Source organism: Paenibacillus algorifonticola, assembly GCF_050481745.1.
GTDB classification, from domain to species: domain Bacteria; phylum Bacillota; class Bacilli; order Paenibacillales; family Paenibacillaceae; genus Pristimantibacillus; species Pristimantibacillus algorifonticola_A.
The window spans coordinates 576715-634385 of record NZ_JBCNGR010000006.1; the positions used below are offsets into that span (position 1 = coordinate 576715).

Below are 57671 nucleotides of genomic sequence, written 5' to 3' on the forward strand. Positions count from 1 at the left end.
CGCGAGCGAAATGAAGCGATAGCAAAATAGATTGCAGCACAATAAAAATGAACAGCCCGAATGGAACCAGTGAACCAAGGCTTGTCCGATTGTTGTTGTAAAGCACATCATTTAAAGCGAACAGAAATAAATTCAAAAAGCCGATCAGCATGAGATAGGTTCCTTGTTCTCCACGAGCCGCGGCGTAAATGAGCTTAACCAAAATATAACCCAGCGCAAGCATAATCATAACTTGATAATAAGGCAGCGAATAATGGTAAACAGATGCAGGAGCAACCACTACGAGGACGGAAATAGCTGCAAAAAGGATTAGGGCTATGCGCGTTTTCAGCTTAGAGAAGTAGGCCGGGTAGAGGCTTTGAATATACAAAAAAATGCACGGTGCGCCCATATAAGCAGTCAAATAGGAAACCTTGGCAAACAGCTGCCAATTCATATCGGGGATGAGTACGGAAATAAACCGTTCATTGACAAACAAGGTACGTATCGAAATACATAAGCAGAATAAAGCAAAATACAAGGAGGACAGCTGGCTTCGCCTAAGCCAATAAAGCACCATATGGTAAACAAACATGGTAAAAATCGAGCCGAACAAAAACAGGTCCTTAGCAATGCCTTGCTGCCTATGCTTGAGAATAGCGTCCTTGCTTCCGAAAAAAATGTGTTTTTCTATCCCGCCGGACGGATAGGAATAATTGGCGACCTGTATGACAATATCAAGGTCTGTTCCTTTATGGGCAAAAAGCATAACAGGCTGTCCGAAGCGGGCAACGACTCGTTCGGGCTCAGTTCCCACCGTCCCGGCTGAAGCGACCAGCTTGCCATTTATAAATACGCGATAGGAGCTTTGAATGCTCTTGACAGCAAGGCCGTAAATGCCGTCGAGCGGATCCGTTCGAACGAGCAGGCGATAAGTAGCAAAGCCTGTTCCTTCCGGTGCTGCCGCTTTGGCAGAAGAGGAGCCCCAGCTGCCGGGAACGGAAATAAAAGCAGGCTGCCCATCGCTGGCAGCCCCAATCTCATCCGGTTCAATAAGTTGGTTCCAATAAAACGCCCATTCACCATTAAGGGAAATAAGTCCGTCGTCCACTTGCACGCCTGCTAGGTCGAGTTGTCCATGCTGAGCGGTTGAATCTGGATGGTGGGGTGGCTCTGGAAGGCTGAACGCTTGTGCGGCCCTAAGGTAGTCCGCTTCTGCTAGAAAAAGAAGCAGTACGAGCAGCGTTGTCTTGATGGCTAATTTATAAGGCTTGATGCTGATCATGTCCTTGAAGGCCGTCTGCAAGCAAATACAGCTCCTCCGAAAATGTGGCATTATTCAACAGCTCCACATGGCCCTCAGAGGAAAAATTAACCGGCCAATAGCTGTTCGGTACCTTATGCGGTGAGAGCAGCCCCATGCGAATATACGTTGCAGCAAGCAGCTGACTGCAAAATAAAGTTTTATACCCGGAGTGAATGCCTGCAAGTCCCTCCGAGACGCTTACCGCCATTTCCGCCATGGTTGGGAAGGGGGCGTGATGCAGCTCCTCGATAATGTCCAAAAGTGCGGCCTGCATTTGTGGAGTACGCTGGACATTCAGCTTGCGCAGCGCGAACATGGGATCCCAAAGATTGCCGACATCGGTTTGAAGACGTTCATGCAGCGGAACGAGCATGGGGCCATTTTTTGTTTTACCAAGTAAAACATCCGGAATATTGTCGAACGTTGTTGACTCCCAAAGCAGCGGATAGTCATATTGCGGCAGCCTTACGATCATGCCGATATGGGACCAAGGAGAGCCTTCAATAAACTCGATTATAATGCTCTCATGAATAACGCTGTGACATAAAAGAATATCTCCCGTCTGCAGCTGATCCTCAATTTCACTGTACGTGATTCGTTTTTTCATCTTCCTCGAACCGCTCCTTTTTATGATAAATTTGGATGCCAGATCCGCCTTTATTATAGTATTTTTTAGAAGAAATAGTCAAAGAATTACAGGTTTTTGGTCATAAGAATGGTCATAGGCAGCGATGATTTTGGTCATAGCAAATGATGACTCCGGCTACTAATAATGGACGACAAAATCCAATAAAGTAGAACCTGTAAGCAGCACCAAAACCATATTGAGGAGGAAAAATAAAATGCCAACAACGACAACGACTTATTCCGTATGTGTACAAAACAATGGGACGTACAATGCAAGCCTTGCTATCTATCAGGTGGACCCGAATTTGGACGATCCGAATGTGCTCACGCTTGCTTGGCTGGTTAAGCCATCCACTTCAGGCTCTACAACGAAATTTACATGGGGAGTGGACTATGCCTTCTATTGGTCAGAGGTTGATGTTCCACAGCCAGGCTCGACCATTACCTCGACCGCTCAACGTGCGGCTGATCTTAGCGCAAGCAATTATGTCGAATTCAGCCATGCGGATGGCGGCACCTATCAATTTTCTCAAGCCTCTTCTGGTGGAAAAGAAGGCGTCATGTACATTCACCAGGACGGCTCGATCAATCCTGAAGATAATGCCTATATCGGCCTGATGATGAACAATAAGCCGACTGTTGCGATCAAAGCGCAGCCAAACACAAAAACGGAATTTACTGCTCATCCTGCTTATTACCTCGTATATGGCCGCATTGAGCCGGGCGAAATCATTGACATTAGCGAATATGCAGATACGGCACTCAAAATTGAATTTAATGGCGTTACGAACCACGATGTTGTTCTGACAGCGAAAAACCAGCTTAATATTGTGTCCTAATCTCCTCTTATATGCGAAAAACAAGTGAAAATGGGAGGGCGGTTTGAGCAGCCTTCCCTTTTCTCGTAAGGAGCTGCAAAAGTGGTGTCAAGCTATACGGTATCGGTAACGAATGAAGCAACATATAGCGGCAGCATTTGTTTGTTCCAGCTATTTCCCCGCTTGAATGACCCAAGCGCAGTCACCTACATTTGGCGAGCGGCGCCTGCAAGGCCGTTCGCTGGACAAGTACAATTTACTTGGCAGCCCAAGTATCAATTTATGTGGCGTTCTGCTCAGGATGGCGAGTCAGCAGGTTTATCCAGTGTCGGGGCAATCGAGCATAAGGAAGCCTCATTATGGCAAAACAATGCAGTTGTCTTGCTGAAGGCCGCAAGCGGGAGTTATTACTTTTCGCAGCCTTATGCTGCAAGTGATAGCGAGCTTTATTACATGAAAGCAGATCGAACGGTAGACCCTGAGGACAAAGTGCGAATCGGCCTCAGTCTGGACAGCCGGGCTGTCGTGACGGTGGAGGCCCATCCGAACACGCTGACAGGCTTTCATCCTGAACCGGTCACTTATTTGGTATACGGGCATTGGCAGGCAGGACAGGTGTTCGAGCGGGAGATGTATATGCAGCAGGCCCTTGCGCTCAGCTTCAACGGCAGGCAGCAGCTGAACGTGCACATATCGGCGAGCAACCTCTTGCAGCTCGTATGAGCAGGGCAGGCAATAACAAGAAGGAGGAATAAGAAGATGGCAGAGCAATTACCAGAAGTATATGCAAATGATTTATTCCAAAAAGGAACAGCCGAAACAGGCTACGTCTATTTGGCCGACAATCAGACACCTGTGAAAGTCGAGTATATAGAGTATGATAATTTGGCTATCGTCGATGGCGACATTGTTGTGGCTGAGGCGGCAAAAATGCGCAGGCTGAAGGCTTTCATCGAGCAGGAGGGCCAGCAGGGATTGGATCCGCATGTGGACATTATTATAGATATGAGGCGCCTGTGGCCTAAGGGCAAAGTATTTTATTCTTTTGATGCCAATGTGCCTGCTAGTACGCAGCAGGATATTAAAAAAGCTATGTCTGCAATAGCACAAGCCTGCCCGGGCATTTCCTTCTCGCTGCGGGGAACGGAGCCGAATTATGTCTCGTTTAAAATCGGCCTTGGACATAGCTCCTATGTCGGAATGATTGGCGGCAAGCAGCTTATTACGCTGGGCGTAAACTATGTGCTGGGCAACATTATTCATGAAATCGGACATACGCTCGGCTTGCTGCATGAGCACACGAAGCCGAATCGCGACACGTACATTACCGTCAGTATGGGGAATATCCCGGCCAATAAGCAAAGCAATTTTGTTATTATTAATCATCCTGAGCTGTTCAAGTCGTTAAAGTATGATTGGGGCTCGATTATGCATTATAGCAAAAGCGCATTTGCCATCGACCCAACCAAGCCGACGATTACGCCAACCCAGGCTTTGCCTTCTGGCACGGTGATGGGGCAGCGTACAGCCTTGTCTGCGCTGGATGTAGAGGGCATAAATGCATTGTATACCAAAAGCGGAGCGGCGTTTGAGCAGCAGCTGCACTAGAGTTGAAATGAGCTGTTTTTGTAAAATAGCCCATCTTATAAGAGCAAGCAACGATAGCATAATGCTGTTCGTTGCTTGCTCTTTTTCTGCTGTCTGGCCCGTTGTCACAAAATGAATCGCATCTTCGTTATATGTTCGAAAAAGCGAACCACTAATGAAGATGTGACAGCTAAGAGAGGACAGACTGTCTCGTTGCCATTAGAGTTTCGCGATAAAACATATGGATGGAGGCATAACATGAAAATTGTAGTGATTGGTGGAAGCGGACTCATTGGAACAAAACTGGTGCATAATCTTCGCGAGCTGGGTCATGAGGCAGTTGTGGCATCACCTTCCAGAGGCGTCAATGCCGTTACGGGTGAAGGGCTGGCGGAAGCGCTGGATGGCGCTCAGGTTGTCGTAGACGTGGCGAACTCGCCTTCCTTTGAGGATAAGGCTGTCCTTGCCTTTTTTGAGGCGTCAAGCCGTAATATCCTTGCTGCCGAAAGAGCCGCTGGCGTTAAACATCACGTTGCGCTATCGGTTGTTGGCACCGACGGCCTACAGCAAAGCGGCTATTTCCGTGCTAAGTTGGCCCAAGAGCAATTGATCGAAGCATCTGGGGTTCCTTATACGATCGTACGTGCGACACAATTTTTTGAATTCGTTACCGGTATCATCTATATGTCAACAGAAGGAGAAAGGGTTCGTTTGCCGTCTGCGCTTGTTCAACCTATCTTTTCGGAGGATGTAGCCGCCGCGCTGGTCGATTACGCCATTGGCTCGCCAGTAAATGGCATCGTTGATCTTGCAGGCCCAGAGCAGCTTCGTCTAGACGAATTCATCAAACGATATATGAGCGCTAATCAGGATTCGCGGCAGGTCATCACAGATGTAAATGCGCTTTACTCTGGTGCTGGGCTGAATGAGCACTCTCTCGTCCCAGGCGATAATGCCCGAATTGCCTCAACGCGCTATGAGGATTGGCTCAGCCGCTCTATGTCCCAGTAATAAAGCAAAACAGAGCAGATGCCAAATGTAGAGGCTATTTTGTGCAGTAAACCGTAAGCTTAGCATACAGACTTTGCAAAACAACTTCGAAGCTAATAAATATAAACGGGTCCCCATGGAGCATGCTCTATGGGGACCCGTTGCTCTTAAAAGTAATAATCCCTATGCGAGAGGGAAGAGGATATCCATTCATCCTATTTTTTAACAAACGCTTGACAGAAAAACGTATTATGCGCATAATACACTTAAAGTGTATGAACTACTTAGTACACACACTGGAACAAGAATGAGAGGTAACGGGATGAAGACAAATGAAGGCTGGACGGAAGTCGCTTTCAATGGCCGTGACCCGGTCTACTTGCAGGTCGTCAAGTTTTTTAAGGAGCAATTGGTCATTGGGAAAATGGAAGCCGGACAAATCATTCCTTCACGAAGGGAGCTCGGCGCACTTTTGAAAATTAATCCTAATACGGCGCAGAAAGCTTATAAGGAAATGGAGGAACAGCAGTTGATCGTAACAGAAGGAAACTCGCCAAGCCGAATTACTACGGACCAGAACGTATTGCGGGCTATCCGCGCGGAGCTGATTGGCGAGGCTGTGGAGGCTTTCGTTGCCTCTGTTCGTAAAATCGACGTTCCGGTGGAGGAGCTGCTGGAGCTGGTCAAGCATAAGTATACAGAAGATAAGCAGTTGAATGGCGAGAAGCAAGGGGGAGGCGCGCAGCATGATTGAGGTGCGGGATATCCATAAAAAATATCGGCGGCGCAAGGTGCTGGACGGCGTCTCCTTTCAAATCGGGAAGGGCGAAATCACCTGTCTGATCGGCACGAATGGGGCAGGCAAGTCGACTATAATGAAGGCCATTATGGGGCTGACGCCAATCCGCAAGGGCGAAATCACAATGGATGGGCGAAAGCTTGGCAAGGAGCGGTATGAGAAAATTTCTTTTATCCCGGACCATCTGACGATGCCGCCTGCGATGAAGCTGGATGAAGCGATGGTGTTTATGGCGGATTTTTACCGCAGCTGGAATGAAGAGCGGGCCAAAGAGCTAATGAGCTTTTTTCAACTGGAGGGCAAAGAACGGATCGGCAATTTATCCAAAGGGACGGCGGCAAAGTTCAACCTGCTGTTGGGGCTGGCATTGGATACCGAATATGTTCTGATGGATGAGCCGTTTTCCGGCATTGATATGTTTAGCCGTGCGCTCATTACGGAAGTTTTTTCAAGCCATCTGATTGAAGATCGCGGTGTGTTAATTACGACGCATGAGATCGCAGACGTCGAACATCTTATTGATCAGGCCGTGCTGCTCCAAAATGGTTCGGTTATCCGCAATTTCAACTGCGAGCAGCTTCGCATGGAGGAAGCCAAGTCGATTGTGGATGTTATGAAGGAGGTGTATCAGGCTTGAAGTTTTATTTGAAGCTGGTACATATGGAAGTGCACCGCTTTCGCTATTTGCTTGGCGGATTAATGGCGTTAACCATTCTCATGCAATTTGGAGTAGTGCTGCTGTGGTCACTTAGTGAGCGCGGCATTAGAACGAGCCCCGGCTGGAGTGATAAATTGATAACGTATCACCCTTTCTCCGAAACCGGGAAGCTGACGTTTAATGAGCTGATGTTCAACAATCAATTTTGGTTTTCCTTTCCGGTGCTGATCAGCATTGCAGTTATCGCCGGATATGTTTTTCTCATTTGGTACCGCGATTGGCTGGGGCGCGATACGTTTATTTATCGGCTGCTGATGCTGCCGAGCAGCCGTGGCTCCATTTACGCAGCGAAGCTGACGGCGATTGTGCTGTTTACGTTCGGACTGGTCTCATTCCAGCTGCTGCTGCTTCCACTTGAAATGATGCTGTTCAATTTGGTTGTACCAGAAGAGCTGCGCGATCCGTCCTATTTGTCGCAGGCGATTTTGCAAAATCAAGTGCTGAAGGTGCTCATTCCAGGCCAGTTTGACGTGTTTGTGATGGCCTATGCGATCGGAATTTTAACCGTACTTGCTGCTTTTACAGTTGTTTTGCTGGAACGAAGCTATCGGGTGATTGGTATTGGTTTTGCTGTTATTTATGTGTTCGTATGCGGTGCCGCGCTGCTGGCTCCTATTACTTTGCAGCGGCCGGGGAATGTGGCTTCCTATTTATATCCAGGTGAAACTTACGCTATCATACTGGCATTAACCGCCATTTTCGTTGTGGTATCCGTATGGCTCAGCATCAGGCTGTTAAACAAAAAGATTACCGTGTAAGGGGGAGCAAGATGAAACGTTATTTAACTACGCTGGCGCTCGTCCTGCTCGCAGCAGCAGGGTTCAGCACGTATTACGCTTTTGGCTCGGCAGACCATTTGCCGGAATATCGATTAGAGACGCTGGAAGGGGATGCGAATGAAGCGGCCAATCTGGTATTAGTCGGTTCGTATATAGGCGGGAAAGGCTCGCAGCCTCTGAATTTAACTATACATGGCAGTGAGTATCGAAGCAGGAAGTCCCTTTATGAATCGTATATAACCGATGCTCGTGAGTGGTTTTATGAGCGAGAGGGCATGAGAGAGCTTGTTGAAAAATATCCCGCTTTCATGCGGGGCAAAGCGGAGATAGGCAGCTTTTATCAGGATCAGGACTGGTTAGCCTATGCGAAAATTCCATACAATTCGGCTACTAGTGACCCGGAAGGAACAATAGAGGTAGAGATACTGAATCGAAGCACCGGCAAGGTCGAAGACTATTCGATTGCATTAACTCCTCTATCTCAGCAAGGCATGAGAGAGCATGCCACCATATATGATGTACAGCTGCAGGCAGATGGTCTTCATGTGATGGTAAACCAATATGAAACAGATAACAGGCAATCAGGAGCAAGCCAGTATTTTGATTATATAATCGATTCGGCTAGCGGTCAGCTCATTAAAAGGATTGCCGTGGAATTTGTAGATGCTGCTGGGACCAAGCTTTCTCCCCTTTCATCTGCCACCATCCAAAATGATTATACAGCACCCAATGATTATTTTGTTTTAAGTATCGTTATGCAGGAACAGACGGGAGACACCAACAGCAGCAGCGTTCCGACAAGCGTTCCGGCAGAGCTTTATGTGTATTCGTATAAGAGCGGGATAACGCAGCGCTTGCCGGATGAAATGCAGAAATTGGATGCGCGTAGAATGGGGGGACGCTACATTTCAGGCGGTGACCTCTATTTTACAAATTACAATGAGACGCTAATTGCGGTATCACGCTACAGTCTGGAAACAGGAGAAAGACGAGGTGACAATTGGTCACTGTTGTCAAGTCAGATTGGCGAGGGCGAATTGCAGAGCTTTTTTATGAATGGAGAGCGTCTTTATGTTTTGCTCGCTAAGGAAGATGCTCGAACCGTTGTGGTCATGAATGCTGCAACTGGCGAGCCATTATATAAAGGCAGTGTGACGGCTGAGGGCAGCGAGGAAGAGAGACAGATCGCATTAAGCGATATGGCGTTAAATAATATGAGCATTAAAGAGTAGACTAGAAACGTCCCAATTAAGAGGGTGAGGTGCAAGGCATGCAGGCAGCAGTCAGCCTGAATCAAACGGTCGAGGCGCTCAGAGAGCTGGAAACATGGAGCTATCAGCTTGCCTTTTATATTTTGCAGGATGAGCGGCTTGCCGCAGAGACGGGCAAACAGGCGCTGCTTGCGATTGGCCAAGAGCAGTCCTTTCATCTCCAATCCCCCGCCGAGCGCCGAGAGAAAGTGAAAAAAATGATTATGCGCAAAGCGCTTATCGTAAACGCAAGCAGCGGACGCCGTTCATAACGGTGTCCGCTGTTTTTATTTTACTTTCCTACTATTATTCTTTTGCTCCGATAAACGGGCACCAACCTCGAAAATCAGCCTTGCTACTCACCCTTGAACTACGAGACAGGGGAGTGCACCTGCCGATACTTGGACGGGGATAGCCCCTCGCGCTTCGTAAAGTGAGAGGTGAAATGCGACGTATGGACAAAGCCGACCTCCTCGGCGATTTTGCCAATCGGATACGAGGTTTGCGCGAGCAAACGCTTCGCCTGCTCCATGCGATAGACTAGCAAATATTCGACGGGGGTTACACCATACATCTTGCTCATGCATTTGGCCAAATAATTAGGATGATAGTTTAAGTGAATTTGCAGCATTTTATTCGTAATGGGGAGCGCATAGTTTTGGCGGATAAACAGCTCAATCTTCCTGGCAAGAGCGGCTGTCGTAGAGTCTGAGGCTAACGCCTGCTCTTCCTTCAATTCATGCAATAAGGCTTGAAAAAGATCCTGCCTTTTCCAATTGCTCAGGGTGGGCGGCACCTGCTCCAGCTGGGAAAAATGGCCCAGCAGGCTGAGAGCCTGAGCGGACAGGCTTCTGTGCTTTTGGATAAAAATAGAGCTCAAATCGCGGTTGTGCAAATAGGCTTTTGCCCGGTGCGACTCCATGAGAGTGGCCTGCTCTTCAGCAGCAGCCTGCAACGATTCGCTTGTGCGCCAGCTTCCGAAAATTTGAAAATGAATCCAGATGATTTCGGTAGGCTCCGTGCATGGAGCAAAGCCGTAATGCAGCGCATCGGGGCGCAAAATGAGCATTTGCCCCTGCTTCAGACTCCACTGCTCCTCCTCCTCGCTAATAAATAAGGTGCCACGGGTGACCGCAATGAGATCAAAGACGCCAATGCTTCTGCGTCTAATATGCTGCTCGCCCGGCGCGTAGACGTTTGTACCACAATCGATAATGCAAGGAACCGGCGGTGTGATAAAATGCAAAACGGTTGGTTTCAACGTGCACCTCCATCATACTTGAGTTGGCTTTGTATGAATGAACAGCTTCGTTTTTTTCTCTATCATACTCAAGGCTGCTCATAAACTCAATCGAAAAAATGAGAAGGCAGACTGCTTGCATGTGAATGGGTTATACGTTTAGATTTATGAAATCAAGTTGCGAATATGAAAGTTTTGGTTGAAATCATTAAATCCTAATCAAAAATACCGTGCTATGATAATAAAAAAGCGCTTACATAGGCTTGTTAAGTAAGTGGAAAGGGGTGTCTGCTGTTTCCTATTGGATTGAGGAGCTAGAATGCAGTAGCGGTTTCTCAGTAAAAATCTAAACGATTAACAAGGAGGCTGTTTTGTGATAAAGAAGAGATGGAAGACGTTAACGGCTAGACGGACCATAGCTTTATTTTCAGCAGTAGCACTAATAGCGGGGTTGTTTAGCCCATTAATCGGGAAGGCCTGGGGTGCGGAAGCAGAGGGCGGCTTGCAGGTGGAGATCGGGGAATATGGCGAAATCAGCTCGCTGAAAATCAAAGGCGATCTATACCCAACTGAGTATGTGATGAACAAGACGGTGGCGCCAGAGCAAAATACAGCCGATCATCAATGGATGGGCGAGTTAATGTTTACGTACCGTTTGGGCGATAACGGCCAATGGAAGGAAGTGTCGACTAATCAATCGGGCGATGTGCGGCAGATCGCAAGAGACGGCGATGTGACAACCGTAACGTATGCGGGGTCGCAAAATGCCGGCGGCATAAAGGATTTCACCTTGGTGGAAACCTACACGCTGGAGGAGGATGGCACGCTAAACTGGACTATTCATCTGACGAATACGAGTGGGCAAAAGCTGGAGATCGGCGATTACGGCGTACCGCTTCCGTTCAATGAGCAGTGGAATTACGGGGATGCGATTTATGAAACGCGGGTCGTGAGCCACTCCTTTGTTGGTAATAACAGCTCGTATATGACGGCAAGCCGTCCTAGTGGACTAGGCTCCTACCTGCTGATGACGCCGGATGCGCAGACGAAGGCTGGATTTGAATACCAGGATCGGTGGCGTCAAGAGGAACGTCCGAACAGCAAATGGACGGGAGAAAGCGGCAAATGGATAGAAGGGCTGAACGTCTATTACATTCATTCCAATGTGATTAAGAAGACGAACCGCGGCTATTTGCCGAATACAAGCCTCATCCTGGAAGCGGGAGCTGACAATCAGTATGGCTTTAATTTTCATGCTGTAGCTGATGAGCAGCAAATGAAGCAGAAGCTGTATGAGGAAGGACTGGTCGATGTCAGCGTCGTTCCCGGCATGATCGTTCCGACCAATCAGAAAGCGAAGTTCGATTTGCGTACGAAGCAGACGATTAACTCCGTTAAGGATGAAGCGGGCAACGATATTCCGCTGGTGGAGAGCAAGGCTGGCGATCATCATATTTACGAGCTGCAAATGACAAAGCTAGGGCCGAATGATATTACGGTCAGCTACGGAGACGGCTTGAGTACGGTTTTGCAATTTTATGCCATATCTCCAATTGATGAGGCTTTGGCAGCGCACTCCGAATTTATGGTGGATTCCATGCAGTGGCAGGCGCCAGGCGAACTTCATGACAAAGTGTTTGATGACTGGATGATGAACACGAAGAAGAAAATGGGCAATTTCAACGGCTATTGGGGCTGGGGCGACGATTGGGGACTGACGCACGGACAGTTTCTGGCGGAGAAAAATGCTCTTGATCCAGTGGCGCGTGAGGTTAAGGCGGTCGACGAATATCTGGAGACGGCGATTTGGACAAATTTGATGAACGGCCATCATGAGGATTATTTAATTCATGACTTTTTGATGCCGGAGCCGAATACGACGCCGACCTATCGCGGTTACGCGTATCCGCACATTTACAACACCTTTTTCAGCATGTATAAAATCGTCAAGGAATATCCGGGTCTCATTGACTATGAGCATGATGCAAATACGTATTTGCTGCGGGCCTACAATATTATGAAGGCGCTCTATGAAGGGCCGGTTGCCTACAACTGGAATACGGGATTGATGGGCGAGCTGACTACGCCAGCAATTATTCAAGCACTGCAGGATGAAGGCTACGTCGTCGAGGCGAGCGATATCATTGGGAAAATGGCAACGAAATATAATAATTTTAAAAATACGAAATATCCGTATGGCTCGGAATACAGCTACGACAACACGGGTGAGGAAGCGGTCTACACCCTTGCCAAAATGCAAAGCGATAATGCGGCCGAGCAGCTCAAAGCTCAAGAAATGATGAGCAAAATCAATGCCAAAACACGGGCCTCGCGCGGCCATATGCCAGTGTGGTATTACTACACGGACCCGGTGACGATTACGGGCGAAAACTGGTGGAATTTTCAGTACACCGTATCGCTCGCCGGTTATGCGATGGATGACTGGATTCGCTACCAATCCAGCAGCAACCGGGAAGTGGAGCAGCGGCTTTCATATGCGGCGAAAATCGCCAACATTGGCTCGATCAACACGGGACAAATCAGCGACGATCCAGCCAACTATGGCGCTTCGGCATGGACGTATCAAGCGGAGAAGGGCAATCTTGGCACGCTTGGACATGGCGGCGGCGCATCGCTGCCCCTGCTTAACGGCTGGAGAGGCATGACGGGAGAATCCGACCTTGGCTTGTTCGGCGCCCTGCAAATTTTAAGCGCGGACGTTGCGGTTGATCCGATTTTTGGACTGACAGGGTATGGAGCGAATGTGACGGAGGATAGCGGTTCTTATTCAATTGAGCCGATAGATGGGCTTTATAAGAAAATAAATCTGATTACCGAAAAGCTGTATTTGACGCTTGAGCGGGACCAGTTTACGCATGCAGTGCTGTCCAAAACCAAGGATGCAGCTGCGCTGGATATTAAAAATCTGACGCCGGGTACAGCGCACCAAGTTCATTTGACGCTCGAGGGCTTGAAGCCAGGAGCCTATGCCGTCACGGTGGATGGGCAGCCAGCAGGCAAGCTGAATGCGTTTGGCGCAAAAGCGATGCTTGCGATAGATGCGCCAGCAGCCGCGAATTATACGGTAGAGCTGAGCGAAACTTCGCCAGATCCGAATACAGCGCCAACCATTCATGCGGGCGATGATCAGGCCATTCATCTATATGATGATCTGGTGCTGAAAGGCAGTGTGGAGGATGACGGCCTTCCGGCTGGAAAGCTCACGGTGCAATGGAGCATGGAATCCGGCCCTATGGGCGGCGAGGTGGACTTCGGCTATGCGACCTCGGCTGTTACAACAGCTCAGTTTAATGAGCCGGGCGACTATGTGTTAAAGCTAAGCGCAGATGATTCGGAGCTGAATGCCAGCGATACGGTAAGCATTACCGTTAATCCGCCAGCGGCCCTTCCGGAGGCTATTGCGAGCTATAACTTTAATGAGACGTCGGGTACGATTGCCGCAGATTCCTCTGGCAGCGGAAAGGATGCTTCCCTTAAAGGCACGTCTGCATGGGCAAGCGGCCGCTCGGGCAATGCGGTCAAAGTAGGCGGTACGGACGGTTATGTGCTGCTGCCGGACAATGTACTGGGACTTACGGAGAAAATAACGGTTGCAGCCTGGGTGAAGGGTGATCAATTGAATGATTACTCCCGATTGTTTGATTTTGGCACAGGAACGCAATCCTATATGTTTTTGGCGCCGAAGGTAGGCTCCTCGATGCAATTCAGCATAACGACGGGTGGAAACCAGCCAGGAGCCGAGCAATCGATTACCGGACCGGCGCTGACTACGGGCGAATGGAGACATGTAGCGGTAACGCTGGATGGCCCGCTGGGCATTTTGTACGTGGACGGTGTAGAGGTTGGACGCAATGATCAAATGACGTTAACGCCGAGAAGCCTGGGCAAAACGAAAAATAACTATATCGGCAAATCGCAGTATAGCGATCCTTATTTAAATGCCAGCGTTGATGATTTTCAGCTGTTCAGCCGGGCTTTAACTGCGGCGGAAATTGCAGCAATGGTCGCTCCGCCAGTTGATGAAATCGAACGCATGGAGGAGGTACAGGTGTCCACTCCAGTGGATGTAGCTCCGAAGCTTCCAGCCTCGGTAAAGGTTTATTTGAAAAATGGCAGCTCCATTGATGCATCGGTGAGATGGAATGACATCCAGCCGGAGCAGTACGCGGAAGCGGGCAGCAGCTTTACGGTAAAAGGCCTCGTTATTGGCACAAGTCTGGAAGCGACGGCAACCGTAACGGTAATGGCCCGAGAGATTCAAGGTTATCCTTCACTCGTTGTTCGCTACAATTTCGATGAGATGGAAGGGACAGTCGCACAGGATGCCTCTGCCTCTGGACTAAATGGCACGATTAATGGTGAATTGGGCTGGGTAAGCGATGGGCATACCGGAGGAGCCTTGCAGTTTAACGGCGTTTCCGGAAACTATGTAGACGCAGGCAATAGTGAGGCCCTGCAGCCGAGCAGCTTGACACTGTCCTATTGGATTAAACGGACGGATAATATGAATGACCGGGAAAATGTGCTGCTATGGTTCAAGCCGGAAAGCAATTATGCGGGCAATGGCTTTTTCTTGACCTACAATGGCAACTCGAGCATTTTCTATGTCGATGGCGCCAACGGTTTTTATGTGAGGCAATCGCCGAACGATTTTCTGCCGCTGAATGAATGGACGAATGTCGTCATTACATTTGATTCCGCGACCGGCGAACGGGCGATTTATAAAAATGGGGTGGCGCAGACGCTTGGCACTGACGGCACACCGAGGACCATAACCGCTACCGCGGATATTAAAAAGATCGGCGTATCCGGTTATGGCAACGGGGCGCAGCTGCATGCGGGCCTTGATGATTTCCGGATTTACAATGGTCCGATGACAGCCTCGCAAGTGAAGGGTTTGTATGAGGGCAAAGATATCAAGAGCGTAGATCAAGCAGCGGCAGCTACGACTGTTGGCACTGCGCCGAGCCTCCCGGCAAGCGTTCAGGTTACGTATGAAAACAATGCGACAGGGACCGCCTTTGTCGTCTGGGATGAAATAAGCGCTGAGCAATATGCGGCAGAAGGAAGCTTTACTGTTTCAGGGACGGTTGATGGAACCCCGCTCCGTGCGGAGGCCATTGTGACGGTGACGGCGGCACCGATTGAACCGACGCCAACACCTACACCAGTGCCAACGGATTCGCCAGTGACACCAACGCCAACGCCGTCACAAACTGCGACACCAGCACCAGCAACGTCGAGTCCGACTGCATCATCGACGCCAACACCGTCGCCATCGGCAACGCCGCTACCAGCAACGAATCAAGTGGTGACGGGCAATGAGCTGGCAAGCAGCAATGGCGGGATCGTTAAACTTCAGCTTGCCGCCGGCAAGAGCAAGCTTGTACTTCCTGCCAATGCCGGCACATTGCTGGGATCTTCAACACTTCGTGTAGAAGGCAGTGGAGTAGTGCTTGAAATTCCAGCAAGCGTGCTTGCGGATTTGGCAAAGCTTATTGGAGCAAATGAAGCTGCAACAGCGCAAATTATTTTGTCTTTGGATAGGCTGGAGCAGAACGTTCAATCCGGCAGCTTAAAATCATCCGGGGAAGCTTACGCGTTTACTTTGCTGATCCGCACAGCAAATGGTACGGAGAAGGAGCTGCCCAATTTCTCCTCGCCAGTCGGCATTCGATTGAGCTATAACGCGAGCGCGGATGAAGAAAATCTGCTGGGCATTTACTGGTACAACGAAAACGATCAGAAGTGGGAGTATGTCGGCGGCAAAATTGACAAGGCTGCCAAGCAGATCAGCACCTCCGTACCTCATTTCAGCAAATATGCGGTCATGTCTTATGAAGCAGCTTTCAGCGATGTGCCTGCTTCGCATTGGGCGAATGATGCAATCCGTTCATTAACGGCCAAGCATATCGTCCGCGGGCTTTCGAATGAGCGGTTTGCCCCGCAAAAACAGACGACCCGCGCTGAGTTTACAGCGATGCTCGTTCGGGCGCTCAATCTCGATACTGGTGCCGCTGGCACAACGAGCACTGAGCAACAGTTTGATGATGTATCACCAGATAACTGGTTCTATGGAGAGGTAGAAGCAGCGGTAGCTGCGGGACTCATTCAAGGGAAGAATGCATGGACGTTCGCTCCGAATGAAGCGCTGACCAGAGAACAAATGGCTAGCATAATGGCCAGAGCTTGGGCGATGTTGAATGATGACGAGCAGTCTCCCAACCAAACGGCTCTGGACTTCGCCGATGCAAGTGACATATCGGATTGGGCGAAGCAAGCAGTCGCTTTAGTAACTGAGCTGGGAATAATGAATGGCAAAAATCAAAATCGGTTTGATCCAGCTGCTATTGCAACGCGGGCTGAAACGGCCCAGGTAATTAACAAGCTTCTTCAAAAGCTGGAGTAGCTAGTACTATCTAATGACAAAGCGGCAGACCAAATCTGGTCTGCCGCTTCATTGCTTGGGCTAAAGAGTCATTTTATTGTTAAATACAGAGAAATTCCAATTTTCTAACCTTTTATATATTTCGCCTTGGTCAATAGGCATCTTGTTTTCTATCCACCAATTTAGCACGCCTAGAATTGCACCGATATGCGCTTCTGTCACAATTTCAGTATCAATGGAGTTGCTGTTCAATTGAAAAGTGGTATTTAAATACTCTTTTATACCTGCACCCATTTCTCTCCGAATAATATTACGCAGGGAGTTTCTATCTTCAGATAACAGCTGTGAAAATATGCTTTTATGTTTAGACGCAGTTTCGAATAGCTCCTGAAAAATTTCAGGGGGAGTATGCTTATTTAGCATAAACTCTTCTTCGGCAATTTGTCTCAGCGTACGTGTGAGCAAATCATACTTGTCATTGAAATGAGAATAAAATGTGGTCCGATGAACCATAGCTAAGTCGCAAATTTGCTGTACGGTTATTGCCTCAAAGGATTGCTTCTCCATTAAAGATAACAATGCGTTGTAGAGCAGCTTATGAGTTCTTCTTATCCTAAGATCTAATTTCTCATTATCCATATAAAAACCCCTATCTGTATTGTTAATCGACACATTTACGATTCTGCTCTTTGACCTATTTTATTATACACCGTAGTATTTAAGCTATAAATAGCAATTAAATATACAGGTGTATATAAAAAGGAGTGTTCTTAATGGCAGGTTTAGGTGCAGTAAATAAACTCACTGATGAAGAGCAACAATTACTTCAAAATGCATCAGATTTGGTTCCGGTTCTGCGAGAGTTTGGAAGAAGAATTGATGAGGATAGACACATACCCGAGGAGCTTATTCAAAAAATTTCCCGTGCAGGACTATTTAAGCTTGGAACTCCAAAAAAGTATGGTGGTTATGAAGTTAGTATTCGAGCATTAATTGAAATTATTTCTGAAGTGGCAAAAGGAAATGGTTCTGTTGGTTGGGTAGTTCAAATTATAAATGGAAATAACTTTAACGCTTCTTTGTTACTAGATTCAGAAGTGCTAGATTCAATTTTTAAACATGAAGAAGAAATACGATTCTGTTCCGTTTTGCAAGCACGTAAAGCCATTGTAAGAAAGACAGAGGGGGGTTATTTTGTTGAGCGCGGTTTATGGGGATTTGGTTCGGGTTCTAAGCATGCAACGCATGCATTGTTAAATTTAATGGACCCTAAAGCCGTGCAGGAGAACCCAGGAATGATGCTGGCTGTTGTTCCTATGAGTCAAATTAAAATTGTAGATGACTGGTACACAATGAGTTTGAAAGGTTCCGCAAGCAATAGTTTGGAAATCAATAATTTATTTATTCAGGAACAATATGTAGTAGTTCAAGATCAAGAATTCATAAATAAGTCGAGTTCCATGCTGCGACAATTACAAGGAATAGATCGTTACAAGCCTTATGCGAATGTAATAAGCAGTCTTACAACGGGTATAAGCGCCATACTTGGTCTGGCCAGGGGCGCACTGGAACATTTTGTCGACTCAGCGCCTAGAAAAGGAATTGCGATGACCATCCACAGATCGCAGGCAGAGGTTGGGCATATTCAGTACAAAGTAGGACTTGCTGCTATGAAAGTTGAATCTGCACATCTTCACATCAATCGATCCATCGAAAATTTGGAGAACCATATTAAAAATGGGGAGCCATTTAGTAAAAAAGAGTTTGCGCAAATCCAAACGGATATCGGATATGCAGCTATGTTATGTACCGAAGCAGTCGATATGGTGATGGTAGAAAGCGGAGGCAGCGTTATAGCTGATTCCAATCCGCTGTCCCAAATATACCGTGATATTCGAGGTGGTGCAAACCATGCACTTACAACGGCATCTACTTGTCTGGAGTTGTATGGAAGAATACTCTTTGGGTTGCCCCCTCAGCATGTATTGACCATTTCTGCTGCTCCACTCCTAAAAGATTAAGACGAGAAGCAGGTGCACTCTTATGAAAAAAATAACGATCATTTCCGGAAGTCCAAATGAAAAATCACGTGTCAATGGTATTATAAATTATGCAAAAAAATACTGCTTGATAACGGATACGAAGTATCCATCATTAATGTGGCCTCATTGCCTGCAAAAGATTTAATGCATGCTAATTTTAATAGCGAGTCTATTATAGCCTCACATTTAAAGGTTGCAGAGGCAGCAGGAGTCATTATTGCAAGCCCAGTATACAAAACAACTTTTACGGGAGTCATAAAGGCATATATTGACTTATTACCTGAAAAGGGTTTTAAAGATAAGATAATCGCTGTCTACTTTGTAGGAGGAACGATTTCTAACCTTCTGTCAATCGACTACGCAGTAAAGCCTATATTAGCCTCAATGGGGGCTAAATACTTCGCAGAGAATGTGTTTGCTGTAGACAGCCAAATTGAGCGCTCTGAGGATAGTGAAGGAAACATGATTTTTCAAATTGCGGAGGAACTTAAGCAGCGAATCCAAAATTCTGTCAATGATCTCATCGATTACTAACAAGACTTAAAAACGGAGCATCTCATTGATAAGGAAGCAAGTAAAAAACAAAAAGAAGGGATGTCAACTTCTTTTTGTTTTTTTACTTTCTATAAGCGATAGTCGGTGCTCTATCTGAAGGTCACATTGATTTCCACGATCTCAGAGCGGGAGCCGAGGCGGATCGGCGGTCCCCAGAAGCCGAAGCCGGAGGAAACGATCGATTGCAGCTTTTCCTTTTTCAAATAGCCCCAGTCATTCTCGAACACGAGCTGTGTAATGAAGTTCGCTGGGAATATTTGGCCGTGATGGGTATGGCCTGATACCATCAGATCAACGCCCAGCTCATCGGCAATATCGAAATCGTAGGGCTGATGCTCCAGCAAAATGAGCGGCTTGGCGGCATCCAGACCTTGAACGAGCTCACTCAGCGGAGCACGCTCCGCATCGGAATGATCCTTGCGGCCAAGCAGCGTGAAACGGCCGTCGATGATAACTGACTCATCATAAAGGACTTTCATGCCGCCCGCTTCGACGGCGTTAATAATGTCCTCGATATGCCCATTGTATTTATCATGGTTGCCGAGCGAAGCGTACACACCGTAAGGCGCCTCAATAGCTGCCATGATTTTATCAATGCCATTGTCCAAATAAGGCTGGATTTGATCATCCAAAATATCGCCGGGAAATAGCACGATATCCGGCTTCAAAGCATTAATGCGCTCGACGAGACGGACGGCATGATCTTTGCCGGACAAAATGCCAAAATGCATATCGGAGGCCATGACGATTTTCATTGTATTTTTAGCTGGATCGCTGTCCTGTGCGCCTTTGGGAATCGTAATATCATAAGTACGGACAACAGGACTGTATGCAAGAAATGAACCGTAGCCGAGCAGCGCTAGGAGCAGGATAGGAACGGCAATGCCGGACCATTTGAACACCGACTCGCGCGGCAACGACGTATTGCGCAGCAGTCTTGCGATGAGCTGTACGGAAGGAATAATGAGCAGTAATAAGCAGAAAATAGCGAGCCAATACATGCCAATGGCAATTAAAATAGCATTTTGCGAAATCATTGCCGCAATAAAGACGCAGGGCAGCGCAGCGGCCACGATTGTATAAATGAGCTTGCGTGACTTCGTGTGGAGCGGCTTCAGCCATCGCCAAATACTCCAGCTTTGATAAAAAACAAGCGAGCCGAAAACGGCAAGCATGACAATACCCATAACAATAAACATGATAGCTCTCCCTTTTATGTCTCTTACTGTGCTTTTACGTATTTAGCTTTTTCTACTGAAGGCGATGCTGAGGCCAATGAGGCTGAACACGGAGCCTTCGACGATATTCATTTTGCTAGACAGGCGTGGACGTTTGAAAATAAAACGGCGCAGCACATCGGCAAACATGCTGATTAGGATGAAAATAACGATAGCTTGCAGCATGAACACGAGTCCCAGCGCAATCATTTGCAACGAAGCATAGCCATTCGCCTCATTTACGAATTGCGGCAGCAAAGCCAGAAAGAACAAGGAGACTTTAGGATTGAGCATGCTCATGAAGATGCCTTTCTTGTATAAGGAGGCATACGCCAGCTCATCGGCGGTGCCGAGCGCAAGTGGCGATTGCTTTTGCCGAAAAGCTTTATAGGCTAAATAGAGCAAATAGGCGGCACCGGCATATTTCACAACGGCAAAGGCAACTGCCGATTGGTAGACAATCGCGGAGATGCCGAGAGCGGCTGCGGAAATATGGGCGAAGAGCCCGGTGCATAGGCCGAGTGTTGTGATGATTCCTGCTTTTTTGCCACGGGCGATGCTTTGGGTGAGTACGTATAAATTGTCTGGTCCTGGCATTAAGGTCAGCAGCACCGCAACGCCTAGAAATGATAAGAGGGAAGCCCATTCCAAGGTCAACACATCCTGTTCTATCAAAAAGTTACTTACTTCCTTTAGTATACTAGGAACAGAGTCCCTATCTCAAACTATTCGTAGGCAAGCAGACGGGCGAGCTGGAAGAAATTATAAAGGCGAATGAAGCATTCCATGATATTATAGTGAGAGCGAGCAACAATCCGGTCATGGTGCAAATAATTGACCATCGCACGATTTAGAAGTACGGAGGAATGTGGAATGATTCATTCGTCAGATGAACAGTGGCTGGACTGGGTAAAACGGGTTCAAGCACTCGCGCAAAACGGGCTTGCCTATTCGGAAAATGCTTTCGATATTGAGCGTTATGAAGAGCTTCGCGCTATTTCGGTTGACATGCTGGCGTATGCAACAGGCATAGGCCGGGAACAGCTCAAGCATACTTTTGCCAGCGATACGGGATATGCGACGCCAAAGGTCGGCATTCGCGGTGTTGTATTCCAGAATGAGCGGATTTTAATGATCAAGGAGAAGCAGGATCAGGCGTGGGCGCTGCCGGGAGGATGGGCGGACGTAGGCATTTCTCCTTCTGAGGTGGCAGTGAAGGAAATTTGGGAGGAATCCGGCTTTAAGGTCAAGCCAAAGCGGCTGCTCGCGGTGCTGGACAAAAAGAAGCATGAGCATCCACCGGATATTTATCATATTTACGATCTGTTTATTGAATGTGAGATCATTGGCGGAGAGGCGGCTGTTGGACCGGAGACGACCGATGTTGGTTTTTTCACAGAGGATGCGCTTCCTCCCTTATCGGTGCAGCGCAATACGGAGCGGCAGATTAAGATGATGTTCGAATTTTTGAAGCAGCCGGATAAGCCGGTCGTATTGGATTAATACGAATAGGGACGATCCTGTCAGTTAAGCAAGGCTTACTGACAGGATCGTCCCTATATTTATGGGGATGGTCCGTCGATCAAGGCTGATGGCGGGGCATGCCTTTATTTTTTTATCCATAGCTTGGAAAAATCCAGCCAGCCGAAGGAGTCGATAGCCAGACCTTGAAGGGCTAGCGGCAGCTGCGTCTGGAAACGCGAATGGTAAAGATATAACAGCCAGTTGTCCTGCCGCAGCCATTGCTCGGCTTCCTCGACAATTCGGGCGCGCTCGGCAGCGGAAGGGAGGCTGACGTAGCGGGCAAGTATGCTCCGCAGCTGTTCTCGCTGCTCTATAGTCAAAAAATGATGCAAATTGCTGTCTTCATTAAAAAAAAGCCGAAGCAGGCCCAGCTCTGTATCGTTTTCCAGCACCTCAGTTGCTAGCATCAAATGGGCTGCTTGTGCGAGCTTTTGCGGCGTGACCTCCGCAATGACGTAGGCGCACAGGTTCAAATGGAGTCCGATTTTTGCCGCTCGCTGCTGCAGCCAAAGCATGTCCTGCTGCTCAACAGGCCTGCCGTGATGATACAGCTGAATGGCTTCGCCAGCATAGCCGCTTTCCCGGAGCAGTGCCTTTGCATCAGCCAGCGAGCCAGATTCATAGGAAGCCAGCTCACTGCTGGCGACAAGAAAGCTGTTGGCTGGTACGGCGCGATTGCCTCCGAGCTCCGCAATCAATAGCTCGCGGTCAAGCAGCAGACGCAGCGCTTGGCGGAAGGAGGAGTGGTGCTGGATGCCCGGCATGCTGAAGTTGAAAATTAAATAACGGCAGCCATCTAGCAAGGAATCCATCGCTCTATTATTTTCCGCAGCATGCTCTCCGGATGCGGCATCCATATGCGGCAAGGAGAACTGCCGCTCCCGCGGCGCATCTGAAGGAATATGCCAGATTTCTACAAGATCAAGCCAGGCTCGCTCGCGAAAATAGTGATCGAAGGCTTCAAGCCGCAGCACTTGAGCTGCATTTTCCACCAGCCTGAAGGAACCTGTCCCCAGCATCTTCTGCTCGGAGAATACCACATCATGCGGCAAAATCGACATAGCCACGCAGCTGAGAAAATGCAGCAGAAACGGATTAGGCTTTCGCAGCCTGAAGATCAGGCAATAATCGCTGACGATTTCAATGGCTGCGATATCCTCGTATTGCCAGCAGGAGGGGGAATGCACCTCCCGCAAACGCTCCAGCGTGAACCGCACATCCTCCGCCGTTAGGAGCAGCCCATGATGGAAGCGCACCCCTTTGCGCAAATAAAAGGTCCATGCCGTGTAATCGTCGTTGCTTTCCCAGGCATGGGCAAGCGAAGGCAGGAAGCGCTGCGATGCCGAATCAAAGTCGATCAGACGGCTGTAGATCTGCTCGAGTAGAAACACCTCGGTAACGGTAAAAGCAAAGGCCGGGTCGAAGATGCCAAGCTTCCGCGTCACGGTCACCCGAAGCACATCAAGATTGGCGGTACCTGCCTGCTCCAGCTGGAAGCCCATGCGTTGTTCCAGCATGGCGCGCAGCTTGTCACGCAAGGCAGGAGGCAGCTCGCGGCTGGAGATGAAAGCGATGGCCTCTTTCATTTTTCCCTTTGCCAGCAGCTCGTTGAAATGCTCCGTCAGTACATCCTCCAGTTCCCGGATAACCGTCAATTGCGAAATATGGCCGCGTCCCACCCCCGCGCTCCACGCCGCAAAGCCTTCCTCCACCAGCCTGCGCAGCACTAGCTTGACGTTGCGCGGCGTACAGTTCAGCACCTCAGTCAGCTCGCCAATCGTAATCGGTATCGTTGCGCCTTTATGCTGCTTGCCGGGCAGCGATAGAAGCAGGCTAATATAATGCTCTTTATGTTTCATGTCCTGTACTACACGTCCTTTGCCCTGGCTGACGCAAGCGCGTCCCATAAAAGGTGAAAATTTAATTTCAATCTTACTCTTTTTATTCTCGTTTTCCCAGCTAAAATTAAGTCTACAGATAGAGAGGGGAGAACCATCATGTTTATGCAGCTTGATCGCAATATTAAAATTAGGATTTTGACGACCTTCCTGACCCGCTGTGTAGAGGCGATGATTTTACCGTTTATGGCGATTTATTTTACCCAGCGGCTGGGGGCGGCAATGGCCGGCTTGCTGCTGCTCATTAATTTGCTTGTGCAAATTACAGCGAGCCTGTACGGCGGCTATATGGCAGATCGTTATGGACGAAAAAAGGTGATGGCATATGCGCAAATAATCCGCTTTATTTCCGTCCTCGTCATGACGTTAGCCAACTCGCCCTTTCTTGATTCCACTTGGCTGACCTTTTCCATGATGCTGCTGATTAGTCTCTGCAATGGCATGTTTAATCCAGCGGCTGAGGCTATGCTGATTGACGTCAGCACGAAGGAAAATCGCGCTTTTATTTATAGCATTAATTTTTGGGCGATCAATTTGTCGATTTCCATAGGTGCACCGATCGGCGGCTTTCTGTTCGCGACGCACCGGACCGAGCTGTTTATGATTATGGGACTGGCGAGCTTGGCTACACTTATGCTAACGTTATTTTTAATTCGGGAAACCCATTTTCCAGATGCGGAAAGCAGGCTGCAATACAGCGGCAATGGCCCGATTCGCAATATGGTGCTGAATTACAAGCTGGTAGCGCAGGACAAGCTGTTTATTATCTACAGTGTGAGCGGGATGCTCATTCGCTCGCTGGAAATCCACTTGTACAACTACATTAGCGTCCGCCTGCAAAAAGAGTTCGAGCCCCAGCAGCTGCCCATGCTGGACAACTTCACCTTTGAGCTGACAGGCATTCGGCTTGTCAGTCTGCTGCAAGTAGAGAATACGCTTATTATCGTCTGCCTCGCGATTTGGGCAGCGAGCTTTATCCGCCGTTTCCGTCCAGCACGGATTATGTATATTGGCGTTATTTTGTACACGCTTGGCTTTACGATCGTAGGCTTCAGCAACTCTGTATGGCTGCTTATTGTATCGATGCTGGGAGCGACGGTTGGCGAGCTCATGTTTACGCCGATTAGACAAGCCTATTTGGCGGGCATTGTGAAGGATCATGCGCGGAGCTCCTACCTTGCGGTCAACGGTTTGCTGGGACAGTTCGCTGGAGTCTTCGGAGCTATCGGCATTAGCCTGGGTGCCGTACTCCATTCGAGCTACATGGCATTAATCATTTTTGTAATGGGCATGACGGGGCTGCTGCTGACGCATTATGTATTTCAGCGGCTCGCGCCAGGGACGACTCGTCCGCAAGGTTCAGCACCGACTGCTGCGAAAGTTTAGAAGCCGGTATTTTTTGTAAGCGAAGAAAATAGAGGAGGTTGTGCAGCATGAGTAAAAAACAATGGGCTGGCGCGATGCCAGCCGTACAATTCAGAGTAGCAAGGCCGACGAACCAATTGGCAAAGGTGGCTGCTTTTTATGAACAGGGGCTGGGCCTGAAACGAATTGGCTCCTTCGAGGGGCATGACGGGTACGACGGCATGATGTTCGGTCTGCCGGGGGCGGACTATCATTTGGAGTTTACGCAGCATGTCTCTGGGCCGCCGCTTGCCCCGCCGTCTGAGGATAATCTGCTCGTATTTTACATTGAGGAACGTCAGCAGCAGCTATTAATCGCAGAGCGGCTGCTGGAGCTTGGCTACCCCGAGGTGGAGCCGGAAAACCCCTATTGGAAGCAAAAAGGCATCACCATCGCCGATCCCGACGGCTACCGTATCGTGCTGCAAAATACGTCTGGGCTGAGCTGATTGAGTGTCACGAGTGTCACGAACAAAGCTGGCAGACATAAGGAAAACAGTCGTTAAGTGCTTAACATTTTTATGCTATCATCGCACCAGCTTATTAAACTTTTGAAATGACTTTTCCCATAATTGATTGTAATCAACCAATAGGTATAATTTTGATCCTCCACCTCTGCGTTGCGAAGCCAAGCTTCAAGGTCTTCGAAAACACGCAAACTTTCGGCTAATTCCCTTTTATGATCTTGGATATGCTGGATGATGGTATCAGGCGAGGAATTGCTGCCAAAAAACACCCTCAACAGCAGCTCATTCTTCTTAAGCATAACCATATGCTCCATCGGCTGGGACAACCAGCCCGTCAATGTCTGCCTTCCCTGCTCGGTAATACGGTAAAGTTTTTTGTCAGGCTTTCCGTTCTGTTGAATAATTTCCACTTCAATGTCATTCCGATCAAGCAGCTCTGCCAAGCTGGGGTAGATCTGTCCATAATTTTCATTCCAAAAGTAGCTAGTGCTCTGCTCCATATGCTGCTTTATATCATAACCGGAATGGGGCCCTAGGCTCAATATGCCTAATACTGCAAACATCGTATTGGTTTTCCCCTGCGGTTTCGCCATTCTATATTCCTCCTAATGCCCCGAGTTTACCCCTACCTGCATCTTAACACTGTCATTATGTAAAAAACATTATAGCTTATTTAGGGCTGATTTCACATGTATGTCTATTATATTATAAAAATATATATTAATTTAATAATTAGAATTGACAAGGGTTTTTTGTGAGTTTATATTAGCGATATCAACAAAATTTATATGAGCTTGCCAAGGTGAAACTTCTATACAGACAGCATGAGGAGCACGGAGATATCATTTTGGCAATCCTCACAAAGGAGAGTACAGAGCATGACAATGATTAATGTGAATTATCCAAACGGCCGTTTTACACTTGAGCAACGCCGTCTCCTGGCAGAAGGTCTGACCGATGCGGTCCTTCTTCCAGAAGTAGGTCAGCATTGTCCGCCAGCAAGAGAAGGATTCCAAGTTCATTTCACGGAGCGTCCAACAGATTACATGGCGATTGGCGGCAAGCTGTTATCGGATCAGCCTGAACGTGATGTGATTATGATCAATGTTTTGGTGATGGATGGTGACTGGCCAAATGAAGTACGCAAGGAAGTATTGGAGAACATGCTGGGCAGTTTGACTAAAGTTCTTGAGGTTTCTGAGCCATCTCCAACTTGGTGGATAACGTTCCAGGTCATTGAAGAGGGGAGTTGGGCTTCTCGTGGCGGTGTTCTTTCCATTTTGGACTTATTGGACTCGGGGGTCTTTACCGAAGAGAAGATGAAAGCTATTCGGAAGCATATAGAAAAGTAAATGCAAACAAAATTTTAATGTAAGTTGAAAATATCGCGCGAAGGAATTACAATGCCATCAAATGATAGATTAATCTATCATTTGATGGCATTTTTTTCGTTCTTAATTTTTTTCGATACCGATCAAGCATGGCTAGATTAACGCCATCACAATTCATTGAAAATTTTCAAAACATGAAGAGAGGAATGATAGAAGATGAAAGAAGAAATCTTTATTCCCCACCCCCCAACGTATGGCCCCCTAGGCAACTTGCCTTTGATTGACATAGACTCTCCAACATTATCCCTTGGAGCTTTGGCAGAAAAATACGGACCTATATTCCGCTTTACTGCACCGGGACTATCAAGTTTAATCGTCTCTGGCCATGAGCTCGTTGCTGAGGTATGCGATGTAACTCGATTTGACAAATATGTATACAACGAGCTGCAGAACGTTCGCGCCTTCGGCGGCGACGGGCTGTTTACAAGCTGGACGCATGAGCCGAATTGGAGAAAAGCGCACAACATACTGCTTCCCACGTTCAGCAAACAGGCGATGAAGGGCTATCACTCCATGATGATTGACATCGCCGAACAGTTAATGCTCAAGTGGGCGCGGCTGAACCCGCAGGACTCCATCGATGTAGCCGATGATATGACCCGGTTGACACTGGATACGATTGGACTTTGCGGATTCAATTATCGCTTCAACAGCTTTTACAGGGAAGATCATGCCCCGTTTGTCCAAAGCATGGTCCGGGCATTGAACGAAGCGATGCTCAGAGGCTCGCGAATGAAAATTCAAAATATGCTAATGTTCAAAACAAAACGCCAGTTTGATAAGGATATTCAGACGATGTTCACGCTGGTGGATAAGATCATCACTGAACGTAAGGCAAGTGCCGAGCCGGGACAGACAGATTTACTGGCACGCATGCTGGAGGGCAAGGACCCGGAAACCGGAGAAATGCTGGACAACGAAAACATTCGTCATCAGATCATTACCTTTCTAATAGCCGGCCATGAAACAACGAGCGGTCTGTTATCCTTCGCGATATATTTTCTGCTGAAGAATCCGGAAGTGCTCGCGAAGGCTCAGGAAGAAGTAGACCGCGTGCTGACAAGTAAAGCCCCGCAATATGGGGAGGTTCTTCAGCTTAACTATATCCGTCTGATATTAAATGAATCGCTGCGATTGTGGCCGACCGCTCCAGGATTCGACGTTTATGCAAGGGAGGATACGGTCATAGGCGGGAAGTATCCCATTCCAAAGGGACAGAGTCTCAGTGTGCTTCTGCCTCAACTGCATCGCGATCCGGCTGCTTGGGGAGAGGATGCAGATCTTTTCCGGCCTGAGCGATTCGAAGATCCGACCAAGGTTCCCTATCATGCTTACAAGCCTTTTGGGAATGGTGAGCGTGCCTGCATCGGCATGCAGTTTGCCCTTTATGAAGCCACATTAGTACTGGGTATGGTACTGAAGCATTTCAACTTGATCGATTACGGCAATTATACATTGGATGTTAAGCAGACTCTGACGCTGAAGCCTGGTGATTTCAAGATTCGGGTTAGACCTCGCGAGCAGGTATTTATGAGGGGAAGCGCAGGGATAACAGACTTACTGGCGACAAAACCTGCAGATTTTCTATCTAGTGCTGCGGATAAGGTAGGGCCAGTAATAGTTGGAACGCCGAGTGGCAATGGATCGTTGCTAGTATTATATGGCTCAAAAGGACAAGGCATCGTCATTATCGTAACGAAAGCTAAAACCGGGATGTCATCTCTGGAGATAGCTTTATAGAAAAGCATATCCCCAGGGATACATTTCAGTTTTGAGGAAGCAATCTTTGGTAAGGGGACCGAATTCGATTCCGGAACGCTCAGTTGCATTCACGCTTATGCTATAATTTTATTGTAATACCCTACCATATGATTGAAAATTGAATCAATATAGAATAATACTCTCCAAGGAGTGTACTAAGATGAGAACAGAAATGACATCGTTCAAGCAAACGAGGCTTAACGCCATTCTGGATGAAGCGACCAAGCTATTGATTGAGAAGCCAAATGCCTCGATGAATGAAATTGCAGATTCGGCAGAAATCGGGATCGCTACATTACATCGGTATGTGGAAAGCAGGGAGCAATTGATGATTTACCTGGGCTTACGCGCAATCGAGGTCGTAAGTGAAACCATGCAAGGCATTCAACTGGATGAGGACAAATGTGAAAACTACATCCCTATGCTCATTGAAGCGCTCATCCCGTTAGGGGACAAACTTCACTTCATTGCCCATGATACAACCATTAATTACAACGAGGATATTATTGGTGCAGATCAAAAGCTGAGGGAACCCGTGCTGCATGTCATCGGTTTGTTGCAGCAAAAAGGCTATTTTCGCCATGATGTAGATAAGAACTGGATTGTGAATGTCCTGTATTCACTCCTATTCCTGACATGGCAGCAAGTCGTAAGCGGGGATATTGCCAGAAAATCCGCAGCGGCATTGGTCGTGGATACTTTCTACCATGGTTTTAAAACCCCATGATTTACAAAAGTACAACCTAAGAAGATTGTCCTATAAAAGTTCTTGTCGGTGTGAACAGCGACAAGAACTTTTATGATTCAATTGCCTCTCTGAATTCCATTGCCCAGCTCTGACCAAATCTCTCACCAAGCACAGCAAAATGGCCCTCTTCGCCGTATTAGGGGGGACGAGAGAGCCGCTTGCTCGTTCTATAATAAAGGTTATTGAACGTTTGCGTAGAAGTTCGAATAATTAAGTTGGCCGCTGCCATTCGTAATTTCGGTGCCATATTCTATGCTGCTGACGTAGCGGGTTGTTGGGAAATAGCTTTTGCCAACGAGATAATCGGTAAAATTTTTCACATTGATTGTGAAATTATCCGTCTGCGTCCGTTTGAGGAAGGAATAAACCCACCATTGATGTACCCCGTTATCGGTAATTTCCCCGCGATAAACGTCGTAGCCTTGTCCGCCTACGGAAACGTTGGATGCTACGAGCCCGCCAATCGGTCCAACCCCGCTTGTCCAGCGGTTCCAAATCATAATTTCCTCCGTTGGCTTGCTGCTCCATGTTGCCGTTCCCGTGCTGTGCAGCCAAATATCATAGGCATTGTTATATTGGCCATTCGTGGCAGGATCAATCGAATAGGCTACACCGCTGTTAATCGCTTTATTGTCAGAGAGCCGCGTCGGCAGCCCGCTGCCCGGCGTGTAGCCCTCTGTCCAGTGCCAGCCGCTCACAATCGAAGGGTAAGCTTTCACGCCGCCTGTCGATGTCGGCCAATTCCACACATAACCAAAGTTCGTATTGCTGTTATGATATACGGTCTGCCACCAACCGGAAATCCCCGAGCTGCCCCAAGAGTTGTTAAATAAATAATATTTATTGTTGTTAAAATTTAGTTTGGCGTAAGGTGTGGAGTCGGATGCGGCATAAGCGGAAGCAGGTACTAGGGTGAGCATAGCGGCTATCATCATCAAAATGAACGATCTGTTGCGAGGCTTGTTCTTCAATTAAATCCCTCCATTATCGATCTAGTGAAGCGCTTTCATTTAGTATTTTAGCAATATATGGAGGGAGGAAACACCCCGAAAATTAGTGATTTAATCATACTATTTTTAGGGTAACTGTTAATATGAGGTATCCTTGAAAAAAGAAAATTTGAAGTTTATTGGGCATTTTGCCCTAAAAACTAAAGTTTTCCCGCACGAAATCCGAAGTTAATTATAGGGTGGAATTCCTTGTTATTGGAAGGATGCGTGTGAAGATGAATAACAAGAATATCGTGCAATATTTTTATGAGCATCAATTTCTCCCGGCGCTGGACCAGAAGATGGCTGCGATTGAAGAAGAGCTTCAGTATCATCAGGAGAAATGGATCAATCAGTTTTTGGAAACCTTCAAGCGTATATGCTTGCGAATTAGGGAGATGCAGGAGTCGGATCAAAAAGGCCCGATTTCGCTTATCCATTTTTGCTTGCTGCGCAGGTCGATGATGGATCATTCCTGTTATTTCATTGAAGCGTATTCGGAAAGATGGTATGAGAACTCGGCGCCGCTGTTTGAGGAATATGATGCCGCTTGGCTATATCACTCGCTGCCGGCGTTTATACAGGAAATGACCAAATCGTACGAGGGATACGGGGAATGTGCCAAGTCTACGGAATTTGAAGCGATGATGCTGAAAGCGGTGGGCTGTTATCATTTATTTGCGGTTGCGCTGCTGCGGGCAGCGATGCCGGAAGCCATTATGCTGGAGGAATACAAGTCTATAAAGCGAGAGCTCGCTTTGCGTATCAGCATTGGCGAATATACAGATCTTAGCGAGGATGTGCTGGTCGATTATCAAGGCTTGCAGGATGTGAAGGAAATTCGCAGGCGGCTGGAAGAGAGCAAAGCTAGCAGCATTGCTTATGGATGCTACCGTAATTTAAAGCTGCCCCAGGTGCGAGCGGAATCGAATGATTTGCGGTATGCGGATTTTAGTGGCAGCGATCTGCAGGGGAGCCGCTTTCAGCGCTGCGATCTGATGGGTACGAGATGGAATGGCTGCCTTGCACCCGAGTCGGATTTTCGATATTCTTCGCTGCCGGAAGCAGATTTTCGCCATGCCGATTTGCGCGGAGCCGTGTTTGATTACGTGCGCGGCCATGAGCCGAGAGATCATCGGAGGCCAGGAATGATGGGCGTGCGTTTCGATCATGCAGATCTGGAAGGGGCGAGCTTCATTGGGGCGACCTTTGGCCGGACAAGCTTTGAAGGAGCAAATCTTCAGCATGCGTTATTTTCCCGTCAAATAAAAGATAGCTACAGCTTTTCAGATGAACAGATTCATAGCATACGGTGGGTTGATTAAGCGAGCATGGGAGGGAATTCATAAGCTAACAGAAATAAACAAAGCCTTGAGGCGCAGCATATGCGCTTCTAGGCTTTTTGTTTTAAAGAATCGTGAAAAAAGCTTATTGGCTAGAGCTGCCGCTCCTGTGAGCTGGAATCAGCTTTGCTGCATACGGCATAAAAAACTGCAGGATTATACCGCCTAGGCAGACGGTTAATAGCGTTCCAATCCCTATGGGCCCATGAAATAGAAAGGCCATTAATAAGAAAAAGAGCTGAATCAACGTTCGGGAAAGCAGAATGCCCATGCCGCTCATATCCCGAATCAGAAGCATTAAGCGATCCATAGGAATGGGCGCAACCTGCGTCTGCAAATAACAGGCAATGCCTGCTCCAACGATCAGTAAGCCGAATCCCAGAAACAGCAGCCTGCTTAGCCACATCTCCGGCTGGCTGAAGGCTTGCAGCACATAAAGCCATAGATCGATGCCGAGGCCGGCAATAAAAGCGGTAAGCAAGCCTTTAAATTCGGGCCTTGTGTTGGATAATAGCGAGTTGCCGCCAACCATGATAAGAGCAATAATAATTTCCCAGCTGCCCACCGTAAGCCCGATCTGGTTAGCCAGGCCGACCAGAAGCGCATCAAACGGCGATGCTCCAAAGCCCGATTCAATCGTGAGGGCGATGCCCAGAGACATCATTAAAATGCCTGTCGCATAAAAGAAATATTTCACTCTATCCCATCTTTTCCTGAGCCCTCAGCAGCTAATACTTTTACCATTAATACATGCGGAATCCCGTCCTCCATAAATAGATCCGATACGGTTTCATAGCCGAGCTTATGATAAAAGCCTTCTGCTTGCTGCTGTCCATGCAATTTGAATCGAACATATCCGAGCTCCGTGGCTATTTCCTCTAACGTATGAACGATCACTTTTCCCAGCCCAAATTTCCGGTACGGGGGCAAAATACAGATGCGCTCAAGCTTGGCAAATCCATCTACCGTTCTTAAACGCCCAGTTCCGGCTGGTTTTTCGTTATAATAAACTAAAATATGCTGCACGCGATTCTTCAGCGCATCAAAATCGTCGAATTCATCAAATTCATCCTGCATGGGAGTGCCTTGCTCTTCGACAAATACTTGCTGGCGGATTTGCAGTGCAATGGTTAAATCAGCTTGCGTTTGTATAATGCTTGAATACAACTGCCTCAGTCCTTTTCTGTATAGGTATAACTGCTAGCTTTAAAGCTTTTTAATAGTATAAATGAAATCAATTTTGTTGTAAATGCAACAAAATGAAGATAAGGGGTAGTGATAACCATGAAAGACATTCTTCGTGAAATCGGCATGATTGCTCGGGCTTTGGATTCCATTAGCAACATTGAATTTAAACAATTTGATCTGACAAAAGGGCAGTATTTATATGTAGTGCGCATTTGTGAAAATCCGGGCATCATCCAAGAAAAGCTGGCGGAAATGATTAAGGTCGATCGTACGACTGCTGCCCGGGCTATTCAGAGGCTGGAGGAGCAGGGCTTTATCGAGAAAAAAGAGGACGACAGCAATAAAAAAATTAAAAAATTGTTTCCGACAGAAAAAGGCGAAGCCATTTATCCATTCCTCAAGCGCGAAGGGGAGCATTCCAATGCGGTTGCATTGGCTGGATTTTCAACGGAAGAGGCGGATAACATCCTGCAGCTTCTTCAGCGGGCGAGAAAAAATATTGAAGTGGATTGGGAATTTGTGAAAAAAGGAAACAAACGTAAATATTAATGCAGCTTGCGGTCACCTTTCTTTGGCGCCAGGTGTTATAGAGAGTATACAAACCAAGAAGGAGGTGCTCACGACGCATTATAATCAATTGGAAGCATCGGAGCTGGAACGGCTAATCAGTGCTGTTCAAGCAGGGGAGACGGAACATTACGCTGCGATCGTACAAGCCTTTCAGCAGCCGCTTTATCATTATTGCTGGCGGATGCTGGCGAATCGGCAGGACGCAGAGGATGCGGTTCAAGATATTTTTGTCAAAGCGTATGAGGCAATAGCGGGATATGCGCCCAAGGTGCATTTTTCGGCGTGGCTGTACCGCATTGCCTATCATCATTGCCTGAATTTGCTGCGAAGGCGGCGTTTGCAAAAGCAGTGGCTGCGTTTGTTTCGTCCGAGCGAGATGACGGCTGCAAGCGCGGAAGAGGAGCTGGACAATCGGCTGTATACGCCTGCGCTTGCGGCAGCACTTGCAGCATTGTCGCTGGAGGAGCGGAATTTGCTTATTTTGCGAGTGTTTGAGGAAAAATCGTATGCAGAGCTTGGAATAATTATGGAAAAAAAACCGGATGCGCTGAAAAAGAGGATGAGCCGCATTAAGCAAAAGATTAAACAGCAGCTGCAAAATAAGGGGGAAGAGGCATGGAGCGAATCCGCTTCGATCATGAATACAACGATATAACGAACAGAGCCGCAGCAAATGGAGGACTTCCAGCTATCGATGTCACTGAAGCGGTGATGAAGCGAATTGCAGGGGAAGCTGCGTCAGGCAGGAAGGGACAAACGCCCTTCATGCGCCCCGTAATGAAGCGTACGACGGCATTCAGCGGAGCGCTTATGCTGCTGCTCTTGCTATCGGTCAGTGCCTATGCGGCAAGCCAGTATATTGAAATTCGCAATGCGGCTGGCGAAATCAAGGTGAAGACGATCGATGAAATAACGCCGCAAACAGACAGCGCAGAAGATAGCGCAGACAACAAGGCGTACCAAAACTATTTAAATAAAGCCCAAAAATTTGCCAAGCCGGGCGAGCTGGTTGCTTTTTATGTGTTAGGTACTGATGATCTAGCACACTACACATATAAGGAACAGCCGCTAACCAATTATGAAACCTTCAAGCAGGAGGCGGAACGAACGAACGCGCAGCAGCTGCCGCAGACCATTAACGGCTACAGCTTTATTTCCGGCAAAATAGCTCCCCGTCTGCTTATTACGGATGCAGATAAGCAGACGGCCGCTTATAAACAAGCGTTGTTGGATCTTAAGCAATTAGCCGCTGCTGGAACAAAAGGGAAGAAGCTGTTCATGCAGACTGTGCCATGGCGTGAAGCGAGTGTGGTGAGCGGCAAGTACACCAAAGGGCACTACAAGTTTAATCTGACTCAAATACCTCTTGATGGCGGAGAAATGCATCTGCCTCTGGATTCCAAGCAAAAAACTGAACAGATTCAGGTTGGAGAAACAGCGGTCATATATACTATGCGTACCATTAATGAGAAGATCGGTGTTCAATACGCCCAATGGTATGACGAAAGCAAGGATGCCATTTATATGCTTACAGATCAAGGAAATAAGGGCTTGAGCAAAAAAGAGCTGCTGGCGCTGGCTGGCGATTGGATTAAGGTGCTTAAATAGGCTTTGATTTAGTAGCCGAACGTTTGCTTTAAATCAGCGGCTTCTGTTGGCAGGGCGAGGACGATTTTAGACCATAATCTCCTACGTCCTGATCACTTGAGATGTCCCCCCATCGGCCTTCGTAATCACCAGATCCAGCCGCAGCTTGAGCTTCCCGTTCGGCGTGCTGCCGAGCGGAGTCGCATCCTGCACTTTGGCATAGGCGTGTTCACCGCTGCGCGATACTTCGAGTAGCTCGGCGGACACGTCTTGTTTGATTAGCTGCTCATTTATATAAACGCCCGTTTGCATAGCGCTTGTGACAAGTCCGACGGCAGGTTCGCCGTTTATTCGCGGGTTTCCCCTTCATCCTTTTTTAAGGCGCCAGCAAGCCCATATAAATCAGCTCGGAAGGATTAGCGGGATTTTGGCCAAGCCCAATTTGATCGCCGGGGCGTGGGATTTGCAGCTTGGAGACGAGGGTTTCCATCGTTTTCTGATAGCTGCGTCCGTCTGGTTCGGTGACGTTAAGCGCAAGAATGACAATCGGATCGTAGTTTACGAGCTTGCCCGTATCCGTTATCGAAAGCACGGTCGCAGTTGCGGCTACAGGTATTGCTCCAGTGGACGTCATATGCGCCTGCTTGGCTTGATTGAGGCTTTGATTTATCATGTCACGATGCTCCTTAGGGACAAAGCCTTTCATCATCATGCCGGTGAGCCCCTTGTTAAGCTTCTTATCCGCATACTCCAAAGCCTCTTCTTTGCTTTTCTTCTTTCCGAATAAGTTAAACATAACAACACCTCGTTTTCATCGTATTTTGTAGCTTAATTTAAGTATGAGGCAGACTGGAAATCCTTTCAATACAATCCGCCACATGTAAACAAATCTTAAAAAATGAAGCTTGAGCAGCGAGAATGGGTCGTTTTTTTGTGCCGGAAGAGGCTTTATGCAAAAAAATAGACGGTTTCGGCGCTTCAATGTGCCTCATCGCCCATTGTTTTGCGGCATTCGCTGCGGATGCCCTCTTGTTTCGCCTATTTATTTCGCAATAAATAGACCAATTTGCGGTAATACAGCGCTGATTCCTTGTAGCGGCGACTGTCTTCCGAGGCGACAGCGAGCGTTTCATAAAGCGGCTCCAAGCGCACCGACTGCTGGGTTTGCTCGAAATAGGGCAGGCAGGATAAGGCGGCCTCTATAAAGGCTTCCTTTCTATCGCTTGACAAGGCAAGCTGGCTTTCATAAAAAACGGCGGTCATTTGCTGATCCTCCGTCAGAGAGCAGCTGGCAAGCAAGGTAAGTCCTTGCGAGAGCAGACCCCAGTTTTTGGAGGTGTAGGCCACCTCGCAGCGATAGATCAGTAGAAGCGGCGCAAGCAGCTGCTTCATCTCGTCCGTTTCCTGCTGCGCGAGTTCTTCAAAGCGTGCGATTTCATCGGATGCTTTATCCAGCTCGCCAAGCTGCGTCAGCATAATGATGCGATTATTCATAATGGACGGAAACAGGTCGCCAGGGCTAGGCGTATAGACGAGATGGGCTTCCGCCATCGACAAAGCGAGCAGAGCTTCCTCATAACGTCCCATCGCAAAGCAGCAGCCGCTGTAGGCCAGATGCTGGCCGGATAATCGATGATACAGCCGTTCGCTGTACACATACTGCATCGTTTGCTCATAAATCGCTTTAGCCGATTCATATTGCTTGCTGTAAACAGAGGCTTCCATTAAAAAGTTTTGCACCGTTAACCAAATTTCCGAGCCTTGTTCCACAAGTGCGCTTAAACGCTGGCTATTATTTAATGCTTCAAAATATTGATTTTTGGAGCGGTAATGCTGAATCTTATACAAAAATAGCGCCTTCTTGAGCGGAATGGGCAAATCCGGGTCGTCCTCGCGTCCAAACTTCTCTAAATAATAGTGAAGATAAGTACGGTGAATATATTCATAAGCATCGCCATTATTTATCTGCTGATAATAGACGGCTTTCATTAAAGCGGTAGTCAGCTCAATCGTCAGCGCGTCATTTTTGTCATCAAGCTCATTGACATCAGCCTCAGCCAGTGCTGGAACAGGCTGCGACAGCCGGGTGAAAATCTCCTCAGCGCGCTCAAGCGTGACCTCATCCTGCAAGGCGGCTTGAGTTAAATACTCGGGCGAGACGGAAAGGCGGGCAGCAATCAGCTTAGCCAAATCGTCGGCAAACGGATAACGCTCCGCCAAAATATTGGCGAAATGCGCTTGAGTCACCAGCCCCTCGACCAGATCCTTGCGCGCTAAGCTGCGTTTTTTACATAGAAACTCAACCCGTTCTTTTAGCAAATTCATCCTCCTCAGGTTAATAATCTTTCATCTAGCCCATCTGGTTGCATCATTTATCTTATAATAGTAACTTACCCCAAGCTCCAAGGGGAATAACCCGATGCTAAGGAGCTGTGAGGAAATGAGCGGTGCTTTTTTTCGTCGCAGTCTCTAACGACTAGAAGGAGGAAAAAAATGCAGTTCAAAAAACGAATATTGGCTTCATGGATGGTGATGTCGCTTTTTATAGGCGCGGCCATTCCCTTCTCCAATGCTGTCATTGCGGACAAGGTTCCACAGCTTGTACTCGACAGCGATTTTGAAGACGGCAGCCTGCAGGGCTGGAAAGCCAGAATCGGACACGAGAAGCTTAGCCTCAGCAAGCAGGAGGCGAACACCGGCAGCGGGAGCATGCTGGTAGAGGGGCGAAAGCGTACCTATAATGGCCCCATGCTCGATCTTAGGAAGCAGCTGCTCCCTAATAAAGAATATGAAATATCGGCTTATATTAAGCTGAAGGAAAAGCCAGCCAAGGATATAACGATGCAATTGACCGTTTATAAAAATTCGGGAGCGGCAAGCTGGAGCCCGCTGAAGCAAATGACAATCAAGAAGGAGGAATGGCAGCAGTGGCATGAGCTCAAGGGAACGTTTCTTCATGGAGACACCCCATCCGAGCTGAAGCTGTACCTGGAAACGCCATACATAACGGATGATACAGTTGATACGACAGCTTTCTATGTGGATGATGTATCGATTGCGGTTATTTCTGACATGGCGATAGAGGACGATATTCCGGCAATAAAGGAGGTTTATAAAGACGATTTTACGATTGGAGCGGCGGTATATCCGTGGCAAATGGAAGGCATTTATGGCGATTTGCTCATAAAGCATTTTAACAGCTTAACCGCAACCTACGAGATGAAGCCGAAATTTCTGGCACCGAAGCAGGGGCAATATGCATTCGCAGCAGCGGATCGTTACGTCCGATTTGCCCAGGCGAATGATATGGTAGTGCGCGGCCATGCGCTCATCTGGCATACGGATGCGGCGGAATGGATGTATTGGGACAATAATGGCAAGCCTGCTAGCCGAACGCTGGCGCTATCGCGCATGAAGCAATATATCGAGAAGGTCATGAAGCGCTATAAGGGCAAGGTGTATGCATGGGATGTCGTGAATGAGGCGATTGCGGACACCGGTGGGGATAAAAACGGGCTTCGCCAAACGTCATGGTATAACACGATAGGACCGGATTACATTGACAAAGCGTTTGAGTTTGCTCGCGCCGCTGATCCGTCCGCCAAGCTTTATTACAATGATTATGGCACGGAAACGCCGCAGAAGCGGCAGGAAATCTATCAGCTGCTTAAGCGGCTTAAGAGCAAAGGACTGATTGACGGCGTAGGGCTGCAATCCCATTATAAGCTGGAGTCGCCATCGACGCAGGAGATCGAGAAAACGATCAAGCTGTATTCCGGACTTGGCTTGGACATTCAAATTACAGAGCTGGATATCGATACCCGGATCAGCTTCGGCACATCAATACCGGAGGCGATTGCGGTACAGCAGGCCTACCGTTACAAGGAGCTGCTGGAGCTTTATAAAAAATACAGCAAATCGATCTCATCTGTCACCTTCTGGGGTGTGCAGGATGAGAAGACGTACAACAATCAGGCGCTTTTATTTGATACGGAGCTGCAAGCCAAGCCAGCTTATTGGGGAGTGGCAGATTCGTCCCAGCTGCCGTCAGATCCACAAAGCCGGACGGTTGCCTTGAGGGCTTCGCCAAGAGTGCAGCAGTCAGCTGATCCCATTTGGGATCAAGCGGTCTCCTCTCAGCTTACGCAATTGGGCAGCGAGAAGACGAGCTTTAAGACGCTATGGGATGGGACAAATCTTTATGTGCAGGTCATTGTAGCGGACAAATCCCGCGATGACGCTGATCAGGTAGAACTGTATGTTCGGGAAGATGGGCAGGAGGGCAGCGAAAATGCACAAGAAGCAAGACGGCTGATTTTCCCCCGTCTGAATAAACAGAAGGGCAGCTATTCTTATGTAACCAGAGCGCTTGCCACTGGCTATATGGTGGAAACGGTCATTCCTTGGCAAGCGGTCAAGGGCTCAAATGGCCGGGAAATTGGTTTTGAAGTGAAAATCATAGATGGATCGTCCGGCGCAAGCGGGCCAATTTATTGGAACGACAGCGCTTGGCCGAGCGATTCAGTGGGCAAGCTGGGAGCGATCTGGCTGGCGGATATGCCGAAATAAGGCTGAACCCGCCAGCGGTGTTCTTAACCAGCAGATAGACTGCGGCGAACGCCTTTGCCTTGGCTTTTGAGCTTGGTAATTAGAGTGGGTCTATAGCGATTGAGGATAAAGCGGATGACAAAATAGCCGATTAAGGAAAACACAATGCTGTTGACGATAGAGCCAATCAGAAAATTCATGCCCAAATGGCCGAAGGAAGCAAAATGTCCCGCCTTATGCGTTATCGGTGGCGCGAGTGCCATATGCGCGGGGTGATTGGCGGCCGGAGCGCCAACGAGGCGATTCAGCCAAAATCCGACTTTATAATTCAAATAAAACAGTCCCGGCCAAGTAAAAGAGCCGATCGTCGAAAAAATAACGCAGGCGGCCAGATTGCCGCGAAGCAGCCGAGTGAGCAGGAGGGAGATCGGCAGTCCGACGATGAAAGTCGGAAACCAGCAGTGCAGAAACCCCAGTACGCTGCCAAGCGCTACGACATGGTCGCTTTTTTTTATACGGAGCAGGCGCAAGCCATAATATTTAAATTTTCGCAGCATTTTTGTTCTCACGATGAACGGCTCCCAGCTGTATATGATGAAAGTATCATAACATATTCGTGGGGGGGAACAAAGGCGGATACTGCTTCTGCCGGCTGCGTCCACGCCAAAAAGAGACAAAAAAGCAGCATAACGGGAAACAAGCCTCTAAATACGCTGCATTAGCGCATTCAGAGGCTTGTTTATGACCTTTTATTTATAATAGGATGTTGTGAGCGGAACAAATACAGCTCCGTCCTCTTTGGCATCGGCATAAACATACAGCTGGTTTGCGCCGCCGATGTCCACTTCAACCGTGACGAGGCCATCGGCCACGTTAATTTCTGTCGTTTTCAAAATCGTATCCGTACCCGTGTCCTTCACCGTTAATTTGCCCAGGTCTTGCCCAACGGCTGCGATTTGAAGATACAGCTTTTGGTACTTTTTCTTAGGCTCCAAAATAAACGAGCTTGAACGGGAGCTTTCGGCATTATCGAAAAGGGCTTCCTTATAATCTTTGCCGTTATAGGTTGTTTGCGCAGAATCTTTCGTGCGGTACGTATTGGTGGTCAAGGAGCTTGAGATGGAAACGCCTTCTACTTTTTCACCAAGCTGAATCAATTGCGTCTTGCCGTCATAGTCAACCGCAACGCCAAGCGCATCGGAAATCGATCTAACTGGAAGATAGGTTGTGCCTTTATAGCTAATCGGAACCACGGTATTATTATTGCCATCCCGCAGCTGCACAGGCTTGCCATCCACCTTAAAGGCAATGTCTTTATTCAAATAAGCTTTAATTTCTTGCAGTTTTGTTGCGCCGTAAGCACCCGTTGCCATGCTTGCAACAATCGTCGTGCCAAGAACTACAGCTATCGTGAGCTTTTTCAAAATAGGCCACTCTCCTGTTCTGGTTTGAAAAAATGGTCGTACGTATATCTAATGCCTGGAAATGCTTACCCTATTATAGGTGCGATGCAACAGAGGGACAAGCCCGCTGGGACTATTTTCCTCTAAAAATAAGTCTCTAGAAATGGATTTGTTTTTGAAACGCGATCCGTACATGCCACGTACAAGGAAGGAGAAATGTGGTTAATAGGTATAGAAACGTAAGCATGATAAGGAGGAGAAAAAATGTCAGGTGTTTGGATTCAGCATTCGGTTATTTTTAGCTTGAAGCACGCGGAGGGCTCCGATGAGGAGCAGCGCTTTCTGGAGGATGGACGCACCATTTTGAGTTCGATTCCGGTCGTTCGCGATTTCGAGGTATATTTGCAGGTAAGCCCTAAAAACGATTATCGTTTCGGCTTTTCCATGGTATTCCAAAGCAATGAGGATTATGAAGCTTATAATGTGCATCCGCTGCATGTGAAGTTTGTCGAGGAGCGCTGGGTTGCGGAAGTAGAGAAGTTTCTGGAAATCGATTACCAGAAACACGTCACGGTCGTTTAGAAGGAGGAGTCAACGTTGGAATTGCTGTTGGAATATGGCTGGGTATTAGTGGTCTTGGTTGTTCTGGAAGGTTTGCTGGCAGCAGATAATGCGCTCGTGCTAGCTGTAATGGTTAAACATCTTGATGAGAAAAGCCGGAAGAAGGCGCTGTTTTACGGATTGTTCGGCGCATTTATTTTCCGTCTAGCCTCCTTGTTCGTTATCTCTCTGCTTGTGAATGTATGGCAAATTCAGGCACTCGGCGCGCTGTATCTGTTATTTATTTCAATAAGCAATATCATCAAGTTTTTACGAAGGTCCAAAGAGGCCGAAGAGGAAGAGGAGACAGAGGAGCAGAAGGAGAAGAAAAACTCCAAAGCTGGCTTCTGGTGGACGGTTCTGAAGGTTGAAATCGCCGATATCGCCTTTGCGATCGATTCTATTCTGGCGGCGGTGGCGCTGGCAGTGGCCTTGCCTCCAAGCGGTCTGATGCAAATCGGCGGCATGGACGGCGGACAGTTTATCGTTATTTTCCTCGGCGGTTTTATCGGGCTTGTCATTATGCGTTTCGCGGCGAACTATTTCGTGAAGCTGCTTCATTCCCGTCCCGCGCTTGAGCTGACGGCATTCGTTATCGTCGGCTGGGTCGGCGTTAAGCTGGCCGTGCATACGATGGCGCATCCATCCATCCACTGGCTGTCGCATGATTTTGTAGAAGGCTCTGTATGGAAAGCGACCTTCTACATCGTACTCGTCCTGATTGCTGTAGTTGGCTGGTTCTTGTCGGGCCGCAGCAAGGTGGAAGGCGAGCATGGAGATGGAGCGGGTAAAGCCGCAAGCTTGGATAAACATACGGGCTAATCAAATGACATAAACCGTTTAATAAATAAATGAATAAATAAATGAATAAATAAATGAACCAAGGGAGCCATCAACACAGCTTTATGCTGTGAGGTGGCTCTTTTATTCCGCATAATTTGACAATTGCCTGTCATGCATTGCCGAGTGGACGAGAAAGGCATATAATTAAAACGGCAAACATCGTACTTTTTCGTACAAATATGAACATTAGGGGAGGCTGTACTTGTGAAGAAAATCAAGGTGCTTCAACAAATTGTAGATGCTGGCGTCGTTGCTGTACTTCGCGCTGATTCGCCGGAGGAAGTTGTAGAAATGTCCCGCCATGCGATAAAAGGTGGGATTAAAGCGATTGAAATTACGCTGACCGTACCATTTGCGCTGCGTGCGATTGAGCAGCTCAGCAAGGAATATTCGGTAGATGCGGACCCGCAATCGGATCAATTTGCCATTATCGGAGTGGGAACGGTGCTTGATCCAGAATCGGCACGCGCGGCGATTTTGAGCGGCGCGGAATTTGTCGTTTCCCCGGCACTTAACCCTGATACTATAAAGCTATGCCATCGTTATGCCATTCCGGTTATGCCGGGCACGATGACCGTTAACGAAATTCAACATGCGCTGGAGCTGGGTGTTGATGTTGTGAAGCTATTCCCTGGCAATCTGTATTCGCCAAGTGTTATTCCTTCAATTAAAGGGCCTTTGCCGCAAGCAAATGTTATGCCGACTGGCGGCGTATCGCTGGATAATCTCGGCGAATGGGTAAAAGCGGGCGCGGTTGCTGTTGGCATTGGCTCCGATTTGACGAAGGAAGCTGTGAAGACAGGCGATTACACCTTGATTGAGGCAAAAGCACGTGCTTATATGGAAGCTTACCGCAGCGCTAAGCGCTAAATTTCCCGTTCGGCCGCTGCTTTTTATGTAAGCGCATTAGCGAAAAGCGGCGGAAAGCAGCCATTGCAAGGCGAGAGGGCAGCCTTATCGCAAGCGATTAAGGTGCTTTTGGCTCATTTGGATGGCGAAAGCTGTTTGCGTTTGATAAAGTAGTAGTAGGTTGTTCAAGATTTTGAAGGAGGCTACTTAAAAGATGGAATATCGGATTGAGAAGGACACAATGGGTGAAATTCAGGTTCCTGCGGACAAGCTGTGGGGCGCTCAAACGCAGCGCAGCTTGCAAAACTTCAAAATCAGCGGAGAGCGGATGCCGATTGAGGTCGTTCATGCTATGGCTATTATCAAGAAAGCCGCAGCTATCGCCAATGAGAAGCTGGGCGTGCTGGATGCAGAGAAATCTGCGGTTATCGGTGAAGCGGTAGATGAAATTTTGACTGGCCGCTGGGATGAGCATTTCCCACTCGTCGTTTGGCAGACGGGCAGCGGTACGCAAACGAATATGAACGTCAATGAAGTTGTAGCGCATCGCGCCAATCAACTGCTTGAGGAGCGCGGCAGCGCCGTTCGCATTCATCCAAATGATGATGTTAACCGCTCCCAAAGCTCGAATGATACGTTCCCTGCGGCGCTGCATATTGCTGGCGTAGTAGCGGTGGAGCAGCGCCTGATTCCGGCTATTGATGTGCTGGCAAGAACGCTGCAGGACAAGGCGGAGCGTTTCAACGATATTGTGAAAATCGGCCGTACGCATTTGCAGGACGCGACTCCGATTACACTTGGCCAAGAAATTAGCGGCTGGTACGCCATGCTGGTTAAAACTCGCAAAATGATCGTGCAAAGCGTAGACGAAATGCGCGAGCTGGCGCTTGGCGGCACAGCGGTAGGTACTGGCCTTAACGCGCATCCGGATTTCGCGGTGCAGGTAGCGGAGGAAGTGACGACGCTTACGGGCAAAACGTTTATTACAGCAGAAAATAAATTCCACTCGCTAACGAGCCATGACCAAATCGTCTATACACACGGTGCTGTTAAGGCGCTGGCGGCTGATTTGATGAAAATCGCCAATGACGTTAGATGGCTGGCAAGCGGTCCACGCTGCGGAATTGGCGAAATCTCGATTCCTGAAAATGAACCGGGCAGCTCGATTATGCCAGGCAAAGTTAACCCGACGCAAAGCGAAGCGATTACGATGGCGGTCTGCCAAGTGATCGGCAACGATGCAACGATTGCTTTTGCAGCAAGCCAGGGCAATTTTGAGCTGAACGTATTTAAGCCGGTTATCATTTACAATTTCCTGCAATCCGTTGCTTTGATGGCGGATGGCATGATTTCCTTTAATGACAACTGTGCGGTGGGCATTGAGCCGAACGAAGCCGTGATCAAGCGCAATCTCGATCAATCGCTTATGCTCGTAACAGCGCTTAACCCGCATATCGGTTATGAGAATGCAGCAGCCATTGCGAAAAACGCGCATAAAAAAGGGCTGACGCTGAAAGAATCGGCAATTGCGAGCGGCCTCTTGACGTCCGAGCAGTTCGACGAATTTGTGAAGCCGGAAGCGATGATTGGCAAACGCTGAGCCAGTGACGCAGCAGCAAGTGCTGCACGGTTCTTGCTAGCGGTACGATAAAACTTAAATAGGTATAAAATTTAGCCTCTAGTGTCCTAAGAAGTATAGGATGCCAGGGGCTTTTTTCTATGGAATAGCAGCCTAGCATTTATAAATTTGCTCCTATCTATAGTCTTCCTCCCAAAATAGAGGATGGAAAATAGGGTGAACAATTGATCCTCAACATATCGAACATTTGATCAAACGAGGAAAGCGATAAGTGAAATGTTAAGATATTATATTCATTTTTGCGACCGAATGTAAAGGGAATGTAAATTTAGATAACAATTAAAGATAGCTTAACAATATTTTTTTGTCAAAATGTTTACAATAGGCCCACTCTACTTTATATTAAATATTAAATAGATAGAAAAAGGTTTCTTTTTTTCATTGATTCATAATAATATGAAATTTTGATAAGGAGTTGATGAATGAAAAATGCACAAATAGCAAATTTGTTGTGGATTTTTCTTATTTTTATCTGATTTATTGCACGAAATGACAACAAATATCGACAAAATGATCTTAATGTAATATGTATGTGAGGAAAAAGAACTATCTATGGAACTAACCTAGGTAAAAGGGAGAGATTGTCTTATGAGACGAAAGTTTCAGGCATTCAAGCGGCCGATAAGTGTATTTTTGGCTGTTATTTTGCTTGTGGGAACGGTATTGGGTGGTTATGGCACGCCGGTACAAGCAGCTGTCAGCAATGACAATATTGTCATTTCACAAGTGTATGGGGGCGGAGGCAATGGAGGCGCGCCACTCAAACAGGACTTTATAGAATTATACAATCCAACCAATTCACCGATTTCCCTCGCGGGATGGAGCGTGCAATACGCTTCGGCTGCAGGAGCTTTTACAACGAATATACACAATTTAAGCGGAACAATTGCCGCTAAAGGCTATTTCCTTATTCAAGAGGCGGCGGGAACAAGCACGACGGCTGCTGATCTGGAATCGCCAGATGCAATTGGTACGCTTAATATGGGTGGTACCGCTGGTAAAGTTAGACTGCTTAATGCAAGCAGCGCAGTGATAGATCTAGTTGCTTACGGTTCAACAGCGACTGGTGGAGAAGGTGCTCCAACTGGCGATCTGGGTGCTGCATTAGCAGCTATCCGCAAAGCGCTAAATCCGGGTGACCGTGCGCTGGATACGGATAACAATAACGCAGACTTTACAGTAGCTGCTCCAAGCCCTAGAAATTCTTCTTACGGCGCGGTTGCAAGCGTAACGGCTAGTCCAGCGGCGGGCGAGGTTCCAGCAGGAACATATGTAACCTTGTCTACAGCAACGGTAGGGTATAGCGTTTATTACAGCGTCTACAGCCCGGATGCTCCGGTTGCTCCGGAAAATTTTGCAGCTTATGCGTCTCCTATTGAAGTTACAGCTCCAATGACGATTCATGCGTATGTGAAAAATGCAGAAGGCATGATTAGCGGCCTGACTGAATTTGCCTATACGCTTGCGAACCTTACACCGGTTGCGATTTCGGATGTGCGAAGCGCGGCAGTAGGCTCTAAGCTTGTGACGCATGGGACGGTTTCCCATCGTACAGAATCTGGCGGCAAAGTAAATCTGTTTGTTCAGGATGCCACTTCTGCTGTCGTCGTTAGAGGCACGGATTCAGGTGCGCAGCCAGGCGATGACGTTGAAGTTTATGGTCAAACCTCGCTGTACAATGGCATGCTGCAGCTGGACACGGATCTGGTTACAGGCGGTTATGTGACAGTTAACGGTCAGAGTGCGGTTCCTGGGCCAACGGTCATTACTTCGACGGCTTTTGGCACGGGTGATGCGGTTCGCAATTTGTCCGAAGGCCGTCTGGTGCAAATCAATGATATTACGATCAAACGTGCGGCAAGCGGCGTGTTTTATGCAACGGATGCTGCCAGCAGCCAGGAAATTGCGATTTATTCCTCGGATGCGGCCTTTGCTCTGAACAAAACGTTTGAGCAAGTAACGGGCGTAATGACGTATTACACGGGTGTTGGTATGGAGCTTGTTCCAAGAAGCTCTTCCGATATCGTAGAGCGCAAGCTGTCTGTAAATGCCAGCGTACCTTCCGGCGGTATTGCCACGGGTGGAACGGTTGCGCTCAGCACGCTGATGGACGGCGGCGTCATTCATTTTACGACGGATGGCACTACGCCGACAGCGGCAAGCATGGTCTACAGTGCGCCAATTGTCATTAATGCAGATACAACGATTAAAGCAATTGTAGTGGCGGGTGCCGACACGAGCTCTGTATATACACTCGAGTATACGGTGCTGCAAAACACAAACGGCATCAAGATTCATACGATTCAAGGCAAAACCCATCGTTCTATTTATGAAAATGTAGCGGTAACCAATGTTTCCGGTGTCGTTACATCGGTAAGCACAAGCAGCTTCTACATGCAGGAGCCAGATAGCAGCATCGATAGCGATCCTGCTACTTCAGAAGCGATTCAAGTGTATAAAGCGGCTCACGGCGTTGCCATAGGAGATGTGGTAACGGTAGATGGCACAGTTGTCGAGTATGGCACGAGCCCGGCTCTGACCGTTACGCAAATTACAGCTACAACTGTTACGAAGGGACTTCCTTCGCAGCCATTGCCTTCGCCAATTGTTATTGGTACAAATGGACGTATCGTACCGAACGCCATTGATACCGACAGCTTTGGAGCGTTTAATCCCGATGGCGATGCGATTGATTTCTTCGAAAGCCTGGAAGGCATGCGCATCCAGTTGAATGATGCCCGCATTACTGGCCCTTATGCCAACTCGGTTACGCCAGTGACTTTCGACAATGGCGCTAACAATCCGATCAAAACCGATGCAGGCGGCATTGTGCTTACAGGTGATGGCACGCAGCCATTCGACAGCAGCCTGAATCCGCAAAAAATGTATATCGCGGCTAAGCCGGCCGGTCAGGATATTAAAACAGGCGACCAATTTAATGGTCCGATTACAGGTGTATTGAATTATACGAGCAATTTGTTCAAGCTCATTCCGGATGGCTCATTGCCAGCTATTACGTATTCTTCCCGTGCACAGGGTGTTGCGTCCACGGTAGCTGCGGCTGACAAGCTGACGATTGCTACGTTCAACGTAGAAAATTTCAGCAGCAGCCAGACAGCTAAAGCTGGAAAAATCGGCGGCATTATCGTAAACAACCTCAAAACGCCTGACATTATTGGGCTTATGGAGGTTCAGGATAATAATGGCGAAACAAACAATGGCGTTACGGATGCGAGCCAAAGCTTCCAAGCGTTAATCGACGCTGTTGTTGCCAAAGGCGGCCCGACTTATGCTTACACGGACATTGCTCCGGTAGACGGGTTGGACGGCGGAGCTCCGGGTGGTAACATCCGCGTGGGGTTCTTGTACAATACAGCGCGCGTAACCCTTGCGGCTGGAACGAAAGGCGACTCGACAACTGCTGTACAGGTGAAAGGCGATGGCAGCCTGTCTGTGAACCCGGGCCGAATCAGCCCAACGGATGCAGCCTTTAATGCTTCACGCAAACCGCTTGCGGCTGAATTTAATTTCCAAGGCAAACGCGTTGTAGTCATTGCAAATCACTTTAATTCCAAAGGCGGAGACGGCATTCCTTGGGGAACGATCCAGCCGGTTATCCGCAGCAGCGAAACACAGCGTGCTCTGCAAGCTGGAATTGTAAATTCCTTCGTATCGCAGCTTGTGGCTAACGATCCGAATGTAAATGTAGCCGTACTTGGCGATTTGAATGACTTCCAGTTCTCGAAGACACTTGATATTTTGAAGAAGGACGCTTTGACTAATCTGGTTGATACAATGCCAGAGAAGGATCGTTATTCTTATATTTACGATGGCAACTCCCAGACGCTTGACCACATTTTGGTTAATGATGCTTTGAAAGACTATTCCGATATTGAAGTCGTCCATGTCAACGCAGACTTTACGGATTCAATGGGACGCGTGAGTGACCATGATCCGCTGCTTGCCCAGCTTGATCTTGGCAGCAAGCCGGTAGTTGGCAACGATAATTTCTCGCTGCGTGTATTGCACATGAATGATACACATGCACATCTGGACAATATGGCACGCCGTGTAACAGCAATCAACAGCTTGCGCGATAATAACACGCTGCTGCTTGATGCAGGCGATGTTTTCTCGGGTACGCTTTATTTCAATCAGTTCAAGGGTCTTGCTGATCTGTGGTTCATGAACTATCTAAACTATGATGCCATGACCTTCGGCAATCATGAGTTTGATAAAGATGCAGCGACGCTTGCTGCTTTCGTTAGAGGCGCGAATTTCCCATTCGTAAGCGCGAATGTGAATTTTAGCGGCGAAGCGGAGCTCAGCAGCCAGTTCGTCAATAGTATTCCACAAGTGAATGGTACGGCGAATGATGCTAAAATCTATCCGGCTATCATAAAAGTGGTGAATGGCGAGAAGGTTGGTATTTTCGGTTTGACGACACCGGATACGGCGCTGCTTGCTTCACCTGGCGGCGTGACGTTTAACGACGTTAAAGCTAGCGCGGAAGCAACGGTTGCGCAGCTGGAGTCGGTGGGCATCAACAAAATTATTGCTTTGTCGCATATTGGCTATACCGAGGATCAGAAGCTAGCGGCTGCGGTAGACGGCATTGATATTATTGTCGGCGGCCATTCTCATACGCAGCTGAATGCCCCTGCTGTATACCGCAAGGATGCTAATGCAGCGGCGACGCTGATCGTACAGACTGGCGAGTACGGCGTAAACTTGGGCCAACTGGACGTTGAGTTCGATGCGGCTGGTAAGCTTAAAGTATGGGACGGCAAGCTGGTCAATGTTGATCAGCAAGTGAACGCTCAGTATGTGTTTGCTGCTGACCCGACTGCTGCTGCTAAGGTAGCGGAGTACAATGCACCTCTAACTGTGCTTAAGCAAACAGTAGTAGGTAAGACGAATGTGGCGCTTGATGGCCTTCGAAAAAACGTACGTAGACAGGAAACAAATCTAGGTAACCTGATTGCGGACGGCATGCTGGACAAGGTGAAAAATAGTGCGCTGATCGATAAAACAGGCATTGCTGGTTATGTAACAATTCAAAACGCAGGCGGTATCCGCGATTCCATCCCTGCTGGCGACATTACGCTTGGCCATTTGCTGACGGTTATGCCATTCGGCAACAACCTGACGGCGCTGAAAATGACGGGTGCGGAAATTATTGCTGCACTGGAAAATGGCGTTAGCGGTTCTACGCCGACGTCGGAAGAAGGCAGATTCCCGCAAGTAGCGGGCATGCGTTTCTATTATGACATGACGAAGCAACCGGAAATTTATAATTCCGTTACTGGTCAAATCACGCAAGTTGGTGAGCGGGTTTTGAAGGTGCAAGTTTTGAACGATAAGGGCGAATATGTTGATATTGACGAAAATGCCTACTATGTCGTTGCGACGAACTCGTTCATGGCAAACGGCGGCGACTTCTATCTGTCGATGAAGGCAGCCAAGGATGCTGGACGCTTCTATGAATTGAACTTCGTAGATTATGAAGTGTTTAATGAATATTTGAGTAAAATCGGCACGGTCAACATCGGCGTAGAGGGACGTATTGCCAACGTGCAAGGCATATTCGATCTGCGAGTCCTGCATACGAATGATACACATGCCCACCTGGACAATGCTCCTCGCCGATTAACGGCGATCAAGCAGTTAAGAAATGATAATACCCTGCTTTTAGATGCAGGCGATGTGTTCTCGGGCACGCTTTACTTCAACCAATTCAAAGGTTTGGCGGATCAGTGGTTCATGAACAAAATGGGCTATGACGCTATGACTTTTGGAAATCATGAGTTTGACAAGGATGCGGCAACGCTGGCTGCATTCATATCCGGGGCAGAATTTCCTTTCGTTAGCGCAAACGTTGATTTTAGCGGCGAGGCTGAACTGGGATCCCTGTTCACGCAAGGAATTAAGACGATATCGGATGACTCGGGGAACGGTAAAATATCTCCGGCTATCATTAAAGAGATCGATGGCGAGAAGGTTGGTATTTTCGGTCTGACGACGCCGGACACGGTATTGCTTGCATCACCGGGCAAAGTCACCTTCAAGGATGCGGTAGCAAGCGCGCAAGCGACAATCACAGCTCTTGAGCAAGAAGGTGTGAATAAAATCATTGCCCTGTCGCATTTGGGCTACACAGAGGATCAGAAGCTTGCAGCAAGTGTGGAGGGGCTGGATATTATCGTGGGCGGCCACTCCCATACGCAGCTGAACTCACCGACTGTATACCGTAAAACGGCCGATGCAGCCGCTACGCTCATCGTGCAAACTGGTGAGTATGGCGTGTATCTGGGCAAGCTGGATGTGATGTTTGACAATCAAGGCAAGCTGATAGTTTGGGATGGCAAGCTGGTCAACGTGGATCAGCAAGTAAATTCTCAATATGTATTTGCTAACGATCCTGAAGCTGCGGCTAAGCTTGCTGAATTTAAGGCTCCGCTTGATGAACTGCGCAGTACTGTAGTCGGCAAGACAGACGTCGCGCTTGATGGTCTTCGCAAAAACGTACGCAGACAGGAAACGAACCTAGGTAACCTGATTGCGGACGGCATGCTGGACAAGGTGAAAAATAGCCCATTGGTCGACAAAACAGGCATCGCCGGTTATGTGACGATTCAAAATGCAGGCGGTATCCGCGATTCCATCCCTGCTGGCGACATTACACTTGGTCATTTGCTGACCGTTATGCCTTTCGGCAACAACCTGACGGCGCTGAAAATGACAGGTGAAGAAATTACTGCGGCTCTCGAAAATGGCGTCAGCGGCTCTACGCCGACGTCGGAGGAAGGCAGATTCCCACAAGTTGCGGGTATGCGCTATACTTTCGATTCCACGAAGAAGCCTGAAATCTACAACTCGGTTACTGGTGTTGTGACACAACAAGGCGAGCGAATCGTAAAAGTAGAAGTGCTGAATGAGCAAGGCGAGTACGTAGCAATTGATCCAAATGCGTATTACATTGTAGCGACAAACTCATTCATGGCAAACGGCGGTGACTTCTACCTTTCTATGAAGGCGGCGAAGGATGCTGGACGCTTCTACGAAATGAATTTAGTTGATTATGAAGTATTTAACGATTATTTAGCGAAAATCGGTACAGTAGATATCGGTATTCAAGGAAGAATTACTGATTTGTTAGGCTCTGGAAATCCGGGCACAGGAAATCCTGGCACGAGCAATCCGGGAACAAGCACACCTAGCCCGAGCCCAACGCCTTCTGTATCCCCAAGTCCAGATCCGAGCCCGACGCCAACCCCAGTTGTGCTTAAGGACGTAGCAGGACACTGGGCAGAGCAGTCGATTAAGCAGGCGGTAGAGCAAGGAATTGTAAAAGGATTCTCCGACGGTACGTTCCGTCCAGAAGCGAATGCGACTCGTGCAGAGTTTGTAACGATGGTAAGCCGTGCATTTAAGCTGGAAGCTGCAACGACAGTGCCGAATTTCCGCGATGCGGATGCAATTCCGGTATGGGCACGCTCTTTCGTAGCACAGCTGTTAGAAGCGGGACTCATTAGCGGTTATGCGGACAATACGTTCCGACCAAGCAATCCATTGACCCGAATTGAAATGACGGCCATTATGGTACGTGCACTAGACCTTCCGGTAGATCCGGCTGCAAAGGTAGATTTTGCCGATGCGAGTGAAATTCCGGCTTGGGCAGTTCCTTATGTAGCTGCGGCAGCCAAAGCAGGCATTGTACAGGGGGCGAACAATAAGTTCAATCCAAATGCTAAGGCAACGAGGGCTGAGGTTGTCACCTTGCTGCTGAATGCAACGAAATACGCTGAAGCAAGCAAATAAGTAAAAGGCAGTTCACAGTTCATGAAATAATCGAGGCCGTCCCAAAGCAGTATTTACACTGCTTTGGGACGGCCTTTGTTTTGATTAAACAGCAGCTCCATCAGAAATTTGAGTAATTTGTTCATTAAGCTGACCGCTGCATAAACCGCCATGATAGCAAATAACATGCTGGATGGGATAATCTGCAAGTGCTTTGAGCGATTGCAGCGCCATTCCATAATCGAGCGTGGCAGCAGGAGCAGGAGGGGCGAGCTTGCCATTTTCTGCGAGCAGCGCATCTCCTGCTATTAAGGTTTGGCTCGCGTGATGATATAAGCTGATATGTCCTGGTGTATGTCCCGGCGTATTAATAACGCTGATGCCGCCGCATACATCAAGCTTGTCGCCGCCCAGCAGCTGCGCTGTTACATTTGCGTGGGGCGGATGCTCCAGCATTTTTCGAAAAGCGGTTCGGAACGCAGCGGGCGTTTCCGGCGGAAACATCAGGTCGAGGTTCGCGAGCGCCTCGTCGGTTATTTTGATCAGGCGCTTGCGTCCTTCGATGTAGGGCTTCTCGATGTCGCTGCTCCACACGCGCGGAGCGTAATCAGCCTGCTCAATGACAGCTGGCAGACTGCCAATATGATCGATATCTTGATGGGTAAGTACAATGTCGGTTATTTGCTCGAGGAGAACGCCTTCTTGTGCTGCGGCCTCCCGAATCAATGGAAGCTGCCCAGGGTGGGCGGTGTCTATAAGGATTTGGCGATTATGATCCCAAATAAGGGTTGGGTGAATCGTTGTGGATTTCCCCATCATGGTGGCTGTAATCTCCAGCATGGCAATGCCTTCTGCAAGTAGCATGCGATCCCTCCAATAAACATAGCTCAGATTGTGCTTGGCCAAGCTTATATATCATAAGGGATAAATACAGAAGTGTAAATAATAAAATATTATATTATAACACATAAAAATATTTTTGTCAATAATAAATTGAGGTGGCCGCCAAGCGGGGTGGAGGGACTCGGATTATGATATGATAGTTGGAAAGGGCGGCTTTTCTGAGTGTTATATGGTAGGAGGAGCTGGCTTGGAACAACTATTTCTGATGTAAAGTAGGTTATTGCGATGCATTTATTATCAGTCGAACATATTACGAAAAGCTACGGGGAAAAAATGCTGTTCGAGGATGTTACCTTCGGTCTCGAGGATGGCGACAAAATCGGCATTATCGGTGTCAATGGAACAGGCAAATCGACGTTTCTTAAAGTGATTGCCGGGCTTGAGCCAGCAGATGCAGGCAACATTTCCATTGGGAACCGGGTGACCATTCGCATGCTTTCGCAGGACCCGGTGTTCGCTCCAGGGGAAACGGCGCTTGAGCATGTTCTTGGCGGCGATTCGCCGCAGCAGCGTGCTGTGCGCGAGCATGTGGAGGCGCTTGAAGCACTGGAGCTTCATCCAAGTGATGAGGCGCTCCAGCAAAGGCTGATCAAAGCGAACCAGCGGATGGATGAATCAGGTGCCTGGACGCTGGAGAGTGAAGCGAAGATCGCGCTCGCAAAGCTTGGCATTCTTCATTTTGACGAGAAGGTCGAGACGTTTTCCGGCGGGCAGCGCAAGCGGGTAGCGATGGCGGCAGCATTGCTCCAGCCTTCGGACATTTTGATTCTGGACGAGCCGACGAACCATATTGACAATGATTCGGTCGCTTGGCTGGAAGGCATGCTGCAAAAACGCAAAGGCGCGCTGCTTATGATTACCCATGATCGCTATTTCCTTGATCGGGTCAGCAATCGTGTTATTGAGCTGGACGGCGGACGTGCTTATTTCTATGAAGCGAACTACAGCCGTTTTCTAGAGCTTAAGCTGGAGCGGGAAGAGCGCGAGGCGGCAACAGAAAGCAAACGCAAAAACCTGCTGCGCAGCGAGCTGGCCTGGATTAGGCGCGGGGCAAAGGCGAGAACGACAAAGCAGAAGGCGAGAATTGATCGCTTCGAGGATTTGAAGGCGCAGGCGCCTAAGCAAAGCGCGGGAAAAATGGATGTATCGGTTGCTTCGACCCGCCTCGGACGCAAAATCGTTGAGCTTGAAAAGGTAACGAAACGTTTTGGCGAGCGGACGCTCATTCGTGATTTCAGCTATATTGCTGTGCCGGAGGATCGGGTAGGCATTATCGGACGCAATGGCAGCGGCAAATCTACGCTGCTGAAGCTGATTGAGGGCAGGCTGCAGCCGGATGAAGGCACAGTTGAGCTGGGCCTCACCGTTAATCTCGGCTGGTTCTCGCAGGAGCACGAAGAGATGGACGAGTCGCTGCGCGTCATTGAATTTATCCGCGAAGGTGCGGAGCAGGTGAAGACGGCGGATGGCTCGCTCATTTCAGCAGGGCAAATGCTGGAGCGGTTTTTGTTCCCTCCTGCGATGCAATGGAGCCTGATCAGCAAGCTGTCAGGCGGCGAGAAGCGCCGTCTCCAATTGCTTCGCGTACTGATGAAGGCGCCGAACGTACTCCTTCTCGATGAGCCAACGAATGATTTGGACATTGCGACTTTGGCTGTACTGGAAGACTATTTGGATGATTTTCCGGGCGTTGTATTCGTTGTATCCCATGATCGTTACTTCCTTGACCGGACAGTCGATAAAATTTTGTCTTTTGAGGATGGCGTCATTACGCAGCATACCGGCAACTATAGCGAATATCAGGAGTTTGTAGAAAAGCATGGCTCGGCAGCGGCTGGTACATCGCCAGCAACAGGTGGCGCCTCAGCGGGCGGAAGTGCGAAAGCTGCTGCTGGGGCAAGCTCGGCGAACGCTGCTGGAAGCAACAGTGCGGCGGGGGAATCGAATGCAAAAGCCGGAACGGGCGGCGGCAAGGAACGTGCGCTCAAAATGTCCTACAAGGATCAAAAGGATTTTGAGCAAATTGACGGCTGGATTGAGCAGGCTGAAAATGATCTTGCGCACATTATGCAGCGCATGGAGGAATCCGGCAGCGATTCGGTGCTGATTCAGCAGCTATCGGAGGAGCAGCAGCAGCTCGAAGAAAAGCTGGAGCAGCTCATGGAGCGCTGGACTGAGCTCAATGAGCTAGCGGAGCAAATTGCCGCTCAGAAGAAGGGTTGATTATAAGTGGGCCTATAAAACAGGAGAGGGAGATGGAGATGTTTTCAGAAGTGCGCAACATTTATTGTATTGGGCGGAATTATCGTTTGCATGCATTGGAGCTGGGCAATGAGGTGCCTGAATCGCCGATGGTGTTTACGAAGCCAACTCATGCGCTTGTGCCGATGGATGGCGGCGTTGTGGAGCTGCCGGGCGATCAAGGCGAGGTTCATTTCGAGCTGGAGCTGGTGCTGCGAGTGGGCCGGGCGCTTGAGCCTGGCATGGACCCTGACGCATGTATCGACGGTTTGGCGCTGGGGCTTGATATGACGCTTCGCGATGTGCAAAGCAAAATCAAGGCCAAAGGCCAGCCGTGGCTACCGGCCAAAGGCTTCAAAGGCTCCGCTCCTCTTGGCGCATGGCTGCCGTATCCTGGTGCGGAAGAGCTGAAGGCGCATGATTTTGCGCTGCTTCGCAATAATGAAGAAGCACAGCATGGCAATTCTGCCGATATGCTGTTTGATATTGGAACGCTGCTTCGGCACATTAACGAAAACTATGGGCTTGGGCCGGGTGATCTTATTTTTACCGGAACGCCAGCAGGTGTTGCGGCTTTGCAGGATGGCGACAAACTCTCGGCATTGTGGCAAGGCAAAGAAGTGGCTAGCTGTTCAATTAAGCTCAAATAATCGGCCGGATTCAAGCAACCAAAAAACCTTCAAACCCGCGCAGGTCGCAGAGTTTGAAGGTTTTTTTGCGTCGCAGCCTGCCCTTGTGGGAGAGGTTGTGACAGCTGATGAGGTTCGCCTAAACGTTTAGGCGGCATGATTTTTATAAAATTAAGCGTTAAAAGCTTTCAGCATCCATACATGCTTCTCAAGCGTGGTATGGATGGCGAGCAGCATATCGGCTGTCGTCTCATCATTCGCTTCTTGCGCAATCGACATGCCGGCTTTGAGCTCCTCGATAATCGTCGAGAAGTCAGTTATAAGAGACTCAACCATAGCAGTAGCGGTTTCTTTGCCTGTAGCATCTTTAATGGAAGCTGTCTCCATATATTCTTTCATCGTTGCGACAGGCTTACCTTCCAGTGCAAGCAGGCGCTCAGCCAGCTCATCCACATTCAAAGCGGCCTCTTCATAAAATTCCTGAAACTTCACGTGCAGGGTGAAAAATTGCGAGCCCTTCACGTACCAGTGGAAGTTGTGCAATTTAATATAAAGGACACTCCAGTTAGCGATTTGTTTATTTAAGACCTCATGTGTTTTTTTCATGATCGTTCATCCTTTCGTTTCCTGATTTTATGTTTCGTAAAGAGCAGCTTGTTTGGCGAGAACGCAGCGGCTGAATGGCTTCTGTTTAATTTATAATAATTACTTATTTATAATTATTACAAATAACAAGCGGTTTGTCAAGCTCGCCTTACTGCATTCATCCGATAACATACTATAAACGTCCGAGCATTATTTTAAACAAGCTGCTAAACAAACAGTGCTATTTTATGCGTATCATTGTCTTTTTAACCAAAGACGGTATCCACCATAAGACAAGGCGAAAAAAGCGGCGTATACGCCCGCGAATAAGGCGAAGCTGGCCCAATCTTTAAACATATTTTGTCCCATATAAGCAAATAGCAGCATAAACGGGATTTTGCCAAGAGCCGAGGCAACGGCATAAGGAAGCAGCCGTACAGAAGTA

At 48.2% G+C, this 57671-nt stretch carries 49 protein-coding genes and 1 pseudogene (2 of these 50 only partly in view); 31 read left to right on the forward strand and 19 right to left on the reverse strand.

The window, feature by feature from the left end; all coding sequences use genetic code 11:
• Together ABEW34_RS06010 and ABEW34_RS06015 are read right to left on the reverse strand one after the other, a co-directional pair.
• Nucleotides 1–1285 carry the start of an ATP-binding protein gene (locus ABEW34_RS06010; protein ID WP_430155912.1) on the reverse strand. 2039 nt of this gene lie to the left of the window's left edge, so only the first 1285 of its 3324 coding nucleotides appear in the window; it begins with the start codon at nt 1283–1285; its stop codon lies beyond the left edge, outside the window.
• Nucleotides 1242–1892 carry a hypothetical protein gene (locus ABEW34_RS06015; RefSeq protein ID WP_430155915.1) on the reverse strand — a complete coding sequence of 217 codons (651 nt, stop codon included), beginning with the start codon at nt 1890–1892 and terminating at the stop codon, nt 1242–1244. The genes ABEW34_RS06010 and ABEW34_RS06015 overlap by 44 nt, the downstream gene beginning before the upstream one ends.
• Nucleotides 1893–2127: 235 nt before the next feature.
• Here ABEW34_RS06015 and ABEW34_RS06020 point away from each other — a divergent pair, with 235 nt between their 5' ends.
• The 9 genes from ABEW34_RS06020 to ABEW34_RS06060 all read left to right on the forward strand — a co-directional run bounded on the left by ABEW34_RS06020 (nt 2128) and on the right by ABEW34_RS06060 (nt 9125).
• Nucleotides 2128–2751 carry a hypothetical protein gene (locus tag ABEW34_RS06020; RefSeq protein WP_430155918.1) on the forward strand — a complete coding sequence of 208 codons (624 nt, stop codon included), beginning with the start codon at nt 2128–2130 and terminating at the stop codon, nt 2749–2751.
• An 84-nt stretch (nt 2752–2835) separates the two neighbouring features.
• Entirely contained in the window at nt 2836–3453 is a 618-nt protein-coding gene (locus ABEW34_RS06025) for a hypothetical protein (RefSeq protein ID WP_430155921.1), read from the forward strand.
• A gap of 36 nt (nt 3454–3489) precedes the next feature.
• Complete coding sequence (locus ABEW34_RS06030; protein WP_430155923.1) at nt 3490–4338, forward strand: M12 family metallopeptidase; 849 nt, start codon at nt 3490–3492, stop codon at nt 4336–4338.
• Nucleotides 4339–4575: 237 nt separating this feature from the next.
• Entirely contained in the window at nt 4576–5328 is a 753-nt protein-coding gene (locus ABEW34_RS06035) for an SDR family oxidoreductase (RefSeq protein WP_430155926.1), read from the forward strand.
• Between the two features lie 301 nt (nt 5329–5629).
• Nucleotides 5630–6061: a GntR family transcriptional regulator gene (locus ABEW34_RS06040; RefSeq protein ID WP_430155928.1), complete on the forward strand. Its 432-nt coding sequence runs from the start codon at nt 5630–5632 to the stop codon at nt 6059–6061.
• The gene (locus ABEW34_RS06045; protein ID WP_430155931.1) at nt 6054–6743 is read left to right on the forward strand and encodes an ABC transporter ATP-binding protein; all 690 of its coding nucleotides are present in this window, start codon (nt 6054–6056) and stop codon (nt 6741–6743) included. Before ABEW34_RS06040 ends, ABEW34_RS06045 begins: the two co-directional genes overlap by 8 nt.
• The gene (locus ABEW34_RS06050; protein ID WP_430155933.1) at nt 6740–7582 is read left to right on the forward strand and encodes a hypothetical protein; all 843 of its coding nucleotides are present in this window, start codon (nt 6740–6742) and stop codon (nt 7580–7582) included. Before ABEW34_RS06045 ends, ABEW34_RS06050 begins: the two co-directional genes overlap by 4 nt.
• A gap of 11 nt (nt 7583–7593) precedes the next feature.
• Complete coding sequence (locus ABEW34_RS06055; protein ID WP_430155935.1) at nt 7594–8835, forward strand: hypothetical protein; 1242 nt, start codon at nt 7594–7596, stop codon at nt 8833–8835.
• Nucleotides 8836–8864: 29 nt separating this feature from the next.
• Complete coding sequence (locus ABEW34_RS06060) at nt 8865–9125, forward strand: hypothetical protein (protein WP_430155937.1); 261 nt, start codon at nt 8865–8867, stop codon at nt 9123–9125.
• Between the two features lie 98 nt (nt 9126–9223).
• On the opposite strand, the gene ABEW34_RS06065 is transcribed toward ABEW34_RS06060, so the two are convergent.
• Nucleotides 9224–10114, reverse strand: a complete 891-nt coding sequence (locus ABEW34_RS06065) for an AraC family transcriptional regulator (RefSeq protein ID WP_430155940.1) — start codon at nt 10112–10114, stop codon at nt 9224–9226.
• Between the two features lie 421 nt (nt 10115–10535).
• Between ABEW34_RS06065 and ABEW34_RS06070 the strand changes: the two genes are divergently transcribed.
• Entirely contained in the window at nt 10536–16523 is a 5988-nt protein-coding gene (locus tag ABEW34_RS06070; protein ID WP_430156196.1) for a DUF5695 domain-containing protein, read from the forward strand.
• 60 nt (nt 16524–16583) lie between these two features.
• Here the strand turns inward: ABEW34_RS06070 and ABEW34_RS06075 are convergent, their stop codons facing one another.
• A complete protein-coding gene (locus tag ABEW34_RS06075; protein WP_430155942.1) occupies nt 16584–17141 on the reverse strand; it encodes a TetR/AcrR family transcriptional regulator in 558 nt (185 codons plus the stop codon).
• A gap of 134 nt (nt 17142–17275) precedes the next feature.
• On the opposite strand from ABEW34_RS06075, the gene ABEW34_RS06080 reads away from it, so the two are divergent.
• Entirely contained in the window at nt 17276–18523 is a 1248-nt protein-coding gene (locus tag ABEW34_RS06080) for an acyl-CoA dehydrogenase family protein (protein ID WP_430155945.1), read from the forward strand.
• A gap of 147 nt (nt 18524–18670) precedes the next feature.
• A complete protein-coding gene (locus ABEW34_RS06085; RefSeq protein ID WP_430155948.1) occupies nt 18671–19078 on the forward strand; it encodes an NAD(P)H-dependent oxidoreductase in 408 nt (135 codons plus the stop codon).
• A 110-nt stretch (nt 19079–19188) separates the two neighbouring features.
• Here ABEW34_RS06085 and ABEW34_RS06090 read toward each other — a convergent pair whose 3' ends face one another.
• On the reverse strand, nt 19189–20298 hold the full coding sequence (locus ABEW34_RS06090) for a metallophosphoesterase (RefSeq protein WP_430155950.1): 1110 nt from the start codon (nt 20296–20298) through the stop codon (nt 19189–19191).
• Between the two features lie 42 nt (nt 20299–20340).
• Nucleotides 20341–20967, reverse strand: coding sequence for a LysE family translocator (locus ABEW34_RS06095; RefSeq protein WP_430156199.1), 627 nt, complete (start codon nt 20965–20967; stop codon nt 20341–20343).
• 101 nt (nt 20968–21068) lie between these two features.
• On the opposite strand from ABEW34_RS06095, the gene ABEW34_RS06100 reads away from it, so the two are divergent.
• Together ABEW34_RS06100 and ABEW34_RS06105 are read left to right on the forward strand one after the other, a co-directional pair.
• Complete coding sequence (locus tag ABEW34_RS06100; protein WP_430156202.1) at nt 21069–21170, forward strand: FCD domain-containing protein; 102 nt, start codon at nt 21069–21071, stop codon at nt 21168–21170.
• Between the two features lie 19 nt (nt 21171–21189).
• Nucleotides 21190–21819, forward strand: coding sequence for an NUDIX hydrolase (locus tag ABEW34_RS06105; protein ID WP_430155953.1), 630 nt, complete (start codon nt 21190–21192; stop codon nt 21817–21819).
• A gap of 104 nt (nt 21820–21923) precedes the next feature.
• Here ABEW34_RS06105 and ABEW34_RS06110 read toward each other — a convergent pair whose 3' ends face one another.
• Nucleotides 21924–23699 carry an ABC transporter substrate-binding protein gene (locus tag ABEW34_RS06110; RefSeq protein ID WP_430155956.1) on the reverse strand — a complete coding sequence of 592 codons (1776 nt, stop codon included), beginning with the start codon at nt 23697–23699 and terminating at the stop codon, nt 21924–21926.
• Between the two features lie 138 nt (nt 23700–23837).
• On the opposite strand from ABEW34_RS06110, the gene ABEW34_RS06115 reads away from it, so the two are divergent.
• Both ABEW34_RS06115 and ABEW34_RS06120 read left to right on the forward strand, forming a co-directional pair.
• Nucleotides 23838–25124: an MDR family MFS transporter gene (locus ABEW34_RS06115; protein WP_430155959.1), complete on the forward strand. Its 1287-nt coding sequence runs from the start codon at nt 23838–23840 to the stop codon at nt 25122–25124.
• Between the two features lie 47 nt (nt 25125–25171).
• Entirely contained in the window at nt 25172–25591 is a 420-nt protein-coding gene (locus ABEW34_RS06120) for a VOC family protein (protein WP_430155962.1), read from the forward strand.
• 53 nt (nt 25592–25644) lie between these two features.
• Here the strand turns inward: ABEW34_RS06120 and ABEW34_RS06125 are convergent, their stop codons facing one another.
• Entirely contained in the window at nt 25645–26202 is a 558-nt protein-coding gene (locus ABEW34_RS06125) for a PadR family transcriptional regulator (protein WP_430155965.1), read from the reverse strand.
• Nucleotides 26203–26487: 285 nt separating this feature from the next.
• On the opposite strand from ABEW34_RS06125, the gene ABEW34_RS06130 reads away from it, so the two are divergent.
• The 3 genes and pseudogenes from ABEW34_RS06130 (at nt 26488) to ABEW34_RS06140 (ending at nt 29488) form a co-directional block, all read left to right on the forward strand.
• The gene (locus ABEW34_RS06130) at nt 26488–26961 is read left to right on the forward strand and encodes a tautomerase family protein (RefSeq protein ID WP_430155967.1); all 474 of its coding nucleotides are present in this window, start codon (nt 26488–26490) and stop codon (nt 26959–26961) included.
• A 195-nt stretch (nt 26962–27156) separates the two neighbouring features.
• Nucleotides 27157–28728, forward strand: a pseudogene (locus ABEW34_RS06135) (cytochrome P450); the annotation flags it as partial.
• A gap of 193 nt (nt 28729–28921) precedes the next feature.
• The gene (locus tag ABEW34_RS06140; RefSeq protein WP_430155970.1) at nt 28922–29488 is read left to right on the forward strand and encodes a TetR/AcrR family transcriptional regulator; all 567 of its coding nucleotides are present in this window, start codon (nt 28922–28924) and stop codon (nt 29486–29488) included.
• 200 nt (nt 29489–29688) lie between these two features.
• Here the strand turns inward: ABEW34_RS06140 and ABEW34_RS06145 are convergent, their stop codons facing one another.
• A complete protein-coding gene (locus tag ABEW34_RS06145; RefSeq protein WP_430155972.1) occupies nt 29689–30480 on the reverse strand; it encodes a GH12 family glycosyl hydrolase domain-containing protein in 792 nt (263 codons plus the stop codon).
• 254 nt (nt 30481–30734) lie between these two features.
• Between ABEW34_RS06145 and ABEW34_RS06150 the strand changes: the two genes are divergently transcribed.
• Nucleotides 30735–31823 carry a pentapeptide repeat-containing protein gene (locus tag ABEW34_RS06150; protein WP_430155974.1) on the forward strand — a complete coding sequence of 363 codons (1089 nt, stop codon included), beginning with the start codon at nt 30735–30737 and terminating at the stop codon, nt 31821–31823.
• A 103-nt stretch (nt 31824–31926) separates the two neighbouring features.
• Here ABEW34_RS06150 and ABEW34_RS06155 read toward each other — a convergent pair whose 3' ends face one another.
• Together ABEW34_RS06155 and ABEW34_RS06160 are read right to left on the reverse strand one after the other, a co-directional pair.
• Complete coding sequence (locus ABEW34_RS06155) at nt 31927–32538, reverse strand: YczE/YyaS/YitT family protein (RefSeq protein ID WP_430155977.1); 612 nt, start codon at nt 32536–32538, stop codon at nt 31927–31929.
• On the reverse strand, nt 32535–33008 hold the full coding sequence (locus tag ABEW34_RS06160) for a GNAT family N-acetyltransferase (protein WP_430155980.1): 474 nt from the start codon (nt 33006–33008) through the stop codon (nt 32535–32537). The genes ABEW34_RS06155 and ABEW34_RS06160 overlap by 4 nt, the downstream gene beginning before the upstream one ends.
• A gap of 117 nt (nt 33009–33125) precedes the next feature.
• Between ABEW34_RS06160 and ABEW34_RS06165 the strand changes: the two genes are divergently transcribed.
• Genes ABEW34_RS06165 through ABEW34_RS06175 form a run of 3 tightly spaced genes read left to right on the forward strand, consistent with a single transcriptional unit; the run spans nt 33126 to nt 35207 of the window.
• Nucleotides 33126–33578, forward strand: coding sequence for a MarR family winged helix-turn-helix transcriptional regulator (locus ABEW34_RS06165; protein WP_430155982.1), 453 nt, complete (start codon nt 33126–33128; stop codon nt 33576–33578).
• 22 nt (nt 33579–33600) lie between these two features.
• Nucleotides 33601–34254, forward strand: coding sequence for an RNA polymerase sigma factor (locus ABEW34_RS06170; RefSeq protein ID WP_430155985.1), 654 nt, complete (start codon nt 33601–33603; stop codon nt 34252–34254).
• The gene (locus tag ABEW34_RS06175) at nt 34215–35207 is read left to right on the forward strand and encodes a hypothetical protein (RefSeq protein WP_430155987.1); all 993 of its coding nucleotides are present in this window, start codon (nt 34215–34217) and stop codon (nt 35205–35207) included. The genes ABEW34_RS06170 and ABEW34_RS06175 overlap by 40 nt, the downstream gene beginning before the upstream one ends.
• 81 nt (nt 35208–35288) lie before the next feature.
• On the opposite strand, the gene ABEW34_RS06180 is transcribed toward ABEW34_RS06175, so the two are convergent.
• From ABEW34_RS06180 to ABEW34_RS06190, 3 genes are all read right to left on the reverse strand, one after another.
• Nucleotides 35289–35453 carry a hypothetical protein gene (locus ABEW34_RS06180; protein ID WP_430155989.1) on the reverse strand — a complete coding sequence of 55 codons (165 nt, stop codon included), beginning with the start codon at nt 35451–35453 and terminating at the stop codon, nt 35289–35291.
• A 109-nt stretch (nt 35454–35562) separates the two neighbouring features.
• Nucleotides 35563–35982: a hypothetical protein gene (locus tag ABEW34_RS06185; protein ID WP_430155991.1), complete on the reverse strand. Its 420-nt coding sequence runs from the start codon at nt 35980–35982 to the stop codon at nt 35563–35565.
• 242 nt (nt 35983–36224) lie between these two features.
• Complete coding sequence (locus tag ABEW34_RS06190) at nt 36225–37511, reverse strand: XRE family transcriptional regulator (protein WP_430155993.1); 1287 nt, start codon at nt 37509–37511, stop codon at nt 36225–36227.
• Between the two features lie 168 nt (nt 37512–37679).
• Between ABEW34_RS06190 and ABEW34_RS06195 the strand changes: the two genes are divergently transcribed.
• Nucleotides 37680–39755 carry an endo-1,4-beta-xylanase gene (locus ABEW34_RS06195; protein ID WP_430155995.1) on the forward strand — a complete coding sequence of 692 codons (2076 nt, stop codon included), beginning with the start codon at nt 37680–37682 and terminating at the stop codon, nt 39753–39755.
• 23 nt (nt 39756–39778) lie between these two features.
• Here ABEW34_RS06195 and ABEW34_RS06200 read toward each other — a convergent pair whose 3' ends face one another.
• Together ABEW34_RS06200 and ABEW34_RS06205 are read right to left on the reverse strand one after the other, a co-directional pair.
• The gene (locus ABEW34_RS06200) at nt 39779–40303 is read right to left on the reverse strand and encodes a DUF2062 domain-containing protein (protein WP_430155997.1); all 525 of its coding nucleotides are present in this window, start codon (nt 40301–40303) and stop codon (nt 39779–39781) included.
• A 180-nt stretch (nt 40304–40483) separates the two neighbouring features.
• Nucleotides 40484–41158: a stalk domain-containing protein gene (locus ABEW34_RS06205; RefSeq protein ID WP_056030985.1), complete on the reverse strand. Its 675-nt coding sequence runs from the start codon at nt 41156–41158 to the stop codon at nt 40484–40486.
• Nucleotides 41159–41401: 243 nt separating this feature from the next.
• Here ABEW34_RS06205 and ABEW34_RS06210 point away from each other — a divergent pair, with 243 nt between their 5' ends.
• The 5 genes from ABEW34_RS06210 (at nt 41402) to ABEW34_RS06230 (ending at nt 52889) form a co-directional block, all read left to right on the forward strand.
• A complete protein-coding gene (locus ABEW34_RS06210; protein WP_430155998.1) occupies nt 41402–41719 on the forward strand; it encodes a Dabb family protein in 318 nt (105 codons plus the stop codon).
• Nucleotides 41720–41734: 15 nt separating this feature from the next.
• The gene (locus ABEW34_RS06215) at nt 41735–42559 is read left to right on the forward strand and encodes a TerC family protein (protein ID WP_430156000.1); all 825 of its coding nucleotides are present in this window, start codon (nt 41735–41737) and stop codon (nt 42557–42559) included.
• A 225-nt stretch (nt 42560–42784) separates the two neighbouring features.
• Complete coding sequence (locus tag ABEW34_RS06220) at nt 42785–43450, forward strand: bifunctional 2-keto-4-hydroxyglutarate aldolase/2-keto-3-deoxy-6-phosphogluconate aldolase (protein ID WP_046232188.1); 666 nt, start codon at nt 42785–42787, stop codon at nt 43448–43450.
• Nucleotides 43451–43643: 193 nt separating this feature from the next.
• Nucleotides 43644–45029, forward strand: coding sequence for a class II fumarate hydratase (fumC, locus tag ABEW34_RS06225; protein WP_430156002.1), 1386 nt, complete (start codon nt 43644–43646; stop codon nt 45027–45029).
• A gap of 627 nt (nt 45030–45656) precedes the next feature.
• Nucleotides 45657–52889 (forward strand): 5'-nucleotidase C-terminal domain-containing protein, encoded by a 7233-nt coding sequence (locus ABEW34_RS06230; protein ID WP_430156005.1) that lies wholly within the window; start codon nt 45657–45659, stop codon nt 52887–52889.
• Between the two features lie 84 nt (nt 52890–52973).
• Here the strand turns inward: ABEW34_RS06230 and ABEW34_RS06235 are convergent, their stop codons facing one another.
• Nucleotides 52974–53732 (reverse strand): MBL fold metallo-hydrolase, encoded by a 759-nt coding sequence (locus tag ABEW34_RS06235; protein WP_430156007.1) that lies wholly within the window; start codon nt 53730–53732, stop codon nt 52974–52976.
• 264 nt (nt 53733–53996) lie between these two features.
• Here ABEW34_RS06235 and ABEW34_RS06240 point away from each other — a divergent pair, with 264 nt between their 5' ends.
• Together ABEW34_RS06240 and ABEW34_RS06245 are read left to right on the forward strand one after the other, a co-directional pair.
• Nucleotides 53997–55994 (forward strand): ABC-F family ATP-binding cassette domain-containing protein, encoded by a 1998-nt coding sequence (locus ABEW34_RS06240; RefSeq protein ID WP_430156009.1) that lies wholly within the window; start codon nt 53997–53999, stop codon nt 55992–55994.
• A gap of 38 nt (nt 55995–56032) precedes the next feature.
• Nucleotides 56033–56662, forward strand: a complete 630-nt coding sequence (locus tag ABEW34_RS06245; protein WP_430156205.1) for a fumarylacetoacetate hydrolase family protein — start codon at nt 56033–56035, stop codon at nt 56660–56662.
• A 150-nt stretch (nt 56663–56812) separates the two neighbouring features.
• Here the strand turns inward: ABEW34_RS06245 and ABEW34_RS06250 are convergent, their stop codons facing one another.
• Together ABEW34_RS06250 and ABEW34_RS06255 are read right to left on the reverse strand one after the other, a co-directional pair.
• On the reverse strand, nt 56813–57247 hold the full coding sequence (locus tag ABEW34_RS06250) for a Dps family protein (RefSeq protein WP_430156011.1): 435 nt from the start codon (nt 57245–57247) through the stop codon (nt 56813–56815).
• Nucleotides 57248–57481: 234 nt separating this feature from the next.
• Nucleotides 57482–57671, reverse strand: the 3' end of a protein-coding gene (locus tag ABEW34_RS06255) for a TVP38/TMEM64 family protein (protein WP_430156013.1). 422 nt of this gene lie beyond the right edge of the window; 190 of the gene's 612 nt are visible here — the last part of the coding sequence; the start codon falls outside the window, past its right edge; its stop codon occupies nt 57482–57484.

Coding starts and splice junctions, on each gene's coding strand:
- ABEW34_RS06015 (WP_430155915.1), bottom strand. CDS start 1,892: ATGAAAAAACGAATCACGTACAGTGAAATTGAGGATCAGCTGCAGACG.
- ABEW34_RS06020 (WP_430155918.1), top strand. CDS start 2,128: ATGCCAACAACGACAACGACTTATTCCGTATGTGTACAAAACAATGGG.
- ABEW34_RS06030 (WP_430155923.1), top strand. CDS start 3,490: ATGGCAGAGCAATTACCAGAAGTATATGCAAATGATTTATTCCAAAAA.
- ABEW34_RS06035 (WP_430155926.1), top strand. CDS start 4,576: ATGAAAATTGTAGTGATTGGTGGAAGCGGACTCATTGGAACAAAACTG.
- ABEW34_RS06040 (WP_430155928.1), top strand. CDS start 5,630: ATGAAGACAAATGAAGGCTGGACGGAAGTCGCTTTCAATGGCCGTGAC.
- ABEW34_RS06045 (WP_430155931.1), top strand. CDS start 6,054: ATGATTGAGGTGCGGGATATCCATAAAAAATATCGGCGGCGCAAGGTG.
- ABEW34_RS06055 (WP_430155935.1), top strand. CDS start 7,594: ATGAAACGTTATTTAACTACGCTGGCGCTCGTCCTGCTCGCAGCAGCA.
- ABEW34_RS06075 (WP_430155942.1), bottom strand. CDS start 17,141: ATGGATAATGAGAAATTAGATCTTAGGATAAGAAGAACTCATAAGCTG.
- ABEW34_RS06080 (WP_430155945.1), top strand. CDS start 17,276: ATGGCAGGTTTAGGTGCAGTAAATAAACTCACTGATGAAGAGCAACAA.
- ABEW34_RS06090 (WP_430155950.1), bottom strand. CDS start 20,298: ATGTTTATTGTTATGGGTATTGTCATGCTTGCCGTTTTCGGCTCGCTT.
- ABEW34_RS06105 (WP_430155953.1), top strand. CDS start 21,190: ATGATTCATTCGTCAGATGAACAGTGGCTGGACTGGGTAAAACGGGTT.
- ABEW34_RS06110 (WP_430155956.1), bottom strand. CDS start 23,699: ATGAAACATAAAGAGCATTATATTAGCCTGCTTCTATCGCTGCCCGGC.
- ABEW34_RS06115 (WP_430155959.1), top strand. CDS start 23,838: ATGTTTATGCAGCTTGATCGCAATATTAAAATTAGGATTTTGACGACC.
- ABEW34_RS06120 (WP_430155962.1), top strand. CDS start 25,172: ATGAGTAAAAAACAATGGGCTGGCGCGATGCCAGCCGTACAATTCAGA.
- ABEW34_RS06125 (WP_430155965.1), bottom strand. CDS start 26,202: ATGGCGAAACCGCAGGGGAAAACCAATACGATGTTTGCAGTATTAGGC.
- ABEW34_RS06130 (WP_430155967.1), top strand. CDS start 26,488: ATGACAATGATTAATGTGAATTATCCAAACGGCCGTTTTACACTTGAG.
- ABEW34_RS06140 (WP_430155970.1), top strand. CDS start 28,922: ATGAGAACAGAAATGACATCGTTCAAGCAAACGAGGCTTAACGCCATT.
- ABEW34_RS06150 (WP_430155974.1), top strand. CDS start 30,735: ATGAATAACAAGAATATCGTGCAATATTTTTATGAGCATCAATTTCTC.
- ABEW34_RS06165 (WP_430155982.1), top strand. CDS start 33,126: ATGAAAGACATTCTTCGTGAAATCGGCATGATTGCTCGGGCTTTGGAT.
- ABEW34_RS06175 (WP_430155987.1), top strand. CDS start 34,215: ATGGAGCGAATCCGCTTCGATCATGAATACAACGATATAACGAACAGA.
- ABEW34_RS06185 (WP_430155991.1), bottom strand. CDS start 35,982: ATGTTTAACTTATTCGGAAAGAAGAAAAGCAAAGAAGAGGCTTTGGAG.
- ABEW34_RS06190 (WP_430155993.1), bottom strand. CDS start 37,511: ATGAATTTGCTAAAAGAACGGGTTGAGTTTCTATGTAAAAAACGCAGC.
- ABEW34_RS06195 (WP_430155995.1), top strand. CDS start 37,680: ATGCAGTTCAAAAAACGAATATTGGCTTCATGGATGGTGATGTCGCTT.
- ABEW34_RS06210 (WP_430155998.1), top strand. CDS start 41,402: ATGTCAGGTGTTTGGATTCAGCATTCGGTTATTTTTAGCTTGAAGCAC.
- fumC (WP_430156002.1), top strand. CDS start 43,644: ATGGAATATCGGATTGAGAAGGACACAATGGGTGAAATTCAGGTTCCT.
- ABEW34_RS06230 (WP_430156005.1), top strand. CDS start 45,657: ATGAGACGAAAGTTTCAGGCATTCAAGCGGCCGATAAGTGTATTTTTG.
- ABEW34_RS06235 (WP_430156007.1), bottom strand. CDS start 53,732: ATGCTACTTGCAGAAGGCATTGCCATGCTGGAGATTACAGCCACCATG.
- ABEW34_RS06240 (WP_430156009.1), top strand. CDS start 53,997: ATGCATTTATTATCAGTCGAACATATTACGAAAAGCTACGGGGAAAAA.
- ABEW34_RS06245 (WP_430156205.1), top strand. CDS start 56,033: ATGTTTTCAGAAGTGCGCAACATTTATTGTATTGGGCGGAATTATCGT.
- ABEW34_RS06250 (WP_430156011.1), bottom strand. CDS start 57,247: ATGAAAAAAACACATGAGGTCTTAAATAAACAAATCGCTAACTGGAGT.